Below are 57671 nucleotides of genomic sequence, written 5' to 3'. Positions count from 1 at the left end.
GTGGTATGCACCCCCAACTGCGCGGCCAGCACCATCAGCTCGCTGTGCGCGAGCCCCTTCAGCCGCCCGGCGAGCTCAGCGTCGGTATCGGGCAGGGGCAGCAGGCCGTAGCCGAAGAACGTCATAGGCACCGTGTACGCGCGCTCCGTGGCCCGCAGCGTGCCCGCGGACGCCCCGCGCGGATTGGCGAACGGCTGCCCGCCGTGCGCGGTGCGCACCTCGTTGGCATGCTCGAACTGGGCCGCCGTCATCAGTACTTCGCCGCGCACCTCCACGGAGACCGGCTCGGCCAGCGTTTCCGGCAGGCCCTCAAGGGTGCCGATCGCGTGCGAGACGTCCTCCCCGGCAATCCCGTCGCCACGGGTGATCAGCCGGGTCAGACGGCCCTGGCGGTAGCGGGCCGCGACGGCGAGCCCGTCGAGCTTCGGCTCGACACTGAAGCGTTCCGGCTCACGGCCGATGCGGCGGGCCAAAGATGCCGTCCAGGCCGTGAACTCTTCGGGGGAGAACACGTTGTCCAGGCTCAGCATCGCCACCGTGTGCGGCACATCGCCCACCACCGCGCCCCCGGCTACCTTGCCCGTGGGGGAGTGCGGCAGGACCTGGTCGGGATGGGTGGCCTCCCACGCGGCGATGCCCCGTACCAGCCGGTCGTAGGTGTCGTCGTCCAGTGAGGTGGAGCCGCCTTCGTAGTAGGCGGCGGCGGCCTGGACCGCGTCCTCCACCGCCTGCGCGTAGGCAGCGGCATCCACGATCTGCGCAACGGGTGTCGTCATGTCTGCCATCCTGACGCCCACCACTGACAACGCCCCCTTTCGACGCCTCTGCAGGAGCGGCGGCACCTGAGCGGTGCGACCATCGTGGGGCAGCGTTGGTGCTGTGCCTATGGGCCTGAGCGCCGCGATCGGCGCCCTGGCGGCCGAGCGGAACTGGGAGTTCCAAGCCGTCGAAGCTCCTGCAACCGGAACGTCGCCGACGGACCTGTCCCTGCCGTCAGCGTGAGTGCGTGAAAACCCGGCTCGACGGGGGGAGGCCGGCCGGGCCGTGATGGGTGACGTGCGGAGGGAACTCGGTCTCGTCGACGACGCGGGCAAGCGCACCCACACCTACGGTCCCACCGGCCTGCCCGCGGCACGACCACCGAGGTCGTACCCCGGCCGTTCCGCCACAGCGGCGCCTACCTCGACTTCACGGGCCTGTACGCGATGGGCGCCCGCTACTCCGACTCCCAGCTCGGCGGCTTCACCCAGCCCGACCCCTCGGGCCAGGAGAAAAACGCGTACCTGTACGCGGGCGGCGACTTCATCAACACAGTGACCCGACAGGGCTGTTCAGCTTCGGTGATGTCACCGGAATCGGTGACTGGATCTCCTAGTTCCGGGCATTGGGCTGAAAGGCCTGTGCCTGGTCGGCGCGGCAGTGGGCACGTTTCCCACACTCGGCCTCTCCGTCGGCGCCGGGTTCACCGGCTGCTCGACGGTGGCCGCCGGAGCCGCCGCGGCGACGACGCACGTCTACGGAAACATGTAATCCCGGAGCGGGGGAGGGCGCAGCGTCCTCCCCCGCTCGGGCACCTCCGATGGAGCGAAATGCGTGTACTGGCTGTAGCAGTGTTCTCCATGGTCGCTCTGGTATGCGGCGTGCTCCTGGCGGCCGCGGGCTCCCGTGACCTGGTGAATGGCGGCACCGGTCGTGGGCTCGTCGTCCTGGTGCCCGGAGTGGCTCTGATGGCAGGCGCGGCCTACTTCCTGCGGACCGCAAGGAGGAACACATGACACTTGCTGCACTCATGCCGAATTCGGCGTCCGCACTCCCCCTGTGGGGGATCGTCGCGGTAATCCTGGTGTTCCTTGCTGCCCTTCTCGTCGTCTTCAGCCGACGACGATGACGGTCGGCGCGATAACTGTCCCTGAGAACCCTCGCCACGCCTACCAACCCTGATCGGGGAGTTACTTGGCACCTGCAGCGCGATAGCTCCAGTGGTGTCACTGGTTTCGGTTGCCCGTCGACTGCCTGAGCAGCACGCGGAGTCGCGGGTTCCCATGCAGTCGCGGGCGGCTCTGCTTGCGATTCGTCCGACGCGGGGCCACGACCGCGGCCCGACAGGAGCCCCCTTCTCGGTGCACCGCCGCCGACATCGTGCTACCTGGCCCATACCTGCCCAGCACGATGCGTTCAGCAATCCGGCCATGGTCACTGCGACGACTTGGGCTCCGTGCGACTGACAGGTACAGCGAGTTTCCATCGGGCAATAATTGACATATAAATCTGTCAGGCTTCCGGTACCCGTCTCCTGGCGGCGGCCGGTCCGCACCTTCCACAGAGACATCACAAGGGGGCGTCAGTGGCGTGGTTCTCGAAGCGAAGACGGAACGAGCCTGTCTATCAGTCCAGAGATGAACCCCTGGCTGTGGAACTGAGTCAGCCGGACTTCCGGATTCTCGTCCGGGTGATCGAACATGCCCGGGAGCGACTCGAGGCCGTCAGCGGCAGCGATGCCACCACGATCCGCAATGCCAGCGGCGCCGAGTTGTTGCCGGTGCTCTACCCTCGCGTCGGGACCGCAGTCGCTCGCGGCAGCGCAGTGGCGATGCTGGTCTCCGAGATCCGGTATGTAGAAGTTGCCGTCATCAATCTGGAATCCTACGGGGGACACGAGACAGTTCTGCTAGAGGGTTACGCCCTCTTGAAGCGGCTTTCCACGCTCAAAGAACAGGCCAGAGGTGCGGAGATGGTCGATGGCATCCTCACGTTGCCCCAGCCCTCACGGCACGCGCCTTGCACCTGATCCATCCGCTTGATCATGTCGGCGCGAGGGGCTGAGCAGGGCGCGCACGGTGTCCCGTTGGGCAGTCGCCGAGGGTCAGGGCCTGGTCGCCGCTGCCAGGAACACGGCGCGCAGCGAGACGCCGGCCCGGGACTTCACCGCGTGATGGCCGAGCCCATCGCGGATGGTCTCCGCTCTCAGCGTCGGCTCGTCAAATGCATCGAAGTCGGTGGAGTCCACCTGGCCCGTCCACGCGACCTGCGCGCTCGCCTGGTCAGCCACCCGCCGGAGGTTCAGCGTGACGGCCACCTGGTGCCCAAGCAGGCACTCCACCTCACGATCGAGCAGCTTCCCAGGAGCCTGTGATGCACGATCAGCGCCCTCACAGCATGCAATGAGCTTTCGGCACCCTGGCCGACTCTGAGAGGACCCGACGGCTCAGCACCGTGTCACCGTTCCTGTGGAGTGAAGCGAGCGGGTTCGCCGGGCGCGACGAGTCCTGTCTCGTAGGCGAGGACGACGGCCTGGGCTCGGTCGCGCAGGGTCAGCTTGGCGAAGATCCGGGCCACGTGGGTCTTCACCGTCGCTTCGCTCAGCGTCAGTTCCTGAGCGAGCTCGGTGTTGGACAGGCCCTTGCCCATGAGCGCCAGTACCTCGCGTTCGCGCGGCGTCAGTACGGCAAGGTCGCGGTGGACGGCGGGGGGCGCTGAAGCCCCGGTCCGTGCAGCACTGGAGGCGTAGCGTTCCACCAGGCGGCGGGTGATCGAGGGTGCCAGCAGGGCGTCACCGGTGTCGACCAGGCGTACGGCGGCGGCGAGATGTGCGGGTGTGACGTCCTTGAGCAGGAAGCCGCTGGCGCCGGCAGCGAGGGCGGCGTAGACGTAGGAGTCGAGGTCGAACGTGGTCAGCATGATCACTCGGCAGTCTGGGGCCTGCGCGAGGACGCGGCGGGCGGCTTCCAGGCCATCCATGGTCGGCATGCGGATGTCCATGAGGACGACGTCGGGCCGTAGGCGGCGTACGGCTTTGACGGCCTCGGCTCCGTCCGCGGCTTCGCCGACCACGTCGATGCCGCGTGCGGTCAGGATCAGGCGGAAGCCGGTGCGGACCAGCTCCTGGTCGTCGGCGATCACTACGCGGGGAGCGGGCTCGGTGGGCGTGGTCACGGCTGGTCCAGCGGGATCCGGGCTCGGACCCGGTAACCGCCGCCCAGGCGGCGCCGGGCGTCCAGGTCGCCACCGTAGACGGCGACCCGCTCGCGCAGACCGAGTAGCCCGTGTCCCGCTCCGTCGGCCTGATCCGCGACCAGCCTTCCAGACCCGGAGGCGTCGCCTGACAGGACACTTGGTCCGCTGTTCAGCACCTCGACGCGCAGGTAGTGCTCCGCGTACCGCACTGTCACCTCGGCTTTCGCTCCGACCCCGTGTTTGAGGGCATTGGTCAGCGCCTCCTGGATGATCCGGTAGGCGGTCACATCGATCCCGATCGGCAGCGGGCGGGGCTCCCCGGAGACCCGCACCTCGACGGGCAGGCCGGCGAAAGCGATCCTGTCGATCAGCGGGCTGAGCCGACTCAGGCTGGGCTGGGGGGCAAGGTCCTGGCCGTAGGGTTCGTCGTCGCCCGTTTGTGCGGGGGCGAGCAGACCGAGCAGGTGGCGCAGCTCGGTCATCGCGGTCCGCCCCGCGCTCTCGACGGCGCTCATCGCGGCCTCGGCCTCGTCAGGCAGGGTGACCAGCACCTCGCGGGCAGCCCCGGCCTGGACCACCATGAGGCTCACGTTGTGGCTGACGATGTCGTGGAGTTCAGCTGCGATCCGGGCCCGCTCGGCGTCGACTGCGGTCCGCGCCGCGATTTCCCGCTCCCGCTCCAGCAACCAGCCGCGCTCTTCGACGGCTGCCCGGTGTCGCCGCCGCGCCCGGATGAGCCCCACACCCAGGACGAGGACCGCGGCGCATGCCGCCGCCAATGCCGTTGCCAGCCAGATCAACCCTGAACTCCCCACCCGCACAAGCCTCGCAGCCCGGCACGCCCATCCGCGTCATGCTCCGGATCCATTTCCCTACATCCCCAGGATGACCTGCAGGGCCGGTTACATCCGGGGAGGGACGCCGTGCCTGTCCCGCCGCATCTAAGTTCGTGCCATGACAACTGATCACGACAGTCCCCGACAGGTCGTCGTCCGGCTGGAGGACGTGCACAAGGAGTACGGCGACGCGAAGGCACTGGACGGCGTCAGCTTGGAGATCCGTGCCGGGGACGCGGTCGCGGTGATGGGGCCCTCCGGGTGCGGCAAGTCCACGCTGCTCAACATGGTCGCCGGCCTGGACCGCCAGACATCGGGCACCGTGCAGGTCCACGGTCAGGACCTGGGGAAGATGAACGAGACAGGGCTGGCGCTGTTCCGGCGGCGGCACATCGGAATGATCTTCCAGTTCTTCAACCTGATCGACGACCTGCCGGCCCTGGACAACGTCGCGCTGGCCTCCCAGCTGACCGGCACGTCCGCCCGGCAGGCCCGCCGCCGCGCGCTGGAACTCTTCGAAGAACTGGGCATCGCCGACCGCAAGAACGCCTACCCGGCCGCACTGAGCGGAGGCGAGCGTCAACGAGTGGCGGTGGCCCGGGCGTTGATGAACCGCCCGGCCCTGCTCCTGGCCGACGAGCCGACCGGCGCGCTGGACAGCCGCTCGGGCGAGCAGGTCATGGATCTGCTGATCGACCTCAACCAGATCGGGCAGACCCTGCTGATCGTCACGCACGACCCGCACCTCGCCACCCGCTGCGCCAGCCGCCTGATCGAGGTCGCCGATGGCAGAGTGGCCCGCGAGAGCACCCTGGAGCCGACCGCGTGAGCGCCGTGTGGAGGGCCTCGCGGGCAGCCGTGAAACGCCGCAGGCTTCAGACGTTCGTCATCGGGCTCGTCGTCCTGTGTTCCACCACGACCATCCTGCTCGGGCTGGGACTGCTCACCGCGGCCTCGGCCCCCTTCGACAAAGCCTTCGCCCAGCAGCGCGGCGCCCACACGGTGGCGTCGTTCGACCTGGCCAAGGCATCGAGCGCGGAGCTGGCGCAGACGGCCCGCCGCCCCGGTGTCGCGGCCGCCTCCGGGCCTTTCGGGCAAGCCGTTCTCGAGATGCCCAAGGACTGGCTGTGGATGTCGGCCGGTTCCCTCACCGTAGTCGGCCGGGCCGAGCCGGACGGTCCGGTGGACCGGATCCATCTCCTGGAAGGCCGCTGGGCCACAGCTCCCGGTGAAATCGTCGTCAACTGGCCCGTCGCCGGTACGCCAGGCCCGGGCCGGCTCGGCACCCAGCTCAAAGCTCGCGGAGCCCCGACCCTCACCGTCGTCGGCTTCGCCACCAGCATGAGCAAGTCCGCCGGAGCCTGGGTCTCACCCGAGCAGATGGCCGCGCTGCACCCGGCCGCCGCCCAAATGCTGTATCGCTTCACAGACGCCTCGACGGAAGGGCAGCTCCGTACCGACCTCACCACAGCCACCGCCGAACTGCCCGCCGGCTCGCTGACGACCGCGCAGTCCTACCTCACCCTCAAACGGACCTTCTCCGCACAGGTCGATGCGTACCTGCCGTTCATGACCCTCTTCGGCGTCCTAGGCCTCCTGGTCTCGATCCTGATCGTCGGGAACGTCGTCAGCGGGGCGGTCGTCTCCGGATACCGGCACATCGGCGTGCTCAAGTCACTGGGCTTCACCCCGAACCAGGTGGTGGCGGTCTACCTGACGATGGTCTTCGTCCCCGCGGTCATCGGCTGCGCCCTGGGCACACTGATCGGCAACGCGGTAGTCGGCCCCATCCTGTGGGTGGCTTTCTCCGGCGTCGAAACCGGCAGCGCCTCCATCGCCATCAGTTGGTGGCCGTCCGTCCTCTGCCTGGTGGGCATCCCCGCCCTCGTCGTCCTGGCTGCCCTGATCCCCGCCGTGCGCGCCCACCGGCTTTCGGCAGCCCAGGCGATCACGGCGGGCAGCGCACCGCGGACGGGACGCGGGCTACGCATCCAGCGCCGACTCAGTGGGACCCGGCTGCCTCGGGCTGTGAGCCTGGGACTCGGCCAGCCGTTCGCCCGGCCGGGCCGCTCCCTGCTGACCATGGCTGCCATCGTCCTCGGAGTCACCACCGTGACCCTGACGACCGGCCTGACCAGCACCATGGTCGCCTACGGGAACGCGGGCAAGGGCGACGGGGCTGTCCGCATCGACGTACAGGCGGGCTCACCCACGAAGGGTGGGACCGCTCCGAAGCTGAACGATCGACAGATCGAAGCACGGCTGCGCTCCCTGCCGGGCGCGGACCAGGTGACCGCCCGCGCGCTCACCAAGGTGAGCCTCGCCCGGTCCACGCAAACCGTGTTCGCCAACTTCTACCGCGGGGACAGCCAGGACCTCGCCTCCGAGATCGTCAAGGGGCACTGGCCGACCGGTGCGGGGGAGGCCGTGGCGGGGCCGGCGTTCCTCAATCAGTACGGGTTGTCAGTGGGAGACCAGATCACCATCCAGCTCAACGGCAGGCAGGCACCCGTCACCATCGTGGGTGAGCTCATGGAAGGCAACGCCCGGGCGCTGGACTCCAACTGGCAGACGTTGACGCGACTCGACCCGACAACGGACGCGGCCGAGTACACGGTCCGACTCGCTCACGGCGCCGATGTCCAGAGCTACATCAAAGCGGTCAAGGCGGCCGGTCCGGCCCTCCGTTCCGCACCGCGGCGCTCGGACAGCACCGCCACCACGACCGTTGTCAGCTTCGCGTCGGTGTTCACCGTGCTGCTGACCGTCGTCGCCGCACTCGGCGTCTTCAACACCGTCCTGCTCAACATTCGCGAGCGGCGCCGCGACCTGGGCATGCTCAAGTCGATCGGGATGACGCCACGCCAGGTCATGGTGATGACCGTGAGTTCCGTCGCCGTGCTGGGCCTGGTCGGCGGGCTGCTGGGGATCCCTCTGGGGATCGCCGCGCACCGGCTGGTGGTGGACCACGTCGGAGTGATCTCGTTCCCGGAATCCATGAAGCAGGTCTGGCACCTGCCGCAGCTGGCCGCCCTGGTCCTGGCAGGCGTCACGATCGCCATCCTCGGCGCACTGATTCCGGCGAGGTCGGCAGCGCGGCTCACCATCGCCACGGTTCTGCACAACGAGTAGAAGGGCGTGTTCGCCACGCCCGGTCACACGCCCGGGCACCACAAGCCGCCGGTACACCCTCTACCTCGCGACCTCGCACCTGACCGAGCAGAGAGGTCGGTTCTCTCAGGAAGTGCCGCTCGGGATCACGCAGTTCTTCGGCTGTTCCTTGCCGGTGGGCCAGCCCAGACCGACGAACTTCAGGGCTCCGCGCACGCCCTGGCCCGGGTTCAGTTCGACCACCGCGACCGGCTTGTCGTACGCATTGCCGCCGCTGGTCAGGCAGATCAGGCCGCTCGTGCCCCTTACCCGGTGCACGGACTGGAGTTTCGACCACTCTTGGCGGACGTCCGCGAGGCTGGGGGACTGCTCGGCGTCGTTGCCCTGTACCTCGTGCAGGGCCGTGGCGATGGTGACGAGGCCGTCGTAGACGAGCATGGTGCGGGAGTCCTCCAGGTCCGGGGTGGAGCCGAGGTCCGTGCCCGCCGCGTTCGTGCTCTTGATCAGGTCGTTGAGGGCGTCCAGGGACGCCTTGGGCTCCGTGAGGTACTGGGGGAGTTCGTTCGCGGTGGGCTCGCGGTCGTGAGTCGCCTTCCACCGCTTGGTCCAGGCGGTCAGTTCGGTGTCCCAGGCGGCCGGGTGCGCGGGGGCGGCGTACTGGACCGTCACCTTGGCCTCGCCGTCCTTGCCGCGCAGCTGCGCCCAGTCCTTCTCGGACATGGCCTGTCGCAGTGAGGCGGCGTCGGAGCCGCTGACCAGGGTGAAGTGCCGGTTCGCGCAGGTCTGCTTGGCGAGCGTGAGCGCGAAGATCCGCAGGTGCAGCGTGCGCCCCGCGAAGTAGACGGTGTCGGCCGCGGAACCGCAGATGTTGTTGGCGATCTGCTCGAACTGGCTGCCGGTCGAGCCGGCCTCAGTGATCCCCGGAGATTCGAACGGCATATCGGCGGGACCGGCCGGCCCCGTCTCCTTGATCCCCCGGAACGCGCTCGCCAGCGACTCGTCGTAGGCATCCGGGCGGGTGTCGTGGACCAGCACCGTCCTGGCGTTCTCCCGGCCCCGCTCGCCGTTGAAGTTGGCCAGGGCCTCGGCCGCGTTGCCGTTGGTGGGGATGATGCGGGCCAGGCCGGGGAATCGTTGCTTCTTTCCCTCCACGTTCGCGATCCCGTCTCCGCTGATCCGGGAGGCGAGCACCGGGACGCCGTTTTCCGTCAGACGTGCTACGGCCTCCTCGGTGGCGTCGAGAGTGAGGTTGAAGCCGGTGACGGCCCGCAGCTTGTCCTTGTCGGAGTCGGCCATGTCGAGCAGCGTGCTCACGACGTCGTCCTGATGGCCGTAGTTCAGCCCGGGATTGGCCAGCACCAGCCGGATCTTGGGCACTTGGCCCTCGCCCGAGTTGGCCTGTCGCTGTCCCAGGTACGCGCCCTGCAGGTCGCTGCGCATCTGCCGACGCAGGGCCGCCGTGTCCGACTGGAGGGGCAGCATCATCGCCACGGTGACGTGGGGCTGGTTCGCGATTCTCTCGTTCTCCACCGAGATGGCCTGGACCACCGCGCTGATCTCCGGTGTGCCGAAGTCGTAGCCCGCGCCGTCGACGCCGACGCACTCGCCGCCGACCTTCTCGATGCCGTCGTGGCAGGTGTCCGGCTTCTGCAGAGCGGGAACGCCGTAAACGCCGGCCGCCACCAGCACCGTCACGGCCGCCAGCGCGTAGAGGATCTTGCCCCACCTGGGCAGTCGGGTCCACCTGGGGAGGTTCCAGCTGGGCATCCCTGTTACCTCCCTCGGCCGAGCTGATCGGTACAGTCGCAGCGAAGCAACGGCTGCTCGTTCGCGGCCAGTTGGCTCCACTCGGTGGCTGTCGGGCCGAGTTCTCCGGCGCCGTCGAAGTCCATGTTCGAAAGGTCCCTCAGCAACTGCTCCAGCGTGCTGGCCATTTCGCCCCCGGTAGGCCTGGTGCGCTCCTCGCACAGCCATACGGCGTGCAGCAGTTGGTCGACGGTGCGGCACAGCGGCGGTCCGTCCACCGGTACCCGGCCCTGGGCACGCTCGCGGCGCTCGTCCGCCCCGCCCGGATACGGCGCCTGGGCGATCTCCAGCAGTTCCTCGCACCACCGACGGGGGCGGGCGGGGAGGGTGGCGGCGAGGTGGCGGACCACGTCGTCGACGCCGCCGGAGACGAGGTGGTGGTTCATCCGGTGGGTTGTCGCCGAGTGGAACGCACCGCCGCTCGGCTCGCTCGCGGCGTAGTGGTCGCGCAGCAGATGGTGGTCGGAGTACCAGGCGGCGCCGTCGCGCTCCAGCCCGTACAGCCGGTGCACCAGCAGCTGGCGCAGGCCGAAGTCCCCGATGAAGTGCCGCCCACAGCTCGGCCATCCGGTGTCCCTGAGCAGTTCCGCGACCTGATGAGCGGTCAGGCGATGGACGCGGCCCGCCTGGTGATGGCGCAGCAGGACGTCCGCGCACTCCGGGTCGTGCGCCACCGACAGATGGGTGAGGAGATCGAGCCACTGGTCATGGTGCTCGTTCCGAAGCCGCACCGGCAGCTGGTCGAGGATCAGCTCCTGAAGCAGTACGTCCGTCACCGGCCGCTCAGGAGCGCCGTCAGGGTGGTGCAGCTTGGCGTCCAGGATGGCCCGGTCGTTGGCGTCCGTCTCCATCAGGTGGTCGGCCGCAGCGGTGGCCAGCCGGATCACCATGTGCGGCCGTCCGCCGCTCAGTTGCGCCACGGCGGCGCTGATACGGCGGCGATGCGTACCGCCCTCCCGCTCCGCGCCCAGCTGTATTCGCTCGGTCGCCCTGCGGAGCTGGTCGCCGGTGAGGAAGGGCATCCGCAGCATGAGCACCCCCGCGGACAGCGGGCCCCGGTCCCCCTCCGGATCCCTGCGCCGGGACCAGGTGGCCGGCACCCCGTCGGCGGGCAGGAAAGCCGCCACCTCCCTCGGTGGCAGACCTCCGTGCAGGAAGTCGCCGCCGTCCGCCCGGCGCGCCGTGCCCACGATCACCACGCGGTCGCGCTGCCCGGCCCGGCGGTCGGTGAGCACGGCGCGCAGCAGCCGCTCGCCCAGCGGTTCTTCGGCGTGGTCCAGCAGCAGTCCCGGGCGGCCGACCCGGCCCAGCCAGCCCCCCAGACTGCCGTACGCCGCCTCCAGATCCTCGCGTAGTGCCCGGAACAGGAAGCGCTCCGCGTCCTGCCGCCGCTCGGGGCCGGCGCGGAAGTCCTCGGCGAGCTTGCGCAGGCCGTGCTTGGGCTGGCCGGCCGCGCCGGGATACTCGCCGTAGATCCTGGTCAGTTCCTCCTCGGCCCGGGGCGTGATGCGCTCGAAGAGGGCGTCGAGCAGCGCGGTGAGCGCGGCGGCCCCGTACGGGCCGAGCGTCTGTCCGGCCAGGACCTCCAGCATTTTGCGTACGGCCCCAAGGAGCGCGCCGCGCCAGAAGTCACGCGCCCCCAGACCGCGAAGGCGCGGCTGCTGGATCAGCTCCTCGTACCGCTCCACCTCTGTCCCGATCGTCCCACCGGTGCCGCCCGCGACGCCGGTCGCGATCACGGCCAGGCCCGCGAAGAATCGCGGGAAGGTGAACGCGCCGCCCGTTCCCCGCCAGGTGTGCAGCAGCAGGGCGGCCTCGACCAGTGCCTCGGTCAGCGCGGAGCGGGCACCGGGTTCCGGTCGAGCCCGGTCCGCGTAGTCCGGTGAGGCGCAGTCGAGACGGATCACCGGCACGTGGCGGGCGAGCCGGTTGTGCACCGCCCGCAGCAGTCGCCCCTTGCCCATCCCCGGGCCGCCGGTGAGCAGCACCACGGGCAGATCGGGGCCGTACAACGGCTTGCGCTCGGCACCCGACGGCGACCGCCCTAACAGGTGGGCAAAGAAACCGTCGTCGTCGAGGAGCTTCTCGAATCCCAGGTCCTCATACACGCATCTCCCCCGTGGATGCTCGCCCGCCCGGGAGCGGGTGATCGATGTGGTGCATGGAGATTAATGGAACACGACACCTTCAGTCAGGACAATGGCTGTTATGTGAAAGGAAGTTGGCGGTGGGGATCGCGGGACGCGCTTCGTCCCTCCGCAGACCGCGGCCGCCTCAGGCGAAGTCTGCTGCGGTGATGCCGTCGGGATGTCCGGACGGCCACTGCACCAACTCGATCCGGTAACCATCCGGGTCCGTGAGCCACGACGTCTTCGGGCCGTGGGGGCCGCCCGGAAACTGGAGGGGTCCGGGCCTCAGGCCGGCTTCGGCCAGCGTCTCCAGGGTGGTGGCAAGCGTCTCCACCTGGATCGCGAGGTGGTCGAAACCGCTGCCCACGTCGACTGGTCCGTCACCGGGGCGGTGGACCAGTTCGAGCGAGGCCGCCGGTTCGTCGGGGAACTTGAGGATCACGAGGCGAGCCCCGTCGCCGCTCTCGACCCTGCCCAGTTCGGCGTAGCCCAGGGCGGTGTAGAAACCGAGCGAGCGGTCCAGGTCGGTGACGCGGTAGGAGACGAAGAGCGTCTTCACGCGGCCTCCTCGGGGCGACGCACCCGGTAGCGGAGATGCGTCACGTCCCGGTCCTCGAGCCGTCGGACGAGGTCGAGTTCGATGTGATCACCACCCAGGTGGTCGAACAGCCGCCGGCCGTCCCCGAGGAGGACCGGGACCAGATGGATCTCCATCTCGTCCACCTGCCCGGCTCGCAGAAGTGCCTGGGCCGCCCCCGCCCCGTGGACCATGACCGGCCGGTTCCCTGCGGCCGCGCGAGCCTGACGGGCGCAGTCCTCGACATCGGTGACGAAACGCGCGTGGCCGGGTGGCACGTCCCCGTCATCCACCTGGTGGGTGAGTACGAAGATCGGCACGCCGTCGTGGTGGTCGCCTTGCCAGCGTCCGGCGAGTTCGAAGGTCCGACGGCCGGAGATCACCGCGCCGGTCGCCAGCGCTTCGCGGTAGACCTGGCCGCTCGGACCGTCGGACTCCCGGTCGTCGAGCCAGTTGAAGAGCCGTCCACCGTCACGTCCGAGCTCCTGCCCCGGACGGTCGTCCGGGCCGGCGATATAGCCGTCGAGCGACATCGACATGTACAGCCGGATGGGGTTGTTCATCCTGGCCTCCCTCTCTCCTGCATGACACCGGCATCCGGCGTTTCCTGATCCGCCGACGGGGCGTGCATGTCACAAGGAAGACTGCGGACGATGGGCAAACTCATCGGCTCGACGCGCCTGCCCAGCTGCCGAGGAGTGAGGGCAGGAGTCATGCCCGGTGAATCAGCTGCGGCCGTAGAGGCCGCGTGGCTTTCGGAGCGTTTTTCGACGAGACGGCCGCGCTCGAACGGGCTCCGGTGCGGACCAGGGCGACAAGGCGGGGCACGCCACCGCTGCTGGGCGGGCTCGACGAGCTTGCAGACCAGGGCCAGGACGGCGGCCGCATTGCCGGCGCCCCGGGTGGTCCTTCTGCGCGAGACTGACCCCCGCCCCAACCGGCGTCGGTGAGCACGGCTCCCGCGTCCCTGAGTGCTCTGAGCGTCCTGGAGGGGAAGAAGGACCGGACCCGCTCCGAGATCTCGCGCAGTGCCCGACCTGACTCCGAGCGCCACGTCGACCAGTACTGAGCTGCGCGTCGGCCCGCCTCCTGCTGACCGGCCGGCGTGAGCCGCTTGTGGTGCATGCGGGTGCGCTCGACGGCACGGGCCTGCAGGAGCGCGAGGCGGTTGGCCTGGTAGCGCCGTTGGACGGGGGCGCCGTTCACGTTGCCGACCGCGAGCGGATAGCGCTGGGCGAGTGAGTCGAAGCACGGTAGTTGTCACATAGGCAGCTTGTTGTCACCGGCGAGGCTGCAGGTCGTTGGGGCCGCCCATCCCGGGAATCAGCGGCTCGGGCACAATCAGGAGCCGTGCCCACCCCTCCTGATCCCGCTGCCCTGTACCCCGATGTCGCGGCCTGCGGCAGCCTCGCCGCAGCGCTCCGGGCCGAGGCGGAAGGCTGCCTCGCCGGTGTTCCCGTCACGTCCTCGGACTTTGATCCGCTGCTTCATGCGACCGTCACAAGCTTGCTGGCGCACCGCGAGCCGCTGCAGATCAGCGCATGGTCGCATGAGCGGCGGTGGTCGATCCGCGGCACGGAACCGTTCCAGAGCCTGTCCCTCATTGATGGCAGGACGGACGACCTGGCGGAGGTCGCCAGGGCCGCCCGGGCCTGGCACGACGGTGCGGCGCTGAACGGCATTCGCCAGGCGGCACCCTTCGTGCACCTGACTGGCCGGTTCGAGGTGCCCGACCTCGATTCCGCGCGGCTGGTGGAATCCGAGTGGCAGAGCATGCGCGTGGAGGCGAGCGGGCTGGACTACGTCTGGCAGGAGACGTACCAAGCCCTGATCGAGGCGGCGCACGCCGAGCCGGCGCTTCGTGCCCTCTACCCGTTCACGAGCCACTGGGCGTTGCGCTTCTCGACCACCACCCGCCCGCGCCTGACCGTCGTCGGACCGTGCCTGACCGCGGGCAGCGACGGCATGTACGGGGTGGGGACAGGGTTCATCACCTCGGACCTTGGCCTGTTCGCCACAGCGCACGAGGCCGTGGCGGTGGCCGTGCACCATATGCCGTCCGGCCTCGGCCCGGTCACGCTTGGCGGATGACCTTGCCCGACAGGAGTCGTGTGGGTGCAACCACCGCCCGCATCGCCCCGGCACTGGTGACAGAAAGGCTGCCGAACATGCACCTGTGACAAGTCGAATGCCTCGTTGGTGACAACCAGGCTGCTTCGACCGTCCCCATTCACCACTTCAGCCGGTCCTGGTGGTGACAACTCCTGAGCTTCGGCTCAGCGAGACGGACCGGGGCAGCACCCCGACGGGATCGCGACGGAGGGGAGGCCGCCCTGGCCCGCCCCCGCGTGGTCGGCGAGGATCCGCTCCAGATCCGAACTACGCGGACGTGATCTCGCGGACGCGGCGCAGGGTGCCCTCCAGGACGCGCGTTGTCGGCGTGGCCACGACCCGGCTGGCCGACGGGACCTTGATCCGCAGACGGACGGTGGCGAAGGTCGACTCCATCGGGTTCCTGGTGCGTAAGAACTCCTAACGAAATGATCTTCGAGGTGGTTGGATCACTCCGAAACTGGTGATCTGGGGGTGCGGGGTGGCTCGGCCGAAGCCGTGGGCAGTCGACGACGAGCTGTGGGCGGTGATCGAGCCGCTGTTGCCCAAGGTGGAGCGTCGGACTCGACATCCGGGACGCAAGCGGCATCCGGACCGGCTGGTGTTCCAGGGAATCTTGTTCGTTCTGCATACCGGGATCGCTTGGAAACACCTGCTGCAGGAACTCGGCTTCGGCTCGGGCATGACCTGTTGGCGGCGCCTGGCCGAGTGGACCGGGGCCGGAGTGTGGCCCCGGCTGCACGAAGTTCTCCTCGCCAAGCTCCGCAGCGCGAACGTCCTGGATTTCTCCCGGGCGGCGGTCGACGGCTCACACATCCGGGCATTAAAGGGGGCCCCAAGGCGGGACGAAGCCCTGTCGATCGGGGCAGGACAGGCAGTAAGCATCACTTGATCACCGATGCCGCCGGCATCCCGCTGGCCGCCACCCTGACCGGCGGCAACCGCAACGAAGTCACCCAGCTGATCCCGCTCCTCCAGGCCGTGCCGTCCGTGCGGGGCAAACGCGGCCGGCCCCGGCGGCGCCCGGACGTGGTGCTGGGCGACCGCGGCTATGACCACGACAAGTACCGCCGCCTGGTCTGGGGACTGGGCGTGAAGCCGCTGATCGCCCGCCGCGGCACCGAGCACGGCTCCGGACTGGGCACCCAACGCCGGGTCGTAGAGCGCGCGTTCGCCCACCTGTACTGGTTCCGCCGCCTGCGGATCCGCTGGGAGATACGCGACGACATCCACGAAGCCTTCCTCATCCTCGAATGCGCACTCATCTGCTGAAGAAGACTGCGCACTGTGACGGGCCTTTGAGGTGGGGGTTCAGGGCCCAGTGGCCCCTTCCGCCAGATCCTTGATTGCTTGGAGGCGGTGTTCCCACTGGGCGGCGAGGGTGTCCATCCACCGTGTTGTCCGCCTCAGTGGTTGCAGGTCGGCTTCGTAGCGGACCTCGCGTCCGGCCCGGTGGGCACGTACCAGTCCGGCGCGGTCAAGGACTGCCAGGTGTTTGGCCACCGCCTGGCGGGTGATGGGGAGGCTTGCCGCGAGAGATGTCGAGGTCGCGCCGCCATCGCGGGCAAGGACGGCCAGGACCTCTCGGCGTATCGGGTCGGCCAGGGCCACCAGGACGTCCTCGGGGGCCTGTTCGCCCTCGGTGGTGCGGGTCATGCCGTGGTCTGTTCGCAGTCCGCGCGGAATTGGTCGAGCTTGCCGGGCCAGTTCTGGCTGTTGGCGCGACGCCGGTCACTGGCCTCGTCGGCAGGCAGCCCAAGGTGCGCGAAGCCGCTCTCGACCATGGTGAGCCGGGTGCCTCCCGTGGGGTCGTCTTCGGTCAGGGTGAACTCGACCAGAGTGGCGTTGGAGTCGTCCGGCTCCTCGCCGGCGGCGCCTTGGGACCACCGCCAGGACAGAACGCGCGGCGGCTCGACCGTCTGGATACGGGCGGGAATGACGCCGTGGATGCCGTGGTCGAAGACCAGGAGACCGCCGGGGCGCAGGTCGATCTTGACCGGCTCTCCATTGCCGAACCAGCGGCCGAGGAAAGCGGGCTCACTCAGCACGGACCAGACTCGTTCCCTGGAGGCATTGATCAGGATGGCGCGTTCGATCGTGTTGGGGATCATTGCAACCTCATCTCATCCGGATGCGCTACCCAAAGGTTGCACATCCGGAAGCATGTACGCAACCAGTTGGTTGCGCATGGATGGGAGGCCGCTTGAGCACTCATCCCGTTAGGAGTTCTAAGTGGATCCAGTGCTCGGCGGGTTGGCTTGATCGCCCGGGGCCGCGGCCATGAGCCTCGGCCCGGCCGGGCCGAGGGCGACCGGATACAGTGCGGAGACGGCAGCCTGGTAAGAGGGGGCAAGCGTGACCGACACCAGCGACACCCGACCCGCCGACAGCGCAGAGCGAGCTGCCCGGCAGAACCGACTGCACCGCCTGATGCGCTATCTCCCCTTGATCGCCCCCGTCCTTCTGTGGACGGTGCCCTGCGGGGTGCTCCTGTACACCGGCCAGCACTGGCCGCTGCCCGTCACGCTGAGCGGCACCGCGCTGTTCGTCCTGGGCCTCGTCGCTATGCCGCTCGCGATGGTGCGCGGCCACGGAAGGCGTCAGCAGGACCGGGCGGCGATCGTCGGTGACACCCTGCTGGGCACGAGCTGGATCCTGTTCACGTGGTCCGTTCTGCTCGGCGTCTTCTTGCGGCTCGCCCTGACCCTGGCCGGCGTCGGCGAGAGCCAGGACCGGGCGCGCATCGTCACTTGGGCCGTCCTCGGTGTCACAGCCGTGCTGCTCGCCTGGGGCTACGCCGAGGCCCGCCGTGTGCCACGCGTACGCTGGCTCGACGTGCAACTCCCGCGGCTGGGTGCCGGGTTGGACGGCCTCCGGGTCGTCCTCATCACCGACACCCACTACGGCCCACTTGATCGCGCCCGCTGGTCGGCACGGGTGTGCGAGACGGTGAACACCCTGGAGGCCGATCTGGTCTGCCACACCGGCGACATCGCGGACGGCACGGCCGAACGCCGCCGCGCCCAGGCCGCCCCACTGGCAACCGTGCGGGCCACCCGGGCCCGTGTGTATGTGACCGGCAACCACGAGTACTACAGCGAAGCCCAGGGCTGGGTCGACCTGATGGACGAGCTGGGCTGGGAGCCGCTGCGCAACCGCCATCTGCTGCTCGAACGCGGCGGCCACACCCTCGTGGTTGCCGGCGTGGACGACGTCACCGCCGAGTCCTCCGGCCTGGCGGGCCACCGCGCCCACCTCGCGGGGGCCCTGAACGGCGCTGACCCCGACCTGCCCGTCCTGCTCCTGGCACACCAGCCCAAGTTCATCGACCGGGCAGCAGCCGCCGGCATCGACCTCCAACTCTCCGGACACACTCACGGCGGCCAGATCTGGCCCTTCCATCACCTCGTCCGCATCGATCAGCCGGCGCTCGCCGGCCTCAGCAACCACGGCCCCCGCACGCTCCTCTACACCAGCCGCGGCACCGGTTTCTGGGGCCCACCGTTCCGCGTCTTCGCCCCCAGCGAGATCACCCTGCTCGTGCTCCGCTCCCCGCACCTGCCCACCTCGACGTAGCACGCGACGAGCCGACGTGTCCGCTGGGAGCAGTCCACAAGTCAGAGGGATGCGGCATCGGATGAAGACCAGGTCCGTCTCCCACAGGGCATGATCCGAACCTCATGAGCCGGGACTTCCATGCCGAGGACTGCCTCCTCGTCGCCCGTGGCGCCATGGCGAACATGACCGGCGTCGGCGACTGGTGCAGGCACGTCGCGCTTCTGCTTGAGGGCATCCGCCGCTGCGAACGCTGACCCGTCGGGATGCGGGCACGGTGCGTCCTCAGATGGGCGGTCGGGTCGGCCGCGCAGGGTGGCCGGCCGACCCAGGTGCGTAACGGGCCAGGAAGCCGAGTAGGGCCTGCCCGATCACCGCTTCCGCGTGCGCTCCGCTCCGCCGGTCACCGAGCCCGCGTTCTCGGTTACGCGAACGGCACCAGCCGCGGCCATGACCGATGCGCTCCCACCAGCCGGGAGCAGCCGACGCCCCGTCCCGAAAGACATCGGTACGCGGCTCAGTCCCACAGCTCACTGCTGTGACACACCCGCGCTCCCATGTTGCGCTCCATCATGCGCAGGGCCGCGTCCGCGAGATCGGAGTGGATGTGGGCGACCGCGTCGCGCGGGACGACGACCTCGAAGTGGCGGATGTGGGCGTCGAGGGCGGAATAGAACACACACTGCTCCGTCACCTGGCCACACAGCACCAACCGCTCGATGTCCTGCTGGCGCAGCAGGTAGGACAGTGGGGTCTCGAAGAACACCGAGTGGCGTGCTTTGAGCACGAACAGCGACGAACGGTCCGGTTTCACCGGTTCCACCAGATCGGCGTGCGGCCCGGCGAGTGCCTGCTGGAGCAGCTCACCGTGATGAGAGCGCCACTCACCGAAGTTGTCGTTGACGTAGATCACCGTGACGTCCGTGGACCGTGCTGTCTTGAGCAGGTCGGCGAGGACCGGGACCACTTCGCGGACCGAGGGGAGCAGCAGTTCCGCGTCCTGGTGGTCGTACGTGTTGATCATGTCGATGACGATCAGTGCGGTCTTGCTCATGGCCCCCGGGTTCCCATCGGAAGGGGTGTCAACAGGGACTACGACCCTGTCTTGGCCGAACGGGGGCTGGGTGCCACCGAGTGGATGTTCCCAGGTGCTCTACGTGCGCGCACGGCCGGTGAGTCGACCACGGCGTCGCCGAAACCAGAGCTTCCCCAGTCACTCGCTACCCGGCTCGGCGACGAGATTGACGCCGGCAACTGTTGCTCGCTCGACGGCCGAAAACCGGCGTTCGCGTGGGGGATTTGCCCGGGCTGGAATGGTCAATTCAAGCCGATACCTTGATGCATACATGACAATATTGCGCACGCAGTGCCACTCTTCTCCGGGAAATCACAGTTCCTTCACAGGTTCAGCGCGCGAGACCAGCCGCCTTTCCGCCACCCCCCACCTCCTTCCACCCGCATGCCGTGCAGCGCTCCGGACCGGCGTACCCCGCCGATCCGCCTCGTCCACGGCCCCCACCACGGGCCGGCCCTCGTACCGAAGGAGAACCCGTTGTCCCTGACTCACCGCGCGCTCGTGCGACGCAGACGCTCAAGTGCCCTTGCCCTCACCGCAATTGGCTCCCTGCTCGTTGTGGTCACCCCCGCCCTGGCCGGCGCGGCTCCTGCGGACCCGGGACGCGTGAAGATCACTGCGAGCCCCCGGGCCGGTGCGGCCCAGACCTCCCTGACCCCCGCCCGCCGCACCGCCTTGGTCAAGAGCGCCCAGTCCGCGGCGGCCGGTACGGCGCGGCGGATCGGCCTCGGTGCCGAGGAGAAGCTCGTCGTCAAGGACGTCATCGCCGATGCCGACGGCACCACGCACACCCGCTTCGAGCGCACCTTCGCCGGCCTGCCCGTCCTGGGCGGTGACCTCGTCGTCCACGACAGCAGCGGCCGTACGACCGTCACCAAGGCGAACGCGGCACGGCTCTCGGTGCCCTCGCTCAGCCCGAGGATCACGGCCGCCCGCGCGACCGCCCAGGCCCTCGCAGCCTCGAAGAGAGACCGGGTCGAGGGTGCCGAGGCGGACAACGGCTCCCGCCTGGTCGTCTGGGCGGCAACCGGCAAGCCCGTCCTGGCATGGGAGAACCTCGTCAAGGGCGTCCAGAGGGACGGCACGCCCAGCGAACTCCAGGTCGTCACCGATGCCGCCACCGGCAAGGAACTCCTGACTGCCGAGAAGGTGCACACCGGCGAGGGCACCGGCCAGTACGCCGGCACGGTCCCGCTCGGCACCACCCCGTCCGGATCGGCGTACCAGCTCGTCGACCCCGACCGCGCCGGGCACAAGACGTACGACCTGAACCAGGGCACCTCGGGGACCGGCACCCTGTTCACGGACGACAACGATGTCTGGGGCGACGGCCGGCCGTCCGACCGTCAGACGGCCGGCGTGGACGTGGCCTTCGGTGCCGCGGCCACCTGGGACTTCTACAAGGAGGCTTTCGGCCGCAACGGCATCCGCAACGACGGTGTCGCCGCCTACAGCCGCGCCCACTACGGCAACAACTACGTCAACGCGTTCTGGCAGGACTCCTGCTTCTGCATGACCTACGGCGACGGCTCGGGCGACACCCACCCGCTCACAGCGCTCGACGTGGCCGCCCACGAGATGAGCCACGGAGTCACCGCCGCCACCGCGGGCCTGCTCTACTCGGGTGAGTCCGGCGGTCTGAACGAGGCGACCTCCGACATCTTCGCCGCCGCCGTCGAGTTCCACGAGAACCTTTCGGCCGACCCCGGCGACTACCTCGTCGGCGAGAAGATCGACATCAACGGAGACGGCACCCCGCTGCGTTACATGGACAAGCCCTCCAAGGACGGCGCCTCGCGCGACAGTTGGAGCTCCTCCCTGGGCAGCATCGACGTCCACTACTCCTCCGGTCCCGCGAACCACTTCTTCTACCTGCTCTCCGAGGGCAGCGGCGCCAAGACGGTCAACGGTGTCTCCTACGACAGCCCGACGTACGACGGCCGGCCCGTCACCGGCATCGGCATCGAGAACGCCGCCGCGGTCTGGTACCGGGCGCTGACGACGTACATGACGTCGACGACCAACTACGCGGGCGCCCGCACCGCCACCCTGTCCGCCGCCGCCGATCTGTTCGGCGCCTACAGCCCGACCTACCTGGCCGTCGCCGACGCCTGGGCCGCGATCAACGTCGGCAGCCGCATCGCCCTCGGCGTCAATCTCGCCCCCATCGCCGACCAGACCAGTGGCGTCAACCAGGCGGTCAGCCTTCAGCTGGACGCCTACACCACCAACACCGGAGCCGCGCTGACCTACGAGGCCATCGGCCTGCCCGACGGCCTGGCCATCAGCCCGAGCGGTCTGATCAGCGGAACCCCGACCGCACTCGGCACCGGTGACGTCACCGTCAAGGTGACCGACAGCACCGGGGCCGGCGCCTCGGACACCTTCAGCTGGCAGATCTCCTATGTCTACGCGAACGCCTCCCGCGTGGACATCCCCGACAACGGGGCCGCCGTGGAATCCCCGGTGACGATCACCGGCCGTGACGGCAATGCCTCCGCGACCACCACGGTTTACGTCAACATCGTCCACACCTACCGCGGTGACCTGACCGTCGACCTCGTCGGCCCCAACGGCACCGTCTACTCCCTGCTCAACCGCAGCGGCGGCTCCGCCGACAACGTCGACCAGACCTTCACGGTCGACGCCTCCGCACAACCGCTCAACGGCACCTGGAAGCTGCGGGTGCAGGACCGGGCTTCCATCGACGTCGGATACATCGCGCGCTGGCAGCTGGCACCCTGACCTGACAGCACACCGCCGCCCGGGCCCTTCGGGATCCGGGCGGCGGTGTGCCGGGGCGTCGACGTCTGGGCGGCTTCCTCGCCGCATGAGTACGGCGTTTCCCTGGCGCAGCGGGCAGCGGGCAGCGGGCAGCGGGCAGCGGTCATCGATCCGGACGGCAGCTCGGCCGAGCGCGCTGGATGCCCAGCACCCGGTCTCGTCCCTTGGCAGGTTCCGGTGGGCTCCGCGATTCCGGCGAATGTTTCGGGATGACTGACGAATCATGCGAGAGGTATTGACGCCGTCCTGCGGCTCCCTATCATCCTGATTGTCGAGGATTCGACTCATGTTCGATGCGTCGAACATGAGAGTGGCGCATGTCCAGCAAGTCCTCTCCGGTCACGTCTGCCGCAACGCTTGAGCCTCAAGGGTCAAGTCGCACGATGCGTATGTCATGACCTTGTCAATATCGCTTGAGTCGACGTGCGCTCGCTCACCGCAGCCGTTCCCGTGATCAGGCACCGCGCACCGCGGACCGCGCACCGCGCACCGCGGACCGCGCACCGCGCACCGCGGACCGCGCACCGCGGACCGCGCACCGCCATGAACCGCACCACGCCGACAGTCCGGCCGGCCTGCGACCTGGGCAGCCGGAACCACTCACTCAAGGACAACGAGGTCCCCATGCGCAGACGTAGTTTCGACCGCGGACGCGTGTCCGTGGTGCTCGCCGCTGCGATTGCGGCCCTGGTGGCGTTGGCGGCGATGCTCGTCGCCAACCCGGCACAGGCGGCCACCAGCGGCGCCTTGCGCGGTGTCGCCGCCGGCCGGTGTCTCGATGTGCCGAACTCCAGCCAGACCGACGGCACGTACCTGCAGATCTGGGACTGCTCGGGCGGGACCAACCAGCAGTGGACATCGACGGACAGCAATCAACTGACCGTGTACGGCAACAAGTGCCTTGATGTTCCGGGCCACGCCACCGCGGCCGGTACCCGGGTGCAGATCTGGACCTGCAGCGGGGGAGCGAACCAGCAGTGGCGAGTGAACTCCGACGGCACGATCGTCGGCGTGGAGTCCGGACTGTGCCTGGACGTCACCGGCTCCGGCACGGCCAACGGCACGGCGGTGGAGATCTGGACGTGCAACGGCGGCAGCAACCAGAAGTGGACCGGCCTGTCCGGGACGCCGACCCCGCCGGGCGGTGGCACATGCTCCCTGCCGTCGTCATACCGGTGGACGTCGACGGGTGCGTTGGCGCAGCCCGCGAACGGTTGGGTCGCACTGAAGGACTTCACCAACGTCGTGTACAACGGCAAGCATCTGGTCTACGCGTCGAATGTGTCGGGATCGTCGTACGGCTCGATGCGGTTCGCTCCCTTCACGAACTGGTCCGACATGGCGTCGGCAGGCCAGACCGGCATGAGCCAGTCCGCGGTGGCGCCCACGCTGTTCTACTTCGCGCCCAAGAACATCTGGGTGCTGGCGTACCAGTGGGGTCAGTGGCCCTTCATCTACCGAACGTCGAGCGACCCCACCAACCCCAACGGCTGGTCCGCGCCGCAGCCGTTGTTCACCGGCAGCATCCCCGACGCCGCCCCGATCGACCAGACCCTGATCGCCGACGGCCAGAACATGTACCTGTTCTTCGCCGGCGACAACGGCAAGATCTACCGGGCGAGCATGCCGATCGGAAACTTCCCGGGAAACTTCGGCTCGTCGTACACGACGGTCATGAGCGACACGGTGAAGAACCTGTTCGAAGCACCGGAGGTCTACAAGGTCCAGGGCCAGAACCAGTACCTGATGATCGTCGAGGCTCGGGGTGCGAATGAGCAGCGCTTCTTCCGCTCGTTCACGGCCTCCAGCCTGAACGGTTCGTGGACCCCGCAGGCCGCCACCGAGTCCAACCCCTTCGCGGGCAAGGCCAACAGCGGTGCCGGCTGGACCAACGACATCAGCCACGGTGACCTGGTCCGCAACAACCCCGACCAGACCAAGACCATCGACCCCTGCAACCTGCAGTTCCTCTACCAGGGCAAGTCCCCCAACGCGAGCGGCCCCTACGACCAACTGCCGTGGCGGCCGGGCGTCCTGACCCTGCAACGCTGACCGCCGGTCCACGGATGATCGCGATGTGACGCGGTGGGTCCGCCGACCCGTAGGTGAACGGTCTACGGGACGGGTGACGCCGCCGACCGGCCCCTACGCACCAGGTCGAGGAACCCCAGCCGCGCGTCGGCCGGGGTTCGTCGGAAGCGGACTTGTGTCACGCGGTGGTGCAAGCGGTGCCGTTCAGGCTGAAGGCGGAGGGCTTGGTGAAGGTGCCGCTGGAGGTGCCCTGGAGCCCGAAGGTCGCCTGGCCGCCGGCCGCCAGCTCGCTGTTGTGGCTCACGTTGCTCGCGGTGACCGCTCCCGAGGATCCGGAGAGGTTCGCGTTCCAGGCGTTGGTGATCCGCTGCCCGGAGGGGAGGGTGAACGCGAGCTTCCAGCCGCTGACGGGAGCGGCGCCGGTGTTGGTGAGGGTGACGTCGGCGGTGAAGCCGCCCTGCCAGACGGTCGTGGCGTATGCCACCTTGCAGGCCGTGGAGCCTCCGGGGGTGCCCGGCCCGCCGGAGGAGCCCTTGTTGACGGTGGAGGAGAACGAGGTCACGGCGAGGCCGGCGCCGTTCTGCCAGGGCTCGAAACCGGCCTGAACGCTCGTCAGGTACCAGCTGTTCTGCGCGAGTCCGCGGGAGACGGCCTGCCGGGCGAAGTCCATGACGTCGAAGTTCCAGCTGGTGATCGCTGACGGTGCGACGAACGAGAGCACGTCGTTCGTGCCGTTGTTGCCGGACCACACCTGCCAGTCGCGTCCGCCCACGTTGGTGTTGCCGACGGGGGAGCCGATGGGCTGGATGGACCCCACCTTGTTGAACCAGATCATGATCTCGGTGCGGTTCACGCCGTCGGTGCGGGGTGTGGGATCGAGCCAGATGTCGTACGCGGCGTCGTACACGGCGTTGTTGACGTAGTTGAAGGAGATGCTCGAGGGGGCGGTGGAGATGGTGCTGAGCTGAGCCGGCAGGTTGGTGCCGGGCGAGCAGTTGGTGTAGTGGCAGCCGTTGTAGAGGGACGGGTACGACTTCGGAGCGCCGTTCGTGGGGACGGATCCGTCGGCCTGGGCGATCCTGAATCCCGAGTCGGTCGCGGTGATGCACTGGGTCGCGCTGGTGCCCCAGCGGTTGTTCTGGACGACGTAGCGACCCTGGATGGTCGTCGTACCGAAGGTCTCGCAGATCGTGGTGTCGGCCTGCGCGACGGGGGCGGTGGTCAGCAGTGCGGCGAGCGAGACGAGCGAGGTGAGCAGCGCGCCGAGCAGGCCACGCGCGCGGCGGGCATGGTGCGGTGAGGGACGCATGCGGATCCTCTTCAGGGGTGGGGGAGTGGTGACGGGAAAGGGTTCCCGGGACCTGATGGATGGGAGCGCTCCCAATCCTGTTTCGGCAGGACTGTAGAGATGGCTCAGGGTCATGACAAGAGTGTCGACAGGAACAGGTTGGGCGGATTTGGGAGGCGCAGGTCAGGCGGGGGTGCCGAGACGCGGCACGCGGCACGCGGATCCGGGGCCTTTTCCGGCGGTTGGGCGGGCAGACCTCAGGTGGACTCGCGGACCACCAGCTCCGTACGGAGGATGACATGACGCCAGGCCACGGCGCCCTCCTCCATCTCTTCCAGGAGCAGGCGGATCATGGCCCTGCCGACTTCCTCGATCGGCTGCCGTACCGTCGTGAGCTGTGGTTCGGTCCGCTGGGCCAGCGGAAAGTCGTCGAAACCGATCACGGCAACGTCCTCGGGCACCCGGCGTCCGGCCGCGCGCAGGGCCTCCAGCGCCCCCGCGGCTGTGGTGTCCGACGCGGCGAGGACGCCGTCGATGTCCGGGTGCCGTTCGAGGAGTTCGGTCATGGCACGGCGTCCGCTCTCCGCCGTGAAGTCGCTCTCCACGACACGGGTCCGCTCGACCTTGAGGCCCGCCAGCGTCAGAGCCTCTTCGTAGCCGCGCAGCCGGCACTGGGCGGCGTGCAGGTCGAGCGGCCCCGTGATGGTGGCTATGACCGTGCGGCCCCGCTGGACAAGGTGGGAGACGGCGCTGCGGGCTCCGCCGACGTTGTCCATGTCGACGTAACTGACGTATTCGTCGCCCGAGCGGCGTCCCAGCAGCACGGTCGGCAGCCGGGCCTCGGCGAGCATGTCCGGCAGCGGATCGCCGGCGTGCACGGACATCAGCAGGACGCCGTCGACCCGGCCGCCGCGCGCGTACTCGAGGAAGCGCTGCCGTTCGGCGTCGGAGCGGACCAGAGTCAGTAGCAGTTGCATTCCGGTGTCGGTCAGGGCGTCCCCGAGCGAGGTGACGATCTCGGAGAAGAAGGGTTCCGCGAACTGCCGCCAGTCCGGCTCCGTCATGACCAGCGCGACGGCGTCGGCCCGCCGTCCCGCCAGGTAACGGGCCGCGAGATTGGGCACGTAACCGAGTTCGTCGATGGCCCGCTGAACGGCCCGACGGGTCGACTCCTTCACGCCTGTGGCGTTGTTGATGACGCGGGAGACCGTGCCTCGTCCCACCCGCGCGTGGGCGGCCACTTCCTCCAGCGTCGGTGTCTCCGGGCGTCGCCTGCCCATGCCACCTCCCCCCAAGAGATCACCGATCGTACCGGCCGGAGGGGATCGCGCACATGACTTCACCAGGGGGTGCGGTGATGGACGGTCGTCCTGCCCGAGTGATTGGGAGCGCTCCCAATCGGTATGACGGTCACGGGAGTTGGTCGGAGAAATCGTCAGCCATGCGTCCGGACTCGGCATGCTGATCGCGACTTCCCGCGACGGTTGGGGCGGCTCGGTACCGCTCATCTGCCTCCGATCGCAGACCACCGTGGACGAGTGGTTTCGTCGGCGCCGGTCATATTCGAGAATCGGGGACCGCTTCAGAGGGGCCCAGCCCTCTGAAGCGGATACAGCCGGCGGCAGCAACGTGGGCTCCCCGATCGGCCCCAGCTGCACGGGTACTGCTCGGCCGCCAGTCTTGTTCAGCGCTTTCCAGGCGTCCGGTCTACCAACCGACCGCTACCAGGAGCCACTGCGGGTTGGCGTGGGAGACGAAGGAGGACTGCCCCGCCACGTCGTCGTAGGGGAATCCGTAGGCGAGGTGGTTGATGGCGTTGTCGTGCCAGAACTTGGCGTAGTAGTTCGCCGGTGCAGCCTTGTAGAACTGCGCCGGGTCGGACTGCTGGGAGGCCGGCAGAGTCGCGACGTGGCGGTTGAGGGCGGCGCACATGTCGGGGTTGCCCGCCAGGGAGGCGGCGCAGCCGAAGATGTCGGAGGTGGCCGCGTTCACGCCCACGGACTGGGCGTGAACGCGGTGAAGTAGTTGGCGTTGGCGCCGCCCGCGCGGAAGCTCGGATCGCTGCCGGGCGCGATGATCCGGTACGGGGCCTGGGTCTGGGCCAGTACCTTGAACTGGCTCGGCACGGCGTCGGTGAAGCGCTGGAAGGTGGTGGCGCGGTCCTCGGCGAAGGTCTGCCGGTTCTCGCCGACCTCGACGTCGTAACCATCCTTGGTGTGCAGGCGCATGGCGAGCTTAAGGCCGAAGGCGTCGACCCGGGTGGTGTTGCCGTTGAAGACGTTGTCGCCGACGGTGAACTCGATGAAGTCGTAATAGGGGCTGTTGGGTGAGCCGAGGTAGAAGTACATGCGGCCCGCGGAGTTGGCGGGCATGTCGAGGTAGGGCTGCTCGGCGATGGAGTGGGTCTGGCCGTTGAAGCTCCAGTACACCTGGCTGTCGGGGTACTTGCCGTTGGTGCGGTTGAGGATCTTCACCTCGACGGCGTTGCTCGCCGGGGGTATGCCGGTGGTGCTGCCCCAGAAGTCGTCCGGCGGAGTGGTGCCGCCGGGGCCGTAGACCTGGAACTCCCACAGGGAGTAGCCGTACGGGGTGCCGCGTGCGGTGCCGTAGAGGCGGACGTAGCGTCCGCTGGCGGAGACGGTGATGTTCTGGGTGCCGCCGGTGGCGGTGGTGGTCGAGTGGACGGTGGTCCAGGTGTTGGCGTCGGTGGAGGTCTGGATCTGGAAGGCGGTCGCGTAGGCGGCCTCCCAGTTGAGGCTGACGCGGCTGAGCTGCTGGACGGATCCGAGGTCGACCCGTATCCACTGCGGGTCGGAGAAGGCGGAGGACCAGCGGGTGCCGGGGTCGCCGTCCACGGCCGCGCTCGCGGGCGTGCCCGCGTTCTCGGTCGATGAGGCAGTGGCCGGTCTGCCCTGGGACAGCAGCTGGTCCGCGGCGCGCGCGGGCGTCGGGGCCAGGGCGGTGAAGAAGGCGGCGATCAGGACGACGACCAGGCCGAGCGCGGCGCGTGAGTGCGTGGTGCCCGGTGGGGGACTGGTGGTGGGGGCGCTGACAATCCTCTGCATGTGTCTCCTCAAGCCAGTGCGGCGTGCGGGGGGATGGAGCGACAGCAGATATGAGAGCGCTCTCTCGGGCGGGTGCGGTGTGGTGCGGTGTGGGTTTTCCCGGGTCAGGGCATGCGGGAGCGAGCCGGCGGCATCGCTGCGGGCCATGCCCGAGAGCGCTCTCTCGCCGAGGAGTGTTGAGGGCATGCCATCAAGATGTCAAGGGATCCGGCGGGAGGGGACCCGGAAAGATTTCAACTTCCGAAGGCTTGCCGAAACTTACAACTCATCAGTTAAATCAAGACGTGAACTAAGCGTCGCGGCGAATGCACCATGTCCCCATGCCCCTGCCGTCGGCGCTCCCCGCACTTCCCCGACGCACCCGCAGGAATCCTCATGAGACTCAGATCCCTGGGTGTCGCGCTTGCCGCCATGGCAGCACTGATCACCCTGCCCCTCGCCCAACTCCCGGCGGCCGCGGCCGCGAGCGCCGACACAAACCTGTCCCAGGGCAGGGCGGCGACATCCTCCACCACCGAGAACCCCGGCACTCCCGCGAGCGCAGCCGTGGACGGCAACACCGCCACCCGCTGGTCCTCGGCGTTCACCGACGACCAGTGGTTGCAGGTCGACCTCGGAGCCACCGCCTCCATCAGCCAAGTCGTCATCAACTGGGAGACCGCCTACGGCAAGGACTACAAGGTCCAGTCCTCGCGCGACGGCAGCACGTGGACCGATCTGCGCTCGGTCATGGGTGGCGACGGCGGAAACGACACCCTCGACGTCTCCGGTCAAGGCCGCTACGTACGGCTCCTGGGCATCCACCGCGCCACCCAATGGGGCTACTCCCTCTGGGAGTTCCAGGTCTTCGGTACCACGGGCGGCGGCAGCGGCCCGGTCCAGGGCGGGGGTGACCTCGGCCCGAACGTGATCGTCGTGGACCCGTCCACCCCCAACCTTCAGCAGAAGTTCGACCAGGTCTTCGCCCAGCAGGAGTCGGCGCAGTTCGGCTCAGGGCGCTACCAGTTCCTGCTCAAGCCGGGCACCTACAACGGCATCAACGCCCAACTCGGCTTCTACACCTCGATCTCAGGCCTCGGGCTGAACCCCGACGACACCCAGATCAACGGTGACGTCACCGTCGACGCGGGTTGGTTCAACGGCAACGCCACCCAGAACTTCTGGCGTTCGGCGGAGAACCTCGCCATCAGGCCGTCCAACGGCACCGACCGCTGGGCCGTTGCGCAGGCCGCGCCCTTCCGCCGCATGCACATTCAGGGCGGCCTCAACCTGGCGCCCAACGGCTACGGTTGGGCCTCTGGCGGCTACATCGCCGACTCCAGGATCGACGGCACCGTCGGCCCGTACTCCCAGCAGCAGTGGTACACCCGCGACAGTTCCGTCGGCGGCTGGACCAACGGCGTGTGGAACATGACGTTCACCGGTGTGCAGGGCGCGCCGGCGACCAACTTCGACTCAGGCCCGTACACCACTCTCGACACGACGCCCGTCTCCCGCGAGAAGCCGTTCCTCTACCTCGACGGCAGCACCTACAAGGTGTTCGTGCCCGCCAAGCGCACCAACGCGCGCGGGGTGTCCTGGCCGGCGAACGCCGGCACCTCGCTCCCGCTGGACCAGTTCTACGTCGTCAAGCCGGGCGCCACCGCCGCCACCATCAACCAGGCGCTGGCCCAGGGCCTCAACCTGCTGTTCACCCCCGGGGTCTACCACCTCGACCAGACCATCGACGTGAGGCGGCCCGACACGGTGGTGCTCGGATTGGGCCTGGCCACGCTCGTGCCGGACAACGGCGTCGGCGCCATGCACGTGGCCGACGTCGACGGCGTACGGCTCGCCGGTTTCCTCATCGACGCCGGTCGCGCCAACTCCGACACACTGCTGCGGATCGGTGAGCCCGGCGCCTCCGCCGACCACTCGGCCGATCCCACCACCATGCAGGATGTCTTCGTCCGGATCGGCGGGGCGGGCCCGGGGCTCGCGACCAACTCCGTCGTCGTCAACAGCGACGACGTCGTCATCGACCACACCTGGCTCTGGCGCGCCGACCACGGCGACGGCGTCGGCTGGGACACCAACCGCGCCGACTACGGCCTGAAGGTCAACGGCGACGACGTCCTGGCCACCGGGCTGTTCGTGGAGCACTTCAACAAGTACGACGTGCTGTGGAGCGGCGAACGGGGCCGCACCATCTTCTTCCAGAACGAGAAGGCCTACGACGCCCCGAACGCCGCCGCCATTTCCCATGACGGCATCGTCGGCTACGCGGCCTACAAGGTCGCCGACTCGGTGACGCAACACGAGGCATGGGGGCTGGGCAGCTACTGCAACTACACCTCAGACCCCTCCATCGTGCAGCACCACGGCTTCCAGGTGCCCGTCAGAACCGGTATCAAGATGCATGACCTGCTGGTGATCTCGCTGGGCGGCAAGGGCCAGTACGCCCACGTCGTCAACGACACCGGCGCGCCTACGTCCGGCACCGACACGGTTCCCTCCAAGGTCACGCAGTTCCCGTAACCGACGCGAAGGCGCGACCGTCGGCCCGCCACCGAAGCCGAGCGACTCACAGGCCTCGGTGGCGGGTCGACGGCACCCCGAGACACGTGAAATCGCCCGCGATCGGGACCAGCGGCGTCCCCCAGCACGTCTCACGCGGTCACCGCACTCTCGGATGGCGTTTCACCTGGACCGATCACCGAGATCTGCGGGGTGTGTCCGGGCGGCGTCGGAGACGTGGGTGAACTCTCTGATGAGGTGTACGAGTTCTGTTGTCTGGTCCAGGGGGATGAGGGCGTAGCTGTCTGCGATTTCGACAAGGCCTCTGTGAGGGAGGAGTTGGACGAGTGCTTTGCCGGTGTCATTGCCGACGAGCGTGACCTCGTGGAGGTCGAGGGTGCCACCTCTGACCACGACAGGTCGGCGTCGGCGGACATCGGGCGACGATGCGCGCCGAACGGCAGCGTCGGTGCCACACACCTGTGCCGGCGGACAGGTCGGTGATCGGCCTGTGCCACAGTGAGGCCCCCATCGTCCATTCGCGCAGGAGCACGACCGTAGGACGTCGCCGCCGGTGTCCTCGTATTGGATGGTCCCGCAGCACACAAGTGCAGCTCCCTCATGTCGGTCGTCTTGCTGTGCGTTGGCGCAGCGGGCAATCCTCTGACACGGGCGGGGTAAGTGGTGAGCCACCGCGTCCTGCGGCGGCAGACAGCCGTGCGGCGAGTGCGCGTGTGGGGTGTCGCGGTGGCTGGGGTGTGGCTGGGGTCCGGTGGTTTGGAGGCGCGGGTTCCGCTGCTTCACCGGGCCCCAGCTATGAGCCGGGTTCCCGGGAGGGCGGAGTCACACCGTTTGCCCGGGGAGATGTCCTGATCCGGGACATGCCTGTGGGCCCCGGACGGGTCCGGGGCCCACAGGCATGTTGCTGCGCGGTGGGTTACCAGCGATACCAGCGGCCCTTGCGGCCGCCGGTGTCCGCGGAGCGCATGACGAAGCCCAGCAGCCAGACGACCAGCACGATGACGGCGATCCACCACAGTGCCTTCAGCGCGAAACCCGCGCCGAAGAGGATCAGGGCCAGCAGAAGAACGAGAAGCAGGGGAACCATAGTTATCAACCTCCGTCGCTCCTCGTGCCCGGCGAATGCAAGAACATACGGTCGATTTCCCTGGTTTCTCCACTGCTCTTGCGGGCACTGGACTCAGTTTCTCCACGACGTTCACCTCGCCGTCGGGTCGGTGGTCGGTGGTCGATGCGCGGCGGACGGACCGTAGATCAAGCCAAGGTGACGTGCATGCCACCCTCGGCCAGGACCTCGAGGACCACGCCGAACAGATCGTAGGGATGGCCGTCAGGTGTCAGGGTCTGGGACAGGTGATCGCGTGCGGTCGCAGCGTCCCGCCAGAGCAGCGTTGCGGGTGCGGTGTAGCCGAAGGTGCCACGCAGGCAGTCATCGACTGCGGCAAGACAGCCGCCGAAGTAGCCACCCGCCCCGTTTACCGCCTCGCCGAGCGCCAGGTAGAGGCCCGGTTCGTCGGTGACGTGTCGGCCGTCGAGTTCGTAGGCGTAACCGGCCGGCCGGTCGCGGTGGGTGCGCCGACAGGCCCGCTCTCGGACGAGGTCAAGCCAGGCTTTGCGGCGCCGGGTGTCGAGGCCGCCCCAGGCACCCTGGGTGTCCGGCGGTCCGGTGAGCCACCGCTCCCAGATGGGCCGGGCGTATTCGGGAACGGGCGTGAAAAGCTCTCCTTCGAGCTCCAGGTCGACCCGGTCCGTCCCGTAGAAGGATGGGCGCCAGGCGCTGACTCTGGCCCAGAGCAGGCGTTCGGTGAGCGGCTCGCCCTGGTCGTCCCGTATCTCCAGGGCGGCCTGCTCCAGGTCCAGCGCCCGCCGGGTGCCCTTCCTCAGTGCTGCCCGCAGTTGATCACCCTGGGTGAGCCCCCGCAGGACGAGCGGGGGCGCCGACTGTTTGGGCGGCAGGACGCGGGCGAATTCTCGGCAGGAGCCCAGCCAGCGGTGCCCGTCGTGCACGCGAACTCGGCCCCTGTGCCCCTCGGGTGGGCCTTCGTAGTCGTCCAGGCCGGTGAGTACGAGACTGTCTGTCCCCAGGGGCTGGCCTACGCTTTCCACGTCCTCCAGCAGCCAGGAATCGAGCGTCTCATCGTCCGGCACCAGCCACACTCGGTTGCCGACCCAACCGCGCGCTTCTGCCTGTGGAACCCAGCCGAACAGCTCGTAGGTCCCCCGCTGGGGCTCCCCGAACAGCCCTTCCACCTCGGCGCAGACGCCCCAGGCATGCCCATGTTCCTCATCAGCCAGCGTGTATCGCGCGCGCCTGCGATGGCCCTCGTCTTCATGCACGGTGGGAATCATGCCGGGACCAGGTTTCCATGGCGACGGTATTTCCCGCGTAGTCGGACGCGATGCCTCAAGGCAGCTGGTCATTGACCACCCGTACACAAACGAGGTAGGCGGGGCAGAGCACTGGTTCGACTCGTGGCTGCGGGCCGCCGGTCTCCGACGCGGGCCGGATGAATATTCCCAGGTCGAGCCGGCGCACCGGCAGGTTCATCCCCATGCGGCCACCCTGGCAGGTTCTGGTGTTTCGGTCGGCGGCTGCCGAGAGCAGACCCATCATGGACGCCTCCGGTTTACTTCCCCTGGCGTCGCGGTACGCGGGCAACCGGACATCGACGACGAGGACGTCGTCCAGGTCCAGGCGCAGCTCCTCGAACGCCTGCGCGGTACGCCGGATGTCCCGCTCGTCATATGTCCAGCGCGCCTTGTGCTTGCAGCAGTGCACCGCTATGTCGCCGAAGAAGACGTGGCCTGCTGCGCCAGTCCCGGCATGTGGAGGAGCCCGTCAGGGTCCAGCGGCACCGTGGTGCTCCGCGTCAGGTCCGTGAAGAGGGAGCGTGCGCACTCCCCTCGGCTGATGGGCAGGACCGGATGGCGACAGCAGCCACTGACAACGCCCGTCACACACAGCTCAGTCCTGGCTGGACTGGAAGTGGCACGCCGTCGGATGTCCCAGCGTCACGACCTCGTCCAGGGCTCATCTGCGTGTTCCCTGTCGCATTCGTAGGCGGCTACCTCGCAGCCAGACCAACGAAAATCTGTGTTGGTCAGAGTAGACATTGGGAGACGGGCCGGTTATGGTTTCTCTCGTAGTCGAGATCAAGAAGGGCCCGGCAGAGATGAACTGCCGGGCAGCGGTACGCAGTTGCAGTGTGCAGGACGGTGCGGCGGTGGAGTTCCGAAGCCAGGGTTGTTGCAGGACGGCGACGGGACTGACGGTCGGACCGGGTGGCCCGCAGTGATCAGGGGCTGCCATGAGCAGGACCGTAGTGGCCGCAGTGCAGTTTTGGAGTGGTACCCCGGTAAAGGCGTCTGGCTGCGGGCGCGCGTACCGGGAAGTTCGGCAGTGGGGTTCCAAGCCAGAGCAGATGCAGGACGGGCGACGGGGCTGGCTGCCGGAGAGTGGCGCTTGTTCCAGGCCACCAGCAGTACCGTAGTACCGGTTTGGCAAGTGACAGATCAGAGGGAAGAACGGAGGAGCCGAGCGCCATCAGGATCGCCCGGACGAGCAGTGGGTCCGGGTACCGCAGGACATCGATAGTGAGGTGGTCTCCGGTCACGCATCCGCGATCCCCGCACCCCCGGCAGTGTTCAGGCCGGGCACGCGGAAACAGAGGGCCGGCGCATTACTGGGGCCGGCAGATGGTGTAGCAGTTCCTTCGGGGCCCTGGTGCGAGATGGCACCAGGGCCCCTCCAGCGTGGTTCACAGAGAGGTGCGATGACAGCAGACGATTCCTTCAGCCGTCTCGACGATGACGACTACCCCGCCTACACCATGGGCCGGGCCGCCGAAATGCTCGGCACCACCCAGAGCTTCCTGCGCGCCGTCGGCGAAGCCCGCCTCATCACCCCGCTGCGCTCCGCGGGCGGACACCGCCGCTACTCCCGCTACCAACTGCGCATCGCCGCCCGCGCCCGGGAGCTCGTCGACCAGGGAACTCCCATCGAGGCTGCCTGCCGCATCGTCATCCTCGAAGACCAGCTCGAAGAAGCCCAGCGCCTCAACGAAACGCTGCGCCATTCCCAGCTCCGCGACCGGGCTACCGCCTGAACGGCCTTCCTGATCGGACCAGTTGCCCTGTTCCGCGTTGATTCTCATATTATGTGCGCATGATCGCCGAAGACGCTCAGCCACCGGCACCTGGCCGGGAAGCCCAGCTCGGCAGCGGGACCAGGCCCGACGTTTCCCCCGGGACCGCCGGTGGAGTGTCCGCCGGTTCGCCGGGCCGGCGGTCGGCCCCCGCAGCTGGTCCGGGCGGCGAGGTGGAGCGCGCGGTGGCCGTGATGAAACCGGCGATGCGCGGGTGGCTGCACGCGGGCATGTTCCCTCTCGCACTCGTCGGCGGCATCATCCTGGTCGCTCTCGCGCACTCGGCGAGCATCGCCGTGGCGTGCTCGGTGTACGCGGCGTCGTCGCTGCTGCTGTTCGGCACGAGCGCGGTGTACCACCGCGGCGACTGGGGTCCGCGAGGTGAGGCCGTGCTGCGCCGGCTGGACCACGCGAACATCTTCCTGATCATCGCCGGGACCTACACGCCTCTGGCGGTGCTGTTGCTGTCGGCGCGTCAGCAGGCGGTCCTCCTGCTGCTGGTGTGGGCCGGGGCGGCGGCCGGTATCGCGTTCCGCGTCTGGTGGATCACAGCACCGCGCTGGCTCTACACCCTGTGCTACATCGCCCTGGGCTGGGCAGCGGTCTTCAACCTGCCCGACTTCGCGCGCACCGGTGGCACCGCGGTCGTCGTCCTCGTCATCACCGGCGGTCTGCTCTACACCGCGGGCGCCGTCGTCTACGGACTCAAACGCCCCGACCCCTTTCCCCGCTGGTTCGGATTCCACGAGGTCTTCCACGCCCTGACCATCGCCGCCTTCACCGCGCACTACACCGCCATCCTCCTGGCAGCCACCTGAGCCACATGCTCCAGCGCAGGGCGCACAGGGAAGGACTCGGGTGCACAGGGTCCGCGAGGGCAGCTCGGTCGTACGGCTGGGCGCCGCGGGCAGTGTCGAGACCAGTGGGCCGGCTCAGCGCATCCCGTTGCGGGGCACCCTGTACGACGACGTGATCCGCAGCCGGCGCCCCAGCGTCGAGGACAAAGGCGGTGGGACGCCGGTGCGGATCGTCGCTCCGGTGACCAACCGCGGGGACGCCATCGGCCTCCTGGAACTGTTCCTGCCCGCGGCGCCGGATGCCGAGACGATGCGGGAAATCGGTGAGACGGCGCATGCCCTGGCATACATCGTCATCGCGACCGGTCCTTCACCGACGTATACCAGTGGGGCCGGCGCACCGTCCCGCTGAGCCTTGCCGCGGAGATCCAGCATCGGCTGCTCCCGGCGTCGCTGGCGTGCGAGGCGGCGCAGTTCGCGGTCGCCGGGGTGCTCGAGCCGGCCGACCACGTCGGGGGAGACACCTTCGACTACGTGATCGACCGGGATGCCGTCCAGCTGTCCGTCACCGATGCCATGGGCCACGACGTCGCCGCCGCGCTGCTCGCGACACTGGTGGTGGGCGCCCTGCGCCGGGCACGGCGTGGGGGCGCCGGCCTCGAGGAGCAAGCCGGCCAGGGGGGCTTTGGAGCGCCAACTGCGACTGGGTGGGCAGCCGAGTGGTGCCGTCGCTCTGCAGATGGGCAGCGCGTCAGCCCGATCGGGCATTGACGGCAACCTGGGCGGAAGATGCACGAACTTGCGGAAGGTTGGCTGAGGTATGCGGGTGGTCCACGGTGCAGGCAGACTCGTCGAGGTCAGTGTCCTGCGCGCTGAGTCGGCCGGCGAAAGTCTGGGGCCCGGTCCGGGCACGTTGTTGGACCTGAAGAGCCGTGTGAGCCCGGTCGGCGTCGTACGTGGCTGCCGCTCCTCGTTCGCATCGCGGCAGCGCACCCACCCAGGGCATGGATCCACTTCGTCCTCGGTGCCGATACGGCGCGCCGTGCCGGGCGGTTGCCGCCGGGGGAGTGGACCATGACCTGGGCCAGGGTGGGTCAGCTGCCGTGGTGGCTACGGCCGCATGAGCGGAGGGTTCTCGCTTGGGCCGCTGTCTGAGGTGTCCAGCACGTCCTGGATGTCGGCGAGGTACGCACCATCATGTCGGCCAGTTCGGCAGCGGTCTTGTCCAGATTCAGCGTGGTATCGATGCGCGCGCAGACTTCGGCAACGACGGTGAGGCGGTGGTGCGCCCGGTCGGCTTCGGGCTCGCGGCGGTCCGTGATTTCGGTGGGCGGAAGCGGCAACTCCCAGGATCCGCCTGCGGGCAACCTGGATCGAGCCGGCACCAGCGCATGACGCTCAGCTGCCCATCACCCAGACCGAGCCGCATGCGTCGTCGGGAGGATGCCGCACCCGCGTGGCGCCACGGAAACACGGGACCGCCGCCTCCACGCGCGGCGCCCGGCCCCCGCATGCCTCGAAGCCCCGCCGTGCGGGAGCCCCGTCCGTCACCCCACACACGTCGGGGCGTAAGCACGTCAACGCACCGTCGCCCCCGGCCTCCTGGGGCCGGGTCGTACCGGGGCGCTGAGCGCAACCGGGGGAAGCGGCGCGGGCGCCGGTGCTTGGCGGGGGCGCATCACGGGACGACCGTCCGACTCACTTGTACACAAGGGCTTCGCTTCGGCTTACCCTGATTTCCCGCACGGCTGACGAGGGGGACGACGTGGGGTTACGGGACGGTGGTGCCTCCGTATCGCCGGGCGCGAGTACATGGCGGGCCCGGCTGTGGGACCGTCAGGGCGCGGGCATCGCCGGAGCCGGCCTGCTCCTCACCGACAACACCGTGCTGACCTGCGCGCACGTCGTCGAAGCGGCCCTGCGTCTCCCTCGTTCCGACACCGGCGATGCTCCCAGCGGAACGGTACTGGTGGACTTTCCGGCCGCACCGGAGGGGGCGGAGCCGATACCGGCCCGCGTGGCCGACGGTGGCTGGCTGCGCCACCCGCCTGCCGGTGATCTGGCGGTACTGGAGCTGGACGCCCCGCCGCCGCGTTCCGTGAAACCGGCGCCGGTCGGACGGTGCGGCACGGAGTCCGGCGCTCACGTGTCGGTGTTCGGACACCCGGCGGCCGTATCGAACGGTCTGTGGGCCCGCGGGCGGGTGGTGGGGCAGGGCGGGCCGCTGCCCGGATGGCGGCAGATCGACGGGCTGGACGCGGTCGGCGCCGCGGTGGAGCGCGGTTTCAGCGGAGCCGGGGTGTGGGACCTCGGACGCGGCCTGGTGGTCGGTGTCCTCGCATCCGTGTTGACCCCCCGTAGGACGGACCCGGCCGCGGCAGCGCCGCGGGTCGCCTGGATGATCCCCCTCGACGCACTGGACCCCGGCCACCTGCAGGTGATCCCTGTCGTTGGACCGGTCACCGACCGGGCGGCGCCGCCCAGTGCACTGTGGCCCTTGGTGGACCGGCTGCTGGCCATGGAGTCGTTCCGGGTGGACGCGGGAACTCAGCTCCTCGCCCAACTGCCTGCCGAGATCACCGCCGGCACCACCCGGTCGACCAACCCCAGGCTGCAGCTCTACCACGTGGTCAGCCGCTGCGGGGAGTTCACCGTGGGGCCGACCGCGCTGGCGCGCGCGGTGCGATGGATGGAAGGGGACACCCTCGCTGTGACGGACTTCGTGGCACAGGCCAGGAAGACCTGGCCGGGCCGGCTGGACGACGATGACTGAGCCCGCTGCGGCGCCCGACCCGCAGGCCGCCGCCCGGCTGGCGGACGCCCTGATGAAGGTGTCGGTCCTGGACACCGTCGACGCCCGCAGGCTCTGTGTGCTCGACGCGATGGAACGCCTCCGACTGCGCCTGTCGGTAGCGGAGTTCGATGACAAGAAGATGCACATCGTGACCATGGTGCGCGCTTTCGGCGGCGTCACCTCCGGCTGGCAGCGGCTGACCGAGGCGGTGCAGCACCTCGCCGACTACGACCTGCCCTCCCGTCACGCGGCGTCCCTGGCACACCCCGTGGTGCCGCCCGTCCTGGACGACCCCGCCCAGGAGCGGCTCAAGGCGCTGCTCGAAGGGCTCGACCGCACGAACGTGCCCGAACTCCCCGCCGTCTACCACGCGGCGGCCGGTGAGCACTTCGGGCCACTGCCGGATTTCGTGCACACCGCCTGGGACGCCCATCAACTTCTCGCCCACACCAACCGCCCCGCCGACGGCGCGCCCCGCACCGTGCGCTTCCTGCAGGGCCTCGCGTTGGTCCTCACGCCGGAGCGGGGCGACGCGGTCCGCTCCTGGGTCAGCCACCAGGTCCGGGCCGGTGCGCGAGGCCATCTGGAGGCACAGCGGATTCTGGACGACTCCCGTGAGTCCGCGGGCGGTTCGGCCAAGAAGTCGGTGCGCCCCGCCTACCTGCTGATCCGGCTGGCACCGTCCACGACGTCACCCGATCGGGTCGACATCAGCTGCTGGGCGAGCAGCGGCGCGACCTGGGAGCCCCGCCGCCGCGAGCAGTGCTCCGTGCCCGCGTCCACGGTGCGCCGTCACGTCGCCACACTGATCGACCGCGAGGAGAGCCGGCTGCGCACGCACCGGGGCAGTCTCGTACTGGAGTTCATACTTCCGCTCTCGATGATGAACGAACCCGTCGAGGAATGGTCCCGCCACACCGCCTTCGGCCAGCATTCGGTCTGGGGCAGCGAACTCGGCGGTCCCCCCATCGGCACGGACTACAAGGTGGTCGTACGCAGCAAGGAGCGCATCGACGCACTGCAGTTGCACCGGGTGTGGAACGAGCGCTGGGACGTGCTGTCGACGGATGACCAGCAGGCCGGCACGCACCATTGCGCCGAAGGTGACGGCGCGAGAGCCGAGTCGCTCTACGAATACCTCAGACGCACACCGGACATCGTCCTGATGACGCTGGGCTCTCCGCCCGACGACGACAACGGCAGGAAGGAGTTGCTCGCCGGGTTGCAGGCGGGGCTTCCGCTGCTCCTGTGGAGGCGCCGGGGCGCGTCCGCAATGCATCCGGTCACCCTGGCCGAAGGCTTACTGGAAGGGGACCTGCACGAGGTTCTGGACCGGCTGACGTGCTTGCGCTCCGCTCCCCATCCGGGGGACCATGACGCTGGGGGTTCCGGCCCTCGTCTTGCCGTGCTGTGGGACGATCCGAACCGGCTTCCGGAAGTCCCGGAGCCCATTGCTTGAGAGCGACCGAGGCGCAGCGTTACCCACTAGGGTGTGACCGACTCGAGCACCGGTCACAGCACCGTTGCGAAGTGACTTGCCGGCACGACAATCGACCGACGCCCGGACCCTGACCGGCCGGGACAGGTCGCCCAGAGAGCCCGCGAGGGTTCCGGGAAGAGGGGGTGGCTATGAGCGGCGGCGAACCGCGGGAGCCGCGGGTACCCGGGGGAGGGTCCGATTCCACTGGCCGCGCCCGCGACTGGTGGATCTACCGCGGCACGGGTGACGAGCCACGTGCCGACGACCGGCCCCTCGACCAGTTGCCGCCCCCACCGCCCTGGCGGGCCTTCGACGGTGACCCCGTCGTGACCGGCTCCGCCCCCCGCGACGACGCGGAGATCCGCCGCCGTCTCGGCGCTCCCGGCTTCGGTGTCCACGCCTCCTCGTCGGAGGAGGTCGACATGGTCAACGCGGCCCTGTTCCTGCGGCGGCCGCTCATCGTCACCGGCCCTCCCGGCGTCGGCAAGTCCAGCCTGGCCCACCGTGTGAGCCGCGAACTCGGCCTGGGCCGCGTGCTGCGCTGGACGATCACCAGCAAGTCGGTCCTGAAGGACGGTCTGTACGCGTACGACGCGATCGGCCGGGTGCAGGAGGCCTCCGCGCGCGGCGCAGGGGACGGCCGGGACGCGCACGACGGTTCGTTATCCGACGACACCGCACTGCACGGACTCGGTGACTTCATCCAACTCGGCCCGCTGGGCACGGCGTTGGTGCCCCGTGAGATTCCCCGGGTGCTGCTCATCGACGAGTTCGACAAGGCCGACACCGACCTCGCCAACGACATGCTGGAAGTGTTCGAGGACGGCGAGTTCCGCATCCCCGAGCTGTCCCGTGTCCGTTCGCGCATGCCGAGCGTGACGGTGCACACCGACGACCCGGACGACACCCATGAGGTGCTGCACGGCCGGATGCGTTGCCGGGCCTTCCCGTTCGTGGTGATCACCAGCAACGGCGAGCGTTCGCTGCCCCCGGCGTTCCTGCGACGCTGTCTGACGCTGGAGATGCCCCCGCCGGACGCCGACCGGCTCGCGGCGATGCTGGCGGCGCAGTTCGCCGACGGCGGCGGAGCCGAACGCTCCACGATGATCCGCGACTTCCTCTCGCGCGCCCTGGCGGGCGGCACCCTGGCCGCCGATCAGCTGATGAACGCCGAGTACCTCCGCCTGTCCCCCAACGGTCCCGACGCGGACTCCCTGAACCGCCTGCTGCACTCGCTGTGGCAGAGGCTCGATGAAGTTGGTTCTGCATGATCCTGCCGCCCTCCCGCCACGGCAGGGCGAGCAACGGCTCCGTGCCGCCCGTCGCCTCGCCCGGGGAGGCATGCGCGGAATGGACCGTGCACGCCGCGGGCGAGGTCGTCTGGCTGGCTGCGCAGATCGACCAGCGGCTTCGCGCCGAGCGCGCGGCACGGTCGACGGACGCCCGCACGGACGAGGACCGGGAGCGTACGGGGACCGCCGACTCGTCCGTCCCGGACACCGGGCCGGACGAGTACCCGGACGACCGGCCGGAGCCGGGGCCGGCCGCCGAGGAGGAGCCGACCTCGGCGGGGCCGCGGCCGGAGCCGTCCGTCGCGCCGCCGGCTCCCGTGCCCGCGCGCCCGGAGGTCGTCGAGCCGTCCGATCGGTCCAGGCCGTCCGGCGCGTTCGTCGGCCCGGCCCTCGAACGCTCCCGCCTCATCGAGAAGGGACTGCGGCCGCTGCGGCTGCGGCTGCCCTCGCGCACGACACGTGTCCTGGACGAGGAGGCGACCGCCGAGTCGCGGGCCGAGCGGGGAACCTGGCTGCCGTCCTTCCAGCCGGCTCCGGAGCGCTGGCTGACGCTGACACTGGTGGTCGACAGCGGTGCCTCGATGGGCCTGTGGGCCCGCTCGGCCCGGGAGTTCGAGGCGGCGCTGGTCGGCTCGGGCGCCTTCCGTGACGTGCGGGTGTGCCGCTGGTCATCTCCGCGGGGCGGCCGTCGGCATGCCGTCGTACCGGAGGAGACCGACCGCCACACGGTGCTCGTGCTGACCGACATGTACGCGCACCACTGGCGGGACGGCAGTGCCCACCGCCAGCTCGCCCGCTGGGCCTCGATGGTGCCGACGGCTGTCGTCAGCACGCTTCCCGAGCATCTCTGGTCGTACCTGTCGGCGGTGCCGCTGCGCAGTCGCCTGCGCAGCCCGGAGCCCGCGGCCGCCAACGCGCTGTGGTGGCACCGGCCGGACGACTTCGCGCTGCCCGGATTCCCCGAGGAGCGCAAGCCGGCCTGGCTTCCCGTCCCCGTGCTGGAACTGACGCCGGACGCCGTGTCGCGGTGGGCCCGGTTCGTACGGCGTGGGCACGCGGCGGAGTACACGATGCGGGTGCTGCCGGTGTCCGCCACCTCGCCGGTGGCGCCACTGAGGCCACCCGCCACGCCCCAGCCCCTGTCGGCCGCCGACCACGCCCGCCGGCTGCGGGCCCAACTGAGCCCGGTCGCCCTTCATCTGGCCCAGCTCGGCGCCGCTGTCCCGCTCAACCTGACGATCCTCCAGCTGCTGCGGCGCGAACTGCTTCCCGAGGCCCGGCCTTGGCATCTCGCCGAATTGCTGGTGAGCGGACTCCTGGTGCCCACTCCGGCCGGCCCGAACGCCGCGAAAACGCCCGAGTCGGCCCGGGTCGACCTGGAGTTCGCCACCCCGGGCCTGCGGCAGGAGCTGCTGGCGGAAGGCACCCGCAGGGACACGGCCCTCGCGATGAAGGTGGCGTTCGACCACCTCGCGAACACTGTTCCGGGCGCCACTGGGGACGCACTGCGCCAGGTCCTGGACCTCGTCGCGCATCCGAGCGGAGCCGTGCATGTTCCGCTGGACGGGGTGCGGCCATGGCTCGTTGCCGCGCTACCGGCCCTGACCGCCCTGGACGGGCAGCACACGGCCGCCGCCGCGCTGCTTCATGAGCGATTGCGCCGCTTCGAGGACCGGGCTCGCGCGCCCGCGCCGGCCGACGCCCGGTCCACCACCAGCACCGAGTGTCACTACAGTGATACACAGAGCAATGATCTCAGCAGTTCGAAGTCCGACCTGGTCCATGGCGAGACCCCGGATCTCCTCACGGGAGAAGGTGCGGTCGGCGCAGACCAAGATGATGGAGGGAACGTGTCCGTGAGTGGCGTGCAGTCCGATGCCGCGACGAGCAGGGGCGACGGGGCTCGGAAACCGCCACCCGTCTGGGGCAACGTGCCTCCACGGAACCGCGCTTTCACCGGACGCGAACAGTTGCTCGAAGATCTGCACCGGCGGCTGCAGGAGGGGACCACGGCCGTCCTTCCCGAGGCCCTCCAGGGCATGGGCGGCGTGGGCAAATCGCAACTCGCGGTGGAATACGTGTACCGCCATATGAACGAATACCAGGTCATCTGGTGGATTCCGTCCGAGCAGTCGCAGCAGATCCGTCAGGTACTGGTGGAACTCGCCAGGCGTCTCGGACTGGATGTCGGAACCGGTGAGGCCAACACCGCCGTACCCGCGGTGATAGAAGCCCTGCGCGTCGGCGAGCCGTACAAGAATTGGCTCCTCGTGTTCGACAATGCGGAAGTTCCCGAAGCCGTTCGCGAATTCTTCCCCACCAATGGCCCAGGACGCATTCTAGTGACCTCTCGCAACGCCCAGTGGGCGACGGCGGCACGACCTCTCGAGGTGGACGTCTTCGCTCGTGAAGAGAGCCGCCAGCTGCTGCAGCTGCGTGCCCCGAACCTCGACGACGACACCGCCGACCGCCTCGCCGAGACGCTCGGCGACCTCCCGCTCGGCATCGAGCAGGCCGCCGTATGGCTGTCCGAGACCGGTATGCCGGCCGACGAGTACCTGCGGCTGTTCGAGCAGCAGGCGGCCGACCTCATGCTCAGCGATCCTCCGCCGGACTACCCGCTGTCCGTGGCCGCCGCATGGAACGTCTCCCTGGAGCGCCTGCAGAACAACCATCCGGCCGCCCTGCAACTTCTACAGGTGTGTGCGTTCTTCGCCCCGGAGCCGATCTCCAGGCGCCTGCTCACCGGTGTCCGTGACGCTCCGGTACCGCCCGAACTGGCCGCGGCCCTGAGCGATCCCATCCGGCTGAGTCGCGCCATCCGGGAGATCAACAGGTACGCGCTGGCCAGGATCAATCACGCCACCAACACCATCCAGCTGCACCGACTGGTTCAGCGGGTGCTGATCAACCAGATGCCCGACACCCTGAAGGAGCAGATGCGCAACGGGGCCCACCGCCTGCTGGCCAAGGGCGACCCGGGCGCACCGGCCGACTCCCGCCAGTGGAGCCAGTACGGTGAACTGCTGCCGCACGTCATCAACAGCCGGGCAGTGGCATCGACCGACCCGTGGGTGCGGCAGCTCGTCCTGAACGAGATCCAGTACATGTTCACGTGGGGCGACCACGAGGGTTCGCGCGATCTGGCCAAGCAGGCGTACGAGACGTGGCGCGGCGTCGACGGGGAGCGGGCGGAGCCGGTGCTGATGGCCGCCAAGCTCTACAGCGACGCGCTGCGGATCCTCGGGCACTACCGCGTCGCGTACGAGCTGGACCAGCGCACGCACCAGCTGATGACCGAAACCCTCGGTCCCGAGCACGAGATGACCCTGGAGATCACCGGAATGCTCGCCTGGGACCTGCGCATGCGGGGCGACTTCGGCGCGGCCTCCGAGCTCGACCGGGAGTCCTTCGAGACCAGTCGGCGTCTGTTCGGTCCCAATGACCTGTCCACCCTGATCGTGGCGCACCGCGTGGCACTGAACCTGCGCCTGACCGGTGACTTCCGTGAGGCGCTGGAACTGGACCAGGACACCCACCGCCGCAAGGTGGAGGAACTCGGCGAGAACGCCCTCTCCACCCTGGGCACCCTGGCGGGCGTGGTCGTCGACCGTCAGGAGGCCGGGGAGTACATCGAGGCCCGCGACCAGCAGCAGGACGTGGTGGGGCGCTACGAGTACAACTACGGCCCCACCAACCCCACCACGGTCTCCGGCTACCGTGGACTGGCCGTCGCCGAGCGGCGGGCGGGTCGCCACGAGGAAGCCATCGAGCTGTCCGCCAAGGCGCTGACCCTGTTCCGCAACCGGTACGGCGACAACTACCCCGACACGTTGGCCGCATTGCTCGCCCACTCCGTCGACGTGCGGCACAGCGGCGACCTCCCGCGCGCGCTGGAGCTGAGCGGCCAGGGCTGCAAGGGGTACGAGCGGCTGTTCGGCGCCCACCACCCGCACACGCTCGGCGCCCAGGTCAACCACGCCATCTGCCTGCGCCTCCTGGGCCGTTGCGAGGACGCGCGGGCGCTGAACGAGCGGCTGCTGTCGGCGCTCACGGAGTCACTGGGGGAGGACCACCCGAACACCCTGGCGTGTGCCACCAACCTCGCCGCCGACCTGTACGAGCTGGGCCAGGTACAGGCATCCGTGGAGCTGAGCACCCGCACACTCGACCAGAGCCGCCGCCGCCTCGGCGAGGACCACCCGGCCGCGCTGGCCACGGCCGTCAACCTCTCGGTGGGCCTGCGGTTGTTGGGCCGTACGGAGGAAGCCGAGGCCCTCCACGCGGACACGATGGCGCGTTACGAGCGAGCGCTCGGCGCCGACCACCCGGCAACGGTCGCCGCCGCCGCCCACAAGCCGGCGAACTGCGACATCGACCCGATGCCGCTGTAAGGCCGCACCGGGGCCCGGCACCACCCGCGCCCCGGCCGTCCTCGTCGCGGACGGCCGGTGGCGCGGCCGACCCGCCGACCACGGTTATGGCCAAGGCCGAGGGGCAGGACACCACCGCACGCCCCAGTCTGCCAGCGCCCGCACCACATGGCTCCGGACACCCTCCGCCGGCCACGGCCACGGTCCGGGCGCACTACCGCACGCCAGGTCAGCCCCCACCCCCCAGCGCAGGGGCGCGGTCGACCCAGGCGGTCGCGGAGTGGTACGCGTCACCGTGCGCCCCGCTCAACCCCCGTCCCGTACGGCTGGAGTCCGGCCGATCCAGTCGGCCACGGACACGGGGTCGGGTGTGGCTCTGTGGGCCGCGGTCGTTTGTTCATAGACGGCACGGACCAGTTCCGGGTGGGCGAGGAGGGCATGGGCGGCGCTGGGTTGACCGGTTTCGGCCAGTGCGAGCCCGAGGCCGGCCCAGGCCGACGCGGAGCCGGGGTGCTTGGCGAGGACGTCCCGGTAGCCTCGTACGGCCTGGTCAGCGGAGCCGCGCAGCAGGTGGACGTCGGCCGCGGCCAGGGTCTCGGGCCGGCCGTCCTCGGCCGATCCGAGGACCGCCGTCCGCTCCAGCGCGCCGGAGTCGGCCAGCAGTACCCGTCGCAGTCTGCTGCGGAGGTCGGGGGTGCCGGAGCGCGGGTCGGGTCGCAGCGATGCCCGCACCACGGGGGCGGTCTCGGGCTCCGCGCCGCACCGCCACGCGTCGGCCACGACCGCGACCTGGTCGGGGGGCAGCCGTAGGTGCCGGGCTCGCCACACCGCGCGCAGGTCAGCGGTTTCGGACCGGGCCAGTGCCAGTGGGCGTCCGGGCGCGGGCTCGGCGTGCCAGTCCGCGGTCTCCTCGGCCATGCGCGTGACGAACAGCCGTCCGGCGTCGGTCAGTCCGCTCGACTCCAGCAGGGTGTCGAGGGCGCCGGCGACCGCGTCCCGCCACACGACGAACTCGAAGTGCGCCAGCTCGGCCGGCGGACCGCTGAGCGCCCCGCGCTCCACCCGCCAGAAATCCGCCACTCCCGCGAACGCGTAGGTACCGTGCAGCAGGCCTGACAGCGGCCTTGGGTCGCCTCGCCAGGGGGCGTAGTGGAGCGGACCGTCGTCCTCGCAGAGCGGAAGCTGGTGGAGGAGTGCGTTGAGGACGGAGTGCCGTGCTTCGTGCACCAGCGTGACGGCGAGTTCCGTGGCATCGGGCGGCAGCGACACCAGGGCGCTGCCGACCGCCTCGTTGTAGGAGGCGCTCGCGGTGCGGAACCGGGAGCCGGTCGGTAACGGCACCACCACCCGCAGGGACTCGGTCAGCAGGCTCGCCGCGCGCGGGTGGCGGCCGTGCAGGACCTCACCGGCCTCGCCCAGCATCCGCCGCCAAGGGCCTGTCTCGGCGCCCGCCAGGCCTGCCGCGGGGGCCTGGGCCCGGTCGCCCCGGAAGTCCCGGTAGGGGTCGCCGTCCTCGAGCACCAGCGGCGGATCCTGGGGCCGGGGGCTCCAGGCGATGCGGTGCGACGGCTCCCACGTGCCGGACGGCTCACGCAGATCGGCGGGCAGACTCATCCGCCGCCCGCCGACGAGGAGCCACGCTGGGCCCTCCCCGGGGGGCGGGGCGATCAGGGTCACGACATCCGGCGACCGCGCCCCGGGGTCGTCGGCCGCGATCGCCGGGAGCCGGACGCGGCCCAGGGTGGGCAGGGCCACCAGGGCCCCGCGGACCGGTAAGCGAATCGTTCCTTCGACGCCAGCGCGCAGGGCTCCGGCGGCGGCCAGGCAGTGCAGGTACCCGGCCTCCGCCCACAAGGGCGTCGCGCCTTGGGGGTGTTCACCCGAGCGCAGTCGCTTGAGCATACGAACGGCCCAGATCCCGGTGCCGGGGTGCTCCAGCAGATCGGCGACCACGTCCGGGCGGGCCTCCTCCACGCGCAGCAGCATCTCCAGGGCGGCTTCGGGAGGCAGGGGGGTGCCGGCCAGCGGCTGCCGCGCGGATTCCACGACCGCGCGCAGCATGAGCATGCGTCTGCTGCGCTCGACGGCCCACAGCCGACGGGCGGTGCCGGGTCTCACGCGCCCGACGGCCAGGTCGTCGAGGTCGGATGTCGGGGTGCGATGCCTGCCGAGCACGGCACGCGAACCTGAGGACGGCTGGATCATGTGGTGCTAGGACTCATCGCCGTCACACTCGGCGGCCAGATAGGGGCTGCCCGCACCACCGCTGGCGCTCTGGAACGCCGACCTCTCGTCCAGGTGACGCACCAACGTCCGCAACGCGTCCGCGAGCAGCGGGTCGTGCAGGGTCATCACCCCGTGCAGCCCACATCGGCTGAGATCGACCAGATCAGTCTCGAACTCGGTCGCAGTAGTCGTCACGTCCCGGTGCCCCCTAGTCGGCGCGTCGCGATCGCTTGCAGCACATCCACAGGCTTCCTTTCATACTGACCCTTCGATTGCGTCACCGAAAGGGCACCCTGAAGCCACATGAGCCGGAAGCGAGACGTTGGAAGGGGCAATTCAGGCCACCACTGCGTTGCCGCGAGGGTGGGTGGGGCAGGGTTGGCCGGACATGGCGGCGGGCACACAGAACCCGTCGGAACGACGGAGCGGGCCGGGGGGACACTGTCGTGGGTGAGTTGCTGCGTTTCGAGTTGGAGGGCGGCGGGTCCGTCGTTGCCCAGATGGACCACCTCGACGGCGGGGTAGTGGACGCGACGGGCGCGTCCGACGTGGTGGCTCGGGCGACCAGTTCGTTCGAGGCGGCGTTGGAAGGAGTGCGCCGCGCGGCGGCCGTCACGCTGCGCCGCATGAGCGAGTTGCCCCAGCGTCCGGACGAGGTCACGGTCGAGTTCGGGATCCAGTTGGACGCGGAGGTGGGAGCGGTCATCGCGCGTACCGGCGCGCAGGGGCACCTCCAGGTGCAGCTGACGTGGCGCCGTACGCCTTCGGAGGACGCGAGCGCCACCGGCTGACGCCAGGTCGTAGCCGAACCGGTGTGCCGCCGCGCGTGAGGTCATTTGGCCGCGGTGCGGACGATTCCGGAACCGTGCGGGAGAAGGGGTTCCGGACGTCGGGCGGCAGCGCGGACTGGGCAGGACGACGCACGAGCACTCACTCGGTGAAGCAGCATTGAGTTCCGTGTCGGCTGAGACAGGTGGGCTCCGACATATTCCCCTCCCTCTCTCACGATGTTGCCTTGTTCCGCCGTCCGCTGGAGTTTCTGAGTTCGGACCACCTTGGACGGTGCGGGCTGTCGCAACCCGAGTGCCGACCGTACTGCGCCACGGTCGCACCGAACTGATGGGCGCGGAGGCCGAGTCGGCGCATGGGACGACGGTCTGTGCGTCTGTGGGCTTTTCCTTACTGCCAGCAGTCGACCTCATACCGCAGCTCGCCTGAAAGTGCTGCGCACACGTGTTCTACCTCACAGCCGAGGACCCCGGGCAACCCATCCGTCGATGGGATCTTCTCCATGAGGTGAAGATCCTGAAGAGACGGCCTCGCCTGCTCATACTCCTGACCCTGGCTGTGGTGGCGGCCGTGGCCGTAACCATCGCCATGGTTATCCAGGCGAACAAGATGGAGACGCTCTCCCCGCGCGAGGAACGTGACCGGGTCGGGTCCGGAGCAGGCGTAGCGCCGGGGCAGGTGGACTGCCGGAAGGTCAAGTGCATCGCGCTCACCTTCGACGGCAATCCGGGCGAACCCACCGACCGGCTGATGGACCTCCTGAAGCAGTACAAGGCGCCGTCGACGTTCTTCCTCGAAGGCCGGCGCATCCACAAGTTCCCGGATGTGGTGCGGCGGATCGCCAAGGACGGCCACGAGATCGGGGACCACACCTGGACGCACGCGGTGCTGACCGATGTCTCCGATGCTCAGATCCGCGACGAGCTGCGCCGCACGGCGCGGGCCATCTCCGGCATCACCGGCAGTGAGCCGACGCTGATGCGCCCGCCCGAGGGCCGGACCGACGACCGCGTTTCCAAGGTCGCGAAGGAACTGGGGATGGCGCAGGTGCTGTGGACGGTGACCGCGAAGGACTACCAGACGGACGACACCGCGCTGATCACCAAGCGCGTGCTGGACGGCGCCGGCCGCGACGGGATCATCCTGCTCCACCCGCTGCACAAGGGCACCGTGCCCGCCATGCCTTCCATCCTGAAGGCGCTCAGCAAGCAGGGCTACACCTTCGTGACCGTTTCCCAGCTGCTCGCTCCGGCCAAGGCCGAGCCCGGCAGCATCTACAGGTGACTGACTGACTGACTGGCGGGCGAAGCGCACGCCAACTCCCGCTGGGGGGAACGGTGTTGCGGCCGGAATTGGCCGCAGGCCGGCTCGATCTTTGCCGGAGTGTTCTTGCGAAGCAGAGTGAGCACAACGTCCTGGGCCCTCACCGGCCCTGACGCCTTCATGGGGCGATCTCCATGATCCGCCGATACTCCGGCGTGCGTACCTTCGCCCCCATGCCTTCCTCATGGGTTGGGATCAGCTGGGCCCGTAGCAGCGTGGTGGCGTGCTGGACATTCGGCGATCGGGCCGCTCCAGGCCATCAAGCGACGCGGCACGGCTGCTGGTGCGCTGGGCCGCGCTGGGCCCGTGGGATTATCCGTCCCGTGTCCCGCTCCGCCGTGCCCGGGCGAGGCGCCGCCCCGCTTGGCTCGCAGGCTCATCGGCCCGACGCGCTCGCCGACCACGTCCTCGGGCCGGTGACGAGCCGTTGACGTGGCCTTCACGGGCGGATTGAATCCCTCGCTGCCTGCTGGGTTTCTTTGTGAGACCAACCGTATCCTGCCCTCATGAGGCGCACATCGTTCGCACACTGGCCCTGCTCGATCGCCCGCACCATGGACCTGCTCGGCGACTGGTGGACGCCGCTGGTGCTGCGGGAGGCCTTCTACGGGATCAAACGGTTCGACGCGTTCCAGGAGTCGCTCGGCATCGCACGCAACACCCTGACCGACCGTTTGCGGCGGCTTGTCGACGAGGGACTGTTGGAGAAGCAGCCCTACCAGGCCGAGCCGGTGCGCCACGACTACGTCCTCACCGAGAAGGGGCGCGACTTCTACGGTGTGCTGCTGGCGATGAACCGTTGGGGGGACCGGTGGCTGGCCGGTGAGGCGGGTCCGCCCGTGACGAGTTACCACGACGTCTGCGGACAGGAGAGTCACGCCGAGGTGGTGTGCGCCGCCTGCGGCGAGCCGATGACCGCCGAGAACACCCATCCGAGGATGGGGCCTGGCTATCCGCCGCGCCTGGCCGAGCGGCCGGACGTGAAAGAGCGGTTCGCCGGCTGACCGCGAGGCTGGACCGTAGCGCCGCACACGCTTGACAAGTGAGTCTATCTACACAACTTTGGTGGTCAGACCCGGTCCTGGGTCTGCCGTACTGATGGAGGAGGCGGGCGTGGAGTGGACGGGCGCGTGCTATGCGGACAAACCGACGGTGGAGGTGCCGATCTGGATCGCGGCCCCGCCCGAACGGGTGTGGGAGCTGGTGTCCGACATCGAGCTGATGCCTCGCCTGAGCTCCGAGTTGCAGTCGGTGGAGTGGCTGGACGGAGGCACGGAACCCGTGCTGGGTGCCCGCTTCGTGGGCCGGAGCAAACATGAGGCATTCGGCGAGTGGGCCACCACGTCCCACATCGTCGAGTACGAGCCCCTGAGGGTGTTCGCGTGGGCGGTGGAGGATCCGCAGTTCCCCTCAGCGATCTGGCGCTTCACGCTGGAGCCGCGGGACGGTGGCACGCTGCTGCGGCAGCGGATGCAGATGGGGCCGGGCCGCTCGGGCCTGTCCGTCGCCATCGACCGTATGCCGGAGAAGGAGCAGAAGATCGTCTTCGTGCGCATGCGCGAGTTCGAAAGCAACATCGGCAGCACGCTTGAGGCGATCAAGAAGCTGGCCGAAGAGCCTGGAAAGGCGCGTGTGTGATGCGTACGTCGACCACCATCGAGGCTTCCGCGAACTGGCCGGAGACAGTCGACTTCGTCGTGGAGGCGGAGAAACTCGGCATGGACGTCTGCTGGGTGGCGGAAGCCTGGGGAGCGGAGGCACCGTCGCCGCTGGGCTACCTCGCCGCCAAGACCGAACGCATGCTGCTCGGTTCCGCGATCATCCAGCTCGCCACCCGCACACCGATGGCCATCGCCCGCGCCGCGATCACCCTGTCCAACCTCTCCGAGGGACGCTTCCTGTTGGGACTGGGCCCGTCCGGGCCGCAGGTGATCGAAGGTCTGCACGGGGTGCCGTTCGCCCGGCCGCTGTCCCGGATGCGCGAGACGGTCGAGATCGTGCGGCAGGCCGCCACGGGTGAGAAAGTCTCCTACTCCGGACGGGAATTCCAGCTTCCGCTGCCCGGCGGGGAAGGCAGGCCCATGCGTCTGTCGATGCGCGCCGAACACGACATCCCGATCTACCTGGCGACGCTCTCGCCGAAGATGCTGCACCTGACCGGGGAGATCGCGGACGGCTGGCTGGGCACCAGCTTCGTTCCCGAGGGCGCCAAAGAGGCGTACTTCGACCACCTGGACGCGGGGCTCGCCGCCGCCGGACGCACCCGTGCCGAGTTGGACGTCTGCCAGGGCGCGGAGGTGGCGTTCGCCGAGAACGAGCATGTGCTGCGGGCGATGGTGGCAGGCCGTAAGAAAGAACTGGCGTTCAGCCTCGGCGGCATGGGCTCCGAGAAGACGAACTTCTACAACAACGCCTACAGCCGACAGGGTTGGGCCGACATTGCGGCCGAGGTCCGCGAGCGCTGGCAGGCCGGGGACCGGGACGGCGCGGCCGGTCTGGTCACCGACGACATGGTGCTGGCCACCACGCTGATCGGCACCGAGGACATGGTGCGGGAGCGGCTGCGCGTATGGCGCGACGCCGGCGTCGACATCGTCCGCTTCTACCCCGCAGGCGAGACGCTGGAGGCCCGGCTCACCACCCTCGGCCGGGCCATCGACCTGGTCCGCGACATTGAGGACGAGGTGGCACGTCCGCAGCCCGCTGACCGGCGCTGAGTCGAGCGTAAGTTCTGTGCAACGCCCAGAAGGGCGGTACGGTGCGAGCGTGGCCCTGCGGCATCCCCCGTCCGCAGGGCCACACCGCTGTTCGCGCGCTGCCGAGGCCAAGTGAGGGTGCGGCAGGCGCCATCGTCGGCCCGTGAGACGGTGCTGGCCAAAGCGGCGCCCGGGTGCTGCGACGGTGACTGCGATGGTCGGCGAGATCCCCGGCCGCGTCCAGGCGCAGAAGCAGTCCATCGAATCGGAGACGGCTGCCGGCGGGGAGGGGAGTGGAGGCCCGCTTCGGCACGTCACTCCGGCTGCCGCTCGGCCCCCGTGGTGCGGGCTGCTGACGCCCTGGCCGTGATCGCTGACGCGGGTGTTCTGGGCACTGACCGACTCAGGACCGCGCACGAGTGACGCTTTGCTGACTTGCCCGCGCCTGGCGCGCGGCGGCGAGCGAGAACGACGTCCCGCGGTCTGGCCCTGTGGGGCCGGTCGCGAGCCGCTGCTGGGCCTTCACGGCCGCCCGGTCGGCGACGTAAGAGCAGCGGCAGCAGGCCGAGGGCGGCGCCCCGTGCGAACCGCAAGCGGTGCGGTGTCCGGGCGGGGAGGGTCACACCTGACGCTGAGCCAGGTACACGGTCGCGGTCATCGGCGCCGTCACGGGCCCGGTACCGAGACGGTCCGTCACCTTCTGCGTGACGGCGGACTGAAGGGCTTGTGCGTCCTCGTGGTTCTGCAGGGCGGTGCTCACGGGTGTTCCGGTGAGCAGACCGGTGGCGACGGATGCGGCCGATTCCGCGACGCCTTCGAGGGTGACCTCCTCGCTGCCGACCAGGGTCAGTCCGGCGGCCGCGAGGTCCGCGGCGACGACGGCCGGATCGCTGTAACCGTGGGGTACGTCCTGGAGGAAGGGAGGCGCCGCGTCGGGCATGACCTGTTCCAAGGCGGCCTGGAACGCGGCCCCGAACCCGTGCGAGGCCAGCGGTCCCCAGCTGCTGAACAAAAACCGCCCCCGCAGGGCCAGGACCCTGCGCACCTCGGCGTAGGCGGCGGGCTTGTCGGGGAAGAACATCACCCCGAACTGGCACACAACGAGGTCGAAGCCGTCGTCCTCGAAGGGCAGCTTCTGGGCGTCTGCCTGCCGCCAGTCCGCACGGGGCTCCCGTCTCGATCCGGCCGTGACCATCGCTTCGTTGAGGTCGGTCGCCACCACCGAGGCCGTGGGCATCTCGGTGAGCAGAGCCGAGGTCAACGCCCCGGTTCCGGCCGCGAGTTCCAGGACAGTGTGCGGCCGCAGCGCCGCGGCTCTGGTGGCCAGGTCGGCTGCGAAGGGGCGGAAGAAGACCGGCACCAGGTGGCGCTCGTAGGCCTCGGGCATGGACTGTGTCCATCGCCGGTTCGCATCGTCTGTGCTCATTTGACCGACATTAGCCCGATGAAAGGTGCGCGGCGAGGGTCGCAACCGCGCGGCCTTGTGTCAGCGTCGTGGCCTGGTCTCAGGGCTGATGCGGGCAGATGCATGAACAGAGTGACGGACTCCCGCGCGCGGCTGCTCGAAGTGGTGGTCGAGCAAGCCCCGGTGCGGCGAAAGTGATCGCCCGCGTCGAAGCCTTGCTCGCCCGCCACCCCGCCTTGAGGTGCGTGGCTGACAGGCACCTCGCCGCCAAGCCTGCCTTTGCGGTTGGCGCGGCCCACCGCCCAGTGGCCGCGCCCGATCCGGTCGGCCGTGCCCGGTTTGCTTGCGCTGAGTGGGCAACGGACCGCTCAGGTGATGCTCAGTGCGGGAGCTCCACCGTCACATAAGGGTGCAGCGCCCGCAGGAAGTCCGCCGCGTCGAACATCGCACCGGCCGAGGCCACGCCCGCCGTCCGCGTCTTCCCGTCGAGGATCCGCTCCACGGCTTCCACCGCCAGTGGCGCGGTGACGGCGTAGATGTCCTGCCCGCGAGCCGTTGCCCGGCGCTCGACACCACCCGCGCTGACGACGACGTCGACAACGAACGTCTGGTCGGACCGTCCCAACTCGTCGACCGCCTCGGGTGCCGGCGTCTCCGCCCCGGCCAGGTCCCGCGCGGCCTCGACGGCCATGTAGGTGGTGACCGTCGGCACATCCAGGTGGCTGGGAACGGTCACGACGTCGGCCATCGTGAACTCCGCGATCACCGTGCGCAGGCCCAGCGGCTCCGGGAAGTGCCAGTCGTGCTCCACCACCTTGTCGTCGTGGTACTGAAGTTCGCCTTCCGTGAACCGCACCCGCTGACCCGCGCGCCGCTCATGGGAGACCCGGCCGGCGACCCTGGTGCCGGCCGTGGGACGCCAACTGCTCAGCCCGTACGCGACATGCACCTCATCCGCCGCGGTCCACTCGCCCATCGCAGCGGTCACCAGCAGGTCACCGAGTCCGCCGTAGAAGGCCATGGCCGGGACCACGGCGGTTTCGGCCTTTGCGGCTTCCTCCGCAAAGTCGGCGAACATCGCCACGTTCGCCTCGATCTCCGCCGCGACGTCGACGTACGCAATCCCCGCGCGCAACGACGCCTCGACGAGGGGGCCGCCGGTGATCGCGAACGGCCCGGCACAGTTGATGACGGCCGCCGTCCCGGCAAGGGCCCGGTCCAGGGCAGCCGGGTCGTCCACCGCGGCCGGCCGCACGACCAGCCCCGGCCACTGGGCGGCCAGCGCCACCAGCTGTGCCGCGTTACGGCCGGAGATGACGGTGGTCAAGCCGCGCCTTCTCAGCTCGGCGACGATAAAGCGACCGGTGTGACCGGTCGCCCCGTAGACAACCACTGCAGCCGTCGTGCTCATGCTTCCCCCACTCGATGTTCCCGATGACTGCAAGTCTCACTGCGAACAGAGTCCGACGGTGATGGTCCGGAACGACAAGATGCGTACACTTTCGGACGTGCCCACTGTCGCGCTGCTCGCCGTCGGCCATCTGCTGCACTTCGAACTGGGGGTGGCCTACGAGATCTTCGGCAATCCTCCGCGGGAAGCCACCGAGGGCTGGTACGACGTGTTCCTCTGCGGCGCCGGACCAGTGCGCATCGGCCCCTTCACGGTCGAGCCCGACCACGGCCTGGACCGGGCGCTCGGGGCCGACACCGTGATCGTGCCTGCATGCGCCGACGTCGACGAACCGCTGCCGCGGGAGCTGGTCGAAACCGTACGCGCGGCCCATGCGGCGGGTGCCCGGGTCGCCTCCCTGTGCACCGGGGCCTTCGTGCTCGGCGCGGCAGGCCTGCTCGATGGCCGCCGGGCCACCACCCACTGGGCCCACACCGACGAGCTGAGCGCACGCCATCCGCTGTCAGAGGTCGACCCGGACGTGCTCTACACGGACAACGGCAGCGTGCTCACGGCCGCCGGCAAGGCCGCCGCCGTGGACCTGTGCCTCCACCTGATCCACCTGGACCACGGCGCCGCCATCGCCAACTCCGTCGCCCGACGGCTCGTCATGCCGCCGCACCGGCCGGGCGGCCAGGCCCAGTTCGTTGCCACGCCGATCCAGACCACGGGCGACCACAAGCTCGCCCAGCTGTTCGCCTGGGCCCAGCAGCGCCTTGACCAGCCGCTGTCCGTGACCGATCTGGCCCGGCACGCCAACACGAGCCCGCGCAACCTCGGGCGGCAGTTCCGATCGGTGATCGGCCAGTCCCCGATCCAGTGGCTGCTGACCCAGCGGGTGCGCCGCGCCCAGGAGTTGTTGGAGGCCACGGACGAGAGCATCGAGGCCATCGCCCTCGCCACCGGCATGGGCACCGCGACGACCCTGAGGCGCCAGTTCAAGCGGACCGTGGGAGTACCGCCGGACAGCTACCGCCGGGCGTTCCGCAGCGCACGACCCGCCTGATGTGCCTCGCCGCTCAAGCCGTCGCAGACCCCCCATAACAACGCAAGACCGGGCCTGGTGTCGGCCTCGGTCCCGCACCAGGCCTGCTGGCTTCATGCCCCCGTAGGCATCCTCCCGAGTTCTCTCGCAAGGTCCTGGACCTGGTCGAGTTCAGCCGCGAGGTCACTGCAGTTGACCAACTCCTGGGCACCAGCGAGCAAACCATCTATGGGTGGCGCCGCCAGCGCTTGATCGACACTGGTCGGCCCCCCCGGCACCACGACCGCTGAGAACGCCGAACTGGACCCGCTCGAAGGCGGATCGCCGAGTTGGTAGCGGAGGTTCAGAGGACGCCGATCAGGGGGTCGACTCATCAAGGAGACCGGCCTTAGCCGTTGACATCCAGAGCCGTGCCGTAAAGCCGCTCCACCCTCAACCGAATGACGATCCTGCGCTCGGTGACCAGTTGTTCGAGGAACGCATCCTCGTTCTTCGGCTTCGCAGCTGCCGGGACCATCGCGAGCAGTTCCCGCCCGACCGCGTCACCGGGGACCGCCGTGATCTCGGAAGCCTCCGCCATACCCTCGGCGACGGCGAACGACCAAACGTCGCCGCCCTGTACATGGAGCGCCGCGCGAGGGTTGCGCTGCAGGTGCTTGACTTTGATGCGATCGGCCGTGGTGGACAGCCGCACGATGCGGGCGTCGGGATCCCAGTTGAAGAGCATGGTGGTCAAGTGCGGATGGCCGCTTTGCTTGACAGTGGCGAGAGTCCCGAACTGCTGCCTGGCGAGTAAGTCGGAGAGGGCTTCATCGGACAGGGAACGAGGCGCTGGTCCTTGAGTCATGTCGCGATCAACTTCCGCGACCTGCCCGGCATTCCGCGACCGTCCTAGTTTCTGTCTGCCGCTGACTCCAGCCAACGTGCGGGCTCCTGGATGCTCTGCTGGACTCCTCACGCCAGCTAGTGCTGTGACCGCATGGGACTGCTGCAGGGTTGGGTGACACCTGACCTGGCTTGCTGAGAAGCGGCCTGGAAGGATGTTGCAGTGCCCAAGCCGTATCCGAAGGAGTTCC

46 protein-coding genes and 4 pseudogenes (1 of these 50 running past the window's edge) are annotated in these 57671 nt (G+C 69.3%); 27 read left to right on the top strand and 23 right to left on the bottom strand.

Annotated elements, in window-relative coordinates; all coding sequences use genetic code 11:
- On the bottom strand, positions 1–776 hold the 5' end (the start) of the coding sequence (gene ligA / locus ABZT02_RS40975) for an NAD-dependent DNA ligase LigA (protein ID WP_356027375.1). It extends 1309 nt beyond the left edge of the window; 776 of the gene's 2085 nt are visible here — the first part of the coding sequence; it begins with the start codon at positions 774–776; its stop codon lies off the left edge, out of view.
- 429 nt (positions 777–1205) lie between these two features.
- Here ligA and ABZT02_RS40970 point away from each other — a divergent pair.
- The 3 genes and pseudogenes from ABZT02_RS40970 to ABZT02_RS40960 form a co-directional block, all read left to right on the top strand.
- Positions 1206–1268 (top strand): annotated as a pseudogene (locus ABZT02_RS40970) (hypothetical protein); the annotation flags it as partial.
- 351 nt (positions 1269–1619) lie between these two features.
- Entirely contained in the window at positions 1620–1775 is a 156-nt protein-coding gene (locus tag ABZT02_RS40965; protein WP_356027415.1) for a hypothetical protein, read from the top strand.
- Positions 1776–2344: 569 nt separating this feature from the next.
- On the top strand, positions 2345–2788 hold the full coding sequence (locus ABZT02_RS40960; protein WP_356027373.1) for a hypothetical protein: 444 nt from the start codon (positions 2345–2347) through the stop codon (positions 2786–2788).
- Between the two features lie 75 nt (positions 2789–2863).
- Here the strand turns inward: ABZT02_RS40960 and ABZT02_RS40955 are convergent, their stop codons facing one another.
- The 3 genes from ABZT02_RS40955 to ABZT02_RS40945 form a co-directional block, all read right to left on the bottom strand.
- Positions 2864–3049, bottom strand: a complete 186-nt coding sequence (locus ABZT02_RS40955) for a hypothetical protein (protein WP_356027370.1) — start codon at positions 3047–3049, stop codon at positions 2864–2866.
- Positions 3050–3216: 167 nt separating this feature from the next.
- Positions 3217–3933, bottom strand: coding sequence for a response regulator transcription factor (locus ABZT02_RS40950; RefSeq protein ID WP_356027367.1), 717 nt, complete (start codon positions 3931–3933; stop codon positions 3217–3219).
- The gene (locus ABZT02_RS40945) at positions 3930–4754 is read right to left on the bottom strand and encodes a histidine kinase (protein ID WP_356027365.1); all 825 of its coding nucleotides are present in this window, start codon (positions 4752–4754) and stop codon (positions 3930–3932) included. The genes ABZT02_RS40950 and ABZT02_RS40945 overlap by 4 nt, the downstream gene beginning before the upstream one ends.
- A 154-nt stretch (positions 4755–4908) precedes the next feature.
- Here ABZT02_RS40945 and ABZT02_RS40940 point away from each other — a divergent pair, with 154 nt between their 5' ends.
- A complete protein-coding gene (locus ABZT02_RS40940; protein WP_356027362.1) occupies positions 4909–5619 on the top strand; it encodes an ABC transporter ATP-binding protein in 711 nt (236 codons plus the stop codon).
- The gene (locus ABZT02_RS40935) at positions 5616–7922 is read left to right on the top strand and encodes an FtsX-like permease family protein (RefSeq protein ID WP_356027360.1); all 2307 of its coding nucleotides are present in this window, start codon (positions 5616–5618) and stop codon (positions 7920–7922) included. The genes ABZT02_RS40940 and ABZT02_RS40935 overlap by 4 nt, the downstream gene beginning before the upstream one ends.
- Before the next feature lie 105 nt (positions 7923–8027).
- On the opposite strand, the gene ABZT02_RS40930 is transcribed toward ABZT02_RS40935, so the two are convergent.
- From ABZT02_RS40930 to ABZT02_RS40915, 4 genes are all read right to left on the bottom strand, one after another.
- Positions 8028–9668, bottom strand: a complete 1641-nt coding sequence (locus ABZT02_RS40930) for an amino acid ABC transporter substrate-binding protein (RefSeq protein WP_356027357.1) — start codon at positions 9666–9668, stop codon at positions 8028–8030.
- 5 nt (positions 9669–9673) lie between these two features.
- Positions 9674–11815 carry a hypothetical protein gene (locus ABZT02_RS40925; RefSeq protein WP_356027355.1) on the bottom strand — a complete coding sequence of 714 codons (2142 nt, stop codon included), beginning with the start codon at positions 11813–11815 and terminating at the stop codon, positions 9674–9676.
- Positions 11816–11981: 166 nt separating this feature from the next.
- Entirely contained in the window at positions 11982–12395 is a 414-nt protein-coding gene (locus ABZT02_RS40920; protein ID WP_356027352.1) for a VOC family protein, read from the bottom strand.
- Positions 12392–12976, bottom strand: coding sequence for a dihydrofolate reductase family protein (locus ABZT02_RS40915; RefSeq protein WP_356027349.1), 585 nt, complete (start codon positions 12974–12976; stop codon positions 12392–12394). The genes ABZT02_RS40920 and ABZT02_RS40915 overlap by 4 nt, the downstream gene beginning before the upstream one ends.
- Before the next feature lie 383 nt (positions 12977–13359).
- Between ABZT02_RS40915 and ABZT02_RS40910 the strand changes: the two genes are divergently transcribed.
- Both ABZT02_RS40910 and ABZT02_RS40905 read left to right on the top strand, forming a co-directional pair.
- Entirely contained in the window at positions 13360–13482 is a 123-nt protein-coding gene (locus ABZT02_RS40910) for a hypothetical protein (protein WP_356027347.1), read from the top strand.
- 281 nt (positions 13483–13763) lie between these two features.
- Positions 13764–14504: a DUF6193 family natural product biosynthesis protein gene (locus tag ABZT02_RS40905; protein WP_356027345.1), complete on the top strand. Its 741-nt coding sequence runs from the start codon at positions 13764–13766 to the stop codon at positions 14502–14504.
- A 288-nt stretch (positions 14505–14792) separates the two neighbouring features.
- On the opposite strand, the gene ABZT02_RS40900 is transcribed toward ABZT02_RS40905, so the two are convergent.
- On the bottom strand, positions 14793–14921 hold the full coding sequence (locus ABZT02_RS40900) for a hypothetical protein (RefSeq protein WP_356027344.1): 129 nt from the start codon (positions 14919–14921) through the stop codon (positions 14793–14795).
- An 85-nt stretch (positions 14922–15006) separates the two neighbouring features.
- On the opposite strand from ABZT02_RS40900, the gene ABZT02_RS40895 reads away from it, so the two are divergent.
- A protein-coding gene (locus tag ABZT02_RS40895) for an IS5 family transposase (protein ID WP_356027342.1) occupies positions 15007–15797 on the top strand; the annotation gives its coding sequence in 2 pieces (ribosomal slippage) (positions 15007–15352 and positions 15352–15797; 792 coding nt in all).
- Between the two features lie 39 nt (positions 15798–15836).
- Here ABZT02_RS40895 and ABZT02_RS40890 read toward each other — a convergent pair.
- Positions 15837–16181 (bottom strand): metalloregulator ArsR/SmtB family transcription factor, encoded by a 345-nt coding sequence (locus ABZT02_RS40890; RefSeq protein ID WP_356027341.1) that lies wholly within the window; start codon positions 16179–16181, stop codon positions 15837–15839.
- Entirely contained in the window at positions 16178–16636 is a 459-nt protein-coding gene (locus ABZT02_RS40885) for an SRPBCC domain-containing protein (RefSeq protein ID WP_356027339.1), read from the bottom strand. Before ABZT02_RS40885 ends, ABZT02_RS40890 begins: the two co-directional genes overlap by 4 nt.
- 244 nt (positions 16637–16880) lie before the next feature.
- On the opposite strand from ABZT02_RS40885, the gene ABZT02_RS40880 reads away from it, so the two are divergent.
- Both ABZT02_RS40880 and ABZT02_RS40875 read left to right on the top strand, forming a co-directional pair.
- Positions 16881–18101: a metallophosphoesterase gene (locus ABZT02_RS40880; RefSeq protein ID WP_356027336.1), complete on the top strand. Its 1221-nt coding sequence runs from the start codon at positions 16881–16883 to the stop codon at positions 18099–18101.
- Between the two features lie 104 nt (positions 18102–18205).
- Complete coding sequence (locus tag ABZT02_RS40875; RefSeq protein ID WP_356027334.1) at positions 18206–18337, top strand: hypothetical protein; 132 nt, start codon at positions 18206–18208, stop codon at positions 18335–18337.
- 260 nt (positions 18338–18597) lie between these two features.
- On the opposite strand, the gene ABZT02_RS40870 is transcribed toward ABZT02_RS40875, so the two are convergent.
- The gene (locus tag ABZT02_RS40870) at positions 18598–19134 is read right to left on the bottom strand and encodes an isochorismatase family cysteine hydrolase (protein WP_356027333.1); all 537 of its coding nucleotides are present in this window, start codon (positions 19132–19134) and stop codon (positions 18598–18600) included.
- 498 nt (positions 19135–19632) lie between these two features.
- Here ABZT02_RS40870 and ABZT02_RS40865 point away from each other — a divergent pair, with 498 nt between their 5' ends.
- Complete coding sequence (locus ABZT02_RS40865) at positions 19633–21900, top strand: M4 family metallopeptidase (protein ID WP_356027331.1); 2268 nt, start codon at positions 19633–19635, stop codon at positions 21898–21900.
- 663 nt (positions 21901–22563) lie between these two features.
- Positions 22564–23991 (top strand): non-reducing end alpha-L-arabinofuranosidase family hydrolase, encoded by a 1428-nt coding sequence (locus ABZT02_RS40860; RefSeq protein WP_356027328.1) that lies wholly within the window; start codon positions 22564–22566, stop codon positions 23989–23991.
- A 157-nt stretch (positions 23992–24148) separates the two neighbouring features.
- On the opposite strand, the gene ABZT02_RS40855 is transcribed toward ABZT02_RS40860, so the two are convergent.
- The 3 genes and pseudogenes from ABZT02_RS40855 to ABZT02_RS40845 all read right to left on the bottom strand — a co-directional run bounded on the left by ABZT02_RS40855 (position 24149) and on the right by ABZT02_RS40845 (position 28323).
- On the bottom strand, positions 24149–25279 hold the full coding sequence (locus ABZT02_RS40855) for a cellulose binding domain-containing protein (RefSeq protein WP_356027326.1): 1131 nt from the start codon (positions 25277–25279) through the stop codon (positions 24149–24151).
- 236 nt (positions 25280–25515) lie between these two features.
- Positions 25516–26538 carry a LacI family DNA-binding transcriptional regulator gene (locus ABZT02_RS40850; protein ID WP_356027323.1) on the bottom strand — a complete coding sequence of 341 codons (1023 nt, stop codon included), beginning with the start codon at positions 26536–26538 and terminating at the stop codon, positions 25516–25518.
- A gap of 427 nt (positions 26539–26965) precedes the next feature.
- A pseudogene (locus ABZT02_RS40845) lies at positions 26966–28323 on the bottom strand (beta-1,3-glucanase family protein).
- A 375-nt stretch (positions 28324–28698) separates the two neighbouring features.
- Here ABZT02_RS40845 and ABZT02_RS40840 point away from each other — a divergent pair.
- Positions 28699–30840, top strand: coding sequence for a discoidin domain-containing protein (locus ABZT02_RS40840; protein WP_356027321.1), 2142 nt, complete (start codon positions 28699–28701; stop codon positions 30838–30840).
- Between the two features lie 216 nt (positions 30841–31056).
- A complete protein-coding gene (locus ABZT02_RS40835) occupies positions 31057–31323 on the top strand; it encodes a hypothetical protein (RefSeq protein ID WP_356027319.1) in 267 nt (88 codons plus the stop codon).
- A gap of 433 nt (positions 31324–31756) precedes the next feature.
- Here the strand turns inward: ABZT02_RS40835 and ABZT02_RS40830 are convergent, their stop codons facing one another.
- From ABZT02_RS40830 to ABZT02_RS40820, 3 genes and pseudogenes are all read right to left on the bottom strand, one after another.
- Positions 31757–31927, bottom strand: coding sequence for a DUF5670 family protein (locus ABZT02_RS40830; protein ID WP_030933194.1), 171 nt, complete (start codon positions 31925–31927; stop codon positions 31757–31759).
- Between the two features lie 167 nt (positions 31928–32094).
- A complete protein-coding gene (locus ABZT02_RS40825) occupies positions 32095–33189 on the bottom strand; it encodes a hypothetical protein (RefSeq protein ID WP_356027316.1) in 1095 nt (364 codons plus the stop codon).
- A gap of 88 nt (positions 33190–33277) precedes the next feature.
- Positions 33278–33394: pseudogene (locus ABZT02_RS40820) on the bottom strand (N-acyl homoserine lactonase family protein); the annotation flags it as partial.
- Between the two features lie 1219 nt (positions 33395–34613).
- Between ABZT02_RS40820 and ABZT02_RS40815 the strand changes: the two are divergent.
- The 7 genes and pseudogenes from ABZT02_RS40815 (at position 34614) to fxsT (ending at position 45742) form a co-directional block, all read left to right on the top strand.
- Positions 34614–34946 carry a MerR family transcriptional regulator gene (locus tag ABZT02_RS40815; RefSeq protein ID WP_356027314.1) on the top strand — a complete coding sequence of 111 codons (333 nt, stop codon included), beginning with the start codon at positions 34614–34616 and terminating at the stop codon, positions 34944–34946.
- A gap of 59 nt (positions 34947–35005) precedes the next feature.
- Complete coding sequence (locus ABZT02_RS40810; RefSeq protein WP_356027312.1) at positions 35006–35803, top strand: hemolysin III family protein; 798 nt, start codon at positions 35006–35008, stop codon at positions 35801–35803.
- 58 nt (positions 35804–35861) lie between these two features.
- Positions 35862–36427 (top strand): annotated as a pseudogene (locus ABZT02_RS40805) (serine/threonine-protein phosphatase); the annotation flags it as partial.
- Positions 36428–37547: 1120 nt separating this feature from the next.
- A complete protein-coding gene (locus ABZT02_RS40800; RefSeq protein WP_356027309.1) occupies positions 37548–38555 on the top strand; it encodes a trypsin-like peptidase domain-containing protein in 1008 nt (335 codons plus the stop codon).
- Complete coding sequence (locus ABZT02_RS40795; protein ID WP_356027306.1) at positions 38548–40035, top strand: hypothetical protein; 1488 nt, start codon at positions 38548–38550, stop codon at positions 40033–40035. The genes ABZT02_RS40800 and ABZT02_RS40795 overlap by 8 nt, the downstream gene beginning before the upstream one ends.
- Positions 40036–40205: 170 nt before the next feature.
- Positions 40206–41327 carry a MoxR family ATPase gene (locus ABZT02_RS40790; RefSeq protein WP_356027304.1) on the top strand — a complete coding sequence of 374 codons (1122 nt, stop codon included), beginning with the start codon at positions 40206–40208 and terminating at the stop codon, positions 41325–41327.
- The gene (fxsT, locus tag ABZT02_RS40785) at positions 41324–45742 is read left to right on the top strand and encodes an FxSxx-COOH system tetratricopeptide repeat protein (protein ID WP_356027301.1); all 4419 of its coding nucleotides are present in this window, start codon (positions 41324–41326) and stop codon (positions 45740–45742) included. The genes ABZT02_RS40790 and fxsT overlap by 4 nt, the downstream gene beginning before the upstream one ends.
- Positions 45743–46027: 285 nt before the next feature.
- On the opposite strand, the gene ABZT02_RS40780 is transcribed toward fxsT, so the two are convergent.
- On the bottom strand, positions 46028–47896 hold the full coding sequence (locus ABZT02_RS40780) for an HEXXH motif domain-containing protein (RefSeq protein WP_356027299.1): 1869 nt from the start codon (positions 47894–47896) through the stop codon (positions 46028–46030).
- A gap of 36 nt (positions 47897–47932) precedes the next feature.
- A complete protein-coding gene (locus ABZT02_RS40775; protein WP_069761743.1) occupies positions 47933–48142 on the bottom strand; it encodes a hypothetical protein in 210 nt (69 codons plus the stop codon).
- A gap of 251 nt (positions 48143–48393) precedes the next feature.
- Between ABZT02_RS40775 and ABZT02_RS40770 the strand changes: the two genes are divergently transcribed.
- The 5 genes from ABZT02_RS40770 to ABZT02_RS40750 all read left to right on the top strand — a co-directional run bounded on the left by ABZT02_RS40770 (position 48394) and on the right by ABZT02_RS40750 (position 52776).
- Entirely contained in the window at positions 48394–48738 is a 345-nt protein-coding gene (locus tag ABZT02_RS40770; RefSeq protein WP_356027295.1) for a CU044_2847 family protein, read from the top strand.
- 505 nt (positions 48739–49243) lie between these two features.
- Entirely contained in the window at positions 49244–50020 is a 777-nt protein-coding gene (locus ABZT02_RS40765; protein WP_356027292.1) for a polysaccharide deacetylase family protein, read from the top strand.
- A gap of 545 nt (positions 50021–50565) precedes the next feature.
- Complete coding sequence (locus ABZT02_RS40760; RefSeq protein WP_356027290.1) at positions 50566–51063, top strand: helix-turn-helix domain-containing protein; 498 nt, start codon at positions 50566–50568, stop codon at positions 51061–51063.
- 109 nt (positions 51064–51172) lie between these two features.
- Entirely contained in the window at positions 51173–51697 is a 525-nt protein-coding gene (locus tag ABZT02_RS40755) for an SRPBCC family protein (protein ID WP_356027287.1), read from the top strand.
- Entirely contained in the window at positions 51697–52776 is a 1080-nt protein-coding gene (locus ABZT02_RS40750) for an LLM class flavin-dependent oxidoreductase (protein WP_356027285.1), read from the top strand. The genes ABZT02_RS40755 and ABZT02_RS40750 overlap by 1 nt, the downstream gene beginning before the upstream one ends.
- 598 nt (positions 52777–53374) lie before the next feature.
- Here the strand turns inward: ABZT02_RS40750 and ABZT02_RS40745 are convergent.
- Together ABZT02_RS40745 and ABZT02_RS40740 are read right to left on the bottom strand one after the other, a co-directional pair.
- Complete coding sequence (locus ABZT02_RS40745) at positions 53375–54181, bottom strand: class I SAM-dependent methyltransferase (RefSeq protein ID WP_356027282.1); 807 nt, start codon at positions 54179–54181, stop codon at positions 53375–53377.
- Positions 54182–54539: 358 nt separating this feature from the next.
- Positions 54540–55571, bottom strand: coding sequence for a saccharopine dehydrogenase NADP-binding domain-containing protein (locus ABZT02_RS40740; protein WP_356027280.1), 1032 nt, complete (start codon positions 55569–55571; stop codon positions 54540–54542).
- Positions 55572–55650: 79 nt separating this feature from the next.
- On the opposite strand from ABZT02_RS40740, the gene ABZT02_RS40735 reads away from it, so the two are divergent.
- Positions 55651–56616 (top strand): helix-turn-helix domain-containing protein, encoded by a 966-nt coding sequence (locus ABZT02_RS40735; protein WP_356027278.1) that lies wholly within the window; start codon positions 55651–55653, stop codon positions 56614–56616.
- Between the two features lie 367 nt (positions 56617–56983).
- Here ABZT02_RS40735 and ABZT02_RS40730 read toward each other — a convergent pair whose 3' ends face one another.
- Complete coding sequence (locus tag ABZT02_RS40730) at positions 56984–57442, bottom strand: TIGR03618 family F420-dependent PPOX class oxidoreductase (RefSeq protein WP_356027411.1); 459 nt, start codon at positions 57440–57442, stop codon at positions 56984–56986.
- Positions 57443–57671: the final 229 nt, after the last annotated feature.

This window comes from Streptomyces sp. NPDC005402 (assembly GCF_040606575.1).
In the GTDB taxonomy this organism is placed as follows: Bacteria; Actinomycetota; Actinomycetes; order Streptomycetales; family Streptomycetaceae; genus Streptomyces.
This window is presented reverse-complemented; position numbering and strand designations above follow the sequence as displayed.

Bases quoted from the DNA above. Each gene is read 5' to 3' on its own strand.
- ABZT02_RS40965 (WP_356027415.1), top strand. From the start codon at position 1,620: ATGGTCGCTCTGGTATGCGGCGTGCTCCTGGCGGCCGCGGGCTCCCGT.
- ABZT02_RS40940 (WP_356027362.1), top strand. From the start codon at position 4,909: ATGACAACTGATCACGACAGTCCCCGACAGGTCGTCGTCCGGCTGGAG.
- ABZT02_RS40930 (WP_356027357.1), bottom strand. From the start codon at position 9,668: ATGCCCAGCTGGAACCTCCCCAGGTGGACCCGACTGCCCAGGTGGGGC.
- ABZT02_RS40915 (WP_356027349.1), bottom strand. From the start codon at position 12,976: ATGAACAACCCCATCCGGCTGTACATGTCGATGTCGCTCGACGGCTAT.
- ABZT02_RS40900 (WP_356027344.1), bottom strand. From the start codon at position 14,921: ATGGAGTCGACCTTCGCCACCGTCCGTCTGCGGATCAAGGTCCCGTCG.
- ABZT02_RS40890 (WP_356027341.1), bottom strand. From the start codon at position 16,181: ATGACCCGCACCACCGAGGGCGAACAGGCCCCCGAGGACGTCCTGGTG.
- ABZT02_RS40885 (WP_356027339.1), bottom strand. From the start codon at position 16,636: ATGATCCCCAACACGATCGAACGCGCCATCCTGATCAATGCCTCCAGG.
- ABZT02_RS40875 (WP_356027334.1), top strand. From the start codon at position 18,206: ATGAGCCGGGACTTCCATGCCGAGGACTGCCTCCTCGTCGCCCGTGGC.
- ABZT02_RS40870 (WP_356027333.1), bottom strand. From the start codon at position 19,134: ATGAGCAAGACCGCACTGATCGTCATCGACATGATCAACACGTACGAC.
- ABZT02_RS40860 (WP_356027328.1), top strand. From the start codon at position 22,564: ATGCGCAGACGTAGTTTCGACCGCGGACGCGTGTCCGTGGTGCTCGCC.
- ABZT02_RS40855 (WP_356027326.1), bottom strand. From the start codon at position 25,279: ATGCGTCCCTCACCGCACCATGCCCGCCGCGCGCGTGGCCTGCTCGGC.
- ABZT02_RS40850 (WP_356027323.1), bottom strand. From the start codon at position 26,538: ATGGGCAGGCGACGCCCGGAGACACCGACGCTGGAGGAAGTGGCCGCC.
- ABZT02_RS40840 (WP_356027321.1), top strand. From the start codon at position 28,699: ATGAGACTCAGATCCCTGGGTGTCGCGCTTGCCGCCATGGCAGCACTG.
- ABZT02_RS40830 (WP_030933194.1), bottom strand. From the start codon at position 31,927: ATGGTTCCCCTGCTTCTCGTTCTTCTGCTGGCCCTGATCCTCTTCGGC.
- ABZT02_RS40825 (WP_356027316.1), bottom strand. From the start codon at position 33,189: ATGATTCCCACCGTGCATGAAGACGAGGGCCATCGCAGGCGCGCGCGA.
- ABZT02_RS40815 (WP_356027314.1), top strand. From the start codon at position 34,614: ATGACAGCAGACGATTCCTTCAGCCGTCTCGACGATGACGACTACCCC.
- ABZT02_RS40810 (WP_356027312.1), top strand. From the start codon at position 35,006: ATGATCGCCGAAGACGCTCAGCCACCGGCACCTGGCCGGGAAGCCCAG.
- ABZT02_RS40795 (WP_356027306.1), top strand. From the start codon at position 38,548: ATGACTGAGCCCGCTGCGGCGCCCGACCCGCAGGCCGCCGCCCGGCTG.
- ABZT02_RS40790 (WP_356027304.1), top strand. From the start codon at position 40,206: ATGAGCGGCGGCGAACCGCGGGAGCCGCGGGTACCCGGGGGAGGGTCC.
- fxsT (WP_356027301.1), top strand. From the start codon at position 41,324: ATGATCCTGCCGCCCTCCCGCCACGGCAGGGCGAGCAACGGCTCCGTG.
- ABZT02_RS40760 (WP_356027290.1), top strand. From the start codon at position 50,566: ATGAGGCGCACATCGTTCGCACACTGGCCCTGCTCGATCGCCCGCACC.
- ABZT02_RS40750 (WP_356027285.1), top strand. From the start codon at position 51,697: ATGCGTACGTCGACCACCATCGAGGCTTCCGCGAACTGGCCGGAGACA.
- ABZT02_RS40745 (WP_356027282.1), bottom strand. From the start codon at position 54,181: ATGAGCACAGACGATGCGAACCGGCGATGGACACAGTCCATGCCCGAG.
- ABZT02_RS40740 (WP_356027280.1), bottom strand. From the start codon at position 55,571: ATGAGCACGACGGCTGCAGTGGTTGTCTACGGGGCGACCGGTCACACC.
- ABZT02_RS40735 (WP_356027278.1), top strand. From the start codon at position 55,651: ATGCGTACACTTTCGGACGTGCCCACTGTCGCGCTGCTCGCCGTCGGC.
- ABZT02_RS40730 (WP_356027411.1), bottom strand. From the start codon at position 57,442: ATGACTCAAGGACCAGCGCCTCGTTCCCTGTCCGATGAAGCCCTCTCC.